Below are 54,313 nucleotides of genomic sequence, written 5' to 3' on the forward strand. Positions count from 1 at the left end.
GACTTGCAGGGTCACGCATCACATCCCCTGGCGGCTGCTGCGCGGCGTCCTCAACGGCGATCGCCTCGACGAGCTGCACAAGCGCCTGGTCTGCCAGAAATGCGGCACCAGGCCGGCGCCCGAGGATGTCTGCATCCCGGAGCCGGTGAAGTTTCCGGGCGGGCCGCTGTACGGGCCGAGCTGAACGTTTCGCGGGCTCCATTGACATACGCAAAAATGCGTATAGACTCCATCCTGTCAGCAAACGCTGGCGCCCGGCGCCTCCCGGCAATGAGGGGCAGGACCACGACGATGGCCACGATCCGCATCCCCGTCTACGCCCAGGACAGCCACAACTACCTGACCTCCTCCGACCACGTGCACTATTCCTGGCGGTCGGCCGAGAGCTTCGTCCACACTTACGCGGAGCCGATGTCCGGCCGCGACACCGGCTGCATCGATTACTCGGCCGAGGATAGCCGCCTGATCGGCCACATCGTCGCTCCGGCCGGCTCGAAGACCTATGTCAGCGTCTGCGAGATGGAGTGCCTGGCGCTGCCGGGAGACCGCTCCGGCTACGACATCTACGAGGCCGTCATGATCGCGAAAGCCGGCGAGTGCGGCCTCTCCTGGGAGCGGGCTCAATGAGCCCCTCCATCAATCGCGGCAGGCTCGTCGTCCAGGAGCTGGGCGCGGGCTGGGTGAGCAAGTTCACCGGGACGCTCCGCCCGCCGAAGGGCTGGGAGGCCGTGGCCGAGGTCAAGCGGCTCGACAAGGAAAGCGGCTGGTCCCTCATGATCCGCAACCAGCGCACCGGAGTGCTTGCGGCTTGGTATGGCGGCAGCATCGAGAGCCTGCCGCAGGACAAGGCGCGGGCCGCGCTCTCGGCCCTGCTCGGCGAGGACGGGGCAGATGCGGACGAGCTCCCCGCCAACGCCGCCGATGGCGGCCGCGAGGTCGCCGCCCTCCTGCAGGAATGGCGGGGCAAGGCGGCGATGACGCAGGGTGATGCTGCCTCGCTGCTAGGCGTGCCGCTGCGCACCTATCAGGGCTGGGAGGCCGGCCGCGTCGGCAATACGCTGCGCCGCCTGATTGTGCTCGCGCTCAAGGCCTTCGACTGAGAGAGTGCCAGCGCTCCCGCCTGCACCATGCCGACCTGGCGATCCAGCGTGACAGTTCGAGATCGGGCGTCATGCCCATTCTTCCGCCCCATGCGATTGAGTTTGCTACATTTTCCGGAACTGTCATGCAGGCGCTCGCCATATCGGCAAATCATGACAGTTCCGGCGGGCGCCGCGACGGGATTTCAATGAGTTAGCGCCGATCCCGATTTCTGGCTTTCTGCCTTTCGGGATTTCTGGCCACGCAGGCCGCGAAAGATCAAATGGCAATAACCGCCGCGCCCTTCGCCGCCTAAGCCCTTGCAGCGCCGCCGCTTTCCGCCTGATCCCGGATAGTCCCGGCTAATCCCGCCTCATTGCCATGTGATTGTTCGTTTCACACTCGTCTTATGTCTGCCCCGGCCGCAGCTTGTAAAAGACGTGCCGGCCGATAGTGTCCATTTTTTTCAGCTTTCGCGCCCAGTACGGACGAACGTAGTCCGCGTGGTAATGCGTGGAGGCGCCGACTTCCGCCAGATAGGTCGTGCCGTCATAGACCTCGCGGGCGATGCGGACCGCGTCGCGCCAGGGGCCGGGCTCGGTGATGCGCAGCGACTTGCCCTCGCAGGCGAAGGTGAACTGGCAGGCGAGATGGCGGCTGGCGTTCTGGTAGACCGCGCCGCAGACCGTGTTCGGGTAGAGCCCGCTCTTGACCCGGTTGAGCACGACCTGCGCCACGGCGGCGCGGCCCTGCTCGCCCTCCGAGCGGGCCTCGAAATAGACCGCCTCGGCCAGGCAGCGCTGCTCCTTGGCCATGTTCTCCGGCGCGATCAGGCTGGTATAGATCTGCTTCTCATTGGGGTCGACGGTGCGCAGGTCCGTGCTCGGTCCGCGCTCCGATTTGGCGATGCGGCTGCGCGATTTCGGCTCGGCGGCGACGGGCGCCATCTGCATCGGCGTCGCCGAGGCAGCGCCGGCGCTGCCGGTGGCTGTCGGCGTGCTGGAGGACTGGCCGAGTGCCGTGGGGACGGTCGGTGTCGCGCCGTCGAGGTTTTCCGGGGCGAGTTCGCCATGGCGCGGCGAGCCGAGGCTCTTCGGCACCGCGGCCGGCGAGGATTCCGACAGGGCCGGGTCGGTGACACCCTCATCGCGCAGGAAGGGCTCGAAGCCGAGCGGCGGCTCCTCCGGGCTTTCCTGCGCTTCCAGCGAGAAACCGCCCGAGATCAGCCCGGGCTGGGTGTCACCGAAGACGACCTGTTCGAGCTCGCCGGGCGGGCCGTTGCGGGTCAGCGTCGGGCGCAGCGATATGATCGGGTCACCCTTGCTGCTGCGGTCGACCTGCGGGAAGGCGCTGGCCGAGCGCTTCATGTCCTCGCGCGGCTGGCGCGGATCGATCGCGAAGGTCCGCTCCGGCGTTTCGAAGGAGAGGCGCGCCGGTTGGATCAGGCGGGCATAGGCACGCTCCGGCAGATGGAAGGCGCTGGCGGCGACGAGCAGCGACGGGCCGTCCGCGAGTTCGGAGAGTGGCCCCGGGGCCGTGCGCGCGATCAGCGAGCCTGGCGGGCCGAGTGGGGCTGGATTCTGGCCGGCCGAGGCGGTGAAGGAGACCAGCATGCCGGCCGAGAGCGCCCAGGGCGCGACCGTCGCCAGCGCCCAGCGCAGACGCTGCCAGCCCACTCGCTTCGATCGCCGACGCAGACGCAACTGACCCAGGCCCTCATATCCAGAAGACGAAAGCGGAATGGCCGCAAATCCGGATGATGCAAATTCGCGACAGTTCGATAATCCCTTGTCAGGGTTGAAGGTGGGTTAACGTGGCACCGCCGATTGCCTCGGCCGGTCGCAGGGACGGGCACCCACAGCCCCTTCATCCTGAGGAGCAAGCACAAGCTTGCGTCTCGAAGGATGCTCCAGTGAGTTGCGGAGCCTCCTGGAGCATCCTTCGAGACGCCATTCCCATGGGAATGGCTCCTCAGGATGAGGGCTGGGGGGATGAACGGGCTTGTGCCAGCCTCCGCCAAAAGACGGCTTTCCCGATCGGGGATTTGTCCCTTATGCTGCGCCGCAACAAAGGGAGAGAGACATGAATGCCACCGCCCTCAAGGCTGATTCCGAGGCCAATGCCGTCGCGCTGATCGCCGCCGCCTTGCCCGGTTTCGAGGCTCTGCTGGAGGAAGCGGTCGCCGCCGTCAGGCAGAAGGTGCTGGTCGACGGCCGGATTTCCGCGGCCAAGCTCGAGCAGGAGCAGCACGCCGCCCATGGCCTCTCCTGGCTCGCCACCTATGTGATGGCCCTGCGCGAGCTGAAAGCCTATGGCGAGCGCCTGCAAAGCGAGGATCGCTACGGCGCGATCGAGGACTACGCGATCCGGATCGGCGCCGGCGAATACGCCGCCCAGATCTTCGGCGGCATCCCGATGAGCCAGGGCGAGATCGTCCGTCTGCCGACGCTCGGGCTTTCGGCCAAGGCCGTCGCCGCCGCCTGCTCGGACGCCGCCGAGCAACTGATCGCCGAAGGCAACACACCGGAAAACCGCGCCCGCTTCGTCGCCCTGTTCAGCCAATCGCAAGGCCTCGCCAGCGTCGGCGACCCCGGCCTCGACGAGACGCTCGAAGCGATCCGCTCGGAGATGCGCCGCTTCTGCGAGCAGCAGGTGACGCCGCATGCGCATGAATGGCACCTGCAGAACGAGTACATCCCGCTGCCGGTGGTCGAGCAGATGGCCGAGCTCGGAGTCTTCGGCCTGACCATCCCCGAGGAATTCGGCGGCATGGGCCTGTCGAAGGTCTCGATGTGCGTCGTCTCCGAAGAGCTCTCGCGCGGCTATATCGGCGTCGGCTCGCTCGGCACCCGCTCCGAGATCGCCGCCGAGCTGATCCTCAACGGCGGTACCGACGAGCAGAAGGCCTATTGGCTGCCGAAGATCGCTTCGGGCGAGATCCTGCCCACGGCGGTCTTCACCGAGCCGAACACTGGCTCCGACCTGGCATCGCTGCGCACCAAGGCGGTTAAGGACGCTGATGTCTGGAAGGTCTACGGCAACAAGACCTGGATCACCCATCCCGTCCGCGCCGACATCATGACGCTGCTGGTCCGCACCGATCCGGACGCGCCGGGCTATCGCGGCCTGTCCATGCTGATCGCCGAGAAGCCGCGCGGCACCGACGCCGATCCGTTCCCGGTCGAGGGGCTGACCGGCGGCGAGATCGAGGTGCTCGGCTATCGCGGCATGAAGGAATACGAGCTCGCCTTCGACGGCTTCGAGGTCAAGGGGGAGAACCTGCTCGGCGGCGTCGAAGGCCAAGGCTTCAAGCAATTGATGCAGACCTTCGAGGCTGCCCGCATCCAGACCGCGGCCCGCGCGCTCGGCGTCGCGCAATCGGCCTTCGATCTCGGCCTGCGCTATGCCCAGGAGCGCATCCAGTTCGGCAAGCCGCTGATCGCCTTCCCGCGCGTCGCCGATAAGCTCGCCATGATGGCGGCCGAGCTCGTCATCGCCCGCCAGCTCACCTATTTCGCCGCCCGCGAGAAGGACGCCGACCGGCGCTGCGACCTCGAGGCCGGCATGGCCAAGCTGCTCGGCGCCCGCGTCGCCTGGGCGGCGGCCGACAACGCGCTGCAGATCCATGGCGGCAACGGCTTTGCGCTGGAGTACCCGGTCAGCCGCGTGCTCTGCGACGCCCGCATCCTCAACATCTTCGAGGGCGCGGCCGAGATCCAGGCGCAGGTGATCGCGCGGCGACTGGTCGAGGGCTGAGGGGGAAGTTCGGGCTTGCAGTAAAGCGCGCGAGCCCTCTCCCGGAACGGGGGAGGGTTGGGAGGGGGCAGCGCTGAGGCTGGTTGATATAGTGACAGCCCCCTCTCCATCTCTCCCCCGTTCCGGGAGAGAGGGCCTGTCGCGGTTCCCGCGCTTCGTTCAGAGACTCGCCGCCGCCCGCGCCGCCTGGTCGTACTGGCCCGACAGCGAGCGCATCGCGGCGGCGATCTCCGACAGGCGGGCCGGGTCGATCCCGGTCGCCAGCACCGATTTGACCAGAAGCTGCTCGCGGATCTGGGCGTAGCGCTTGCAGGCTTCCTCGCCCGCAGGCGTGATCGCGACGGTCTTCTCCTTGCCCTTGCGCCCGCTCTTCAGCAGCTTCAGGCGCTCGAGCTTCTTCAGCGAATAGTTCACCAGATGCGTGTCCTCGATGTTGAGGACGAGGCAAATGTCGGCGAGGCGCTTGGCCTTGCCGCGATGGTTGACGTTGTGCAGGACGAGCACGTCCATCGGCGTCAATTCGGGGATGCCGGCAGCCGTCATGCCGCGCAGCATCCAGCGATGGAAGGCGTTTACCGTCATCGTCAGCGCGAACTCGAACTCCGACAGCGCCGGCATCGCGCCGGAGGCAAGATGGCCGGAGGAGACGATCGGGCCGAGGTTGTCGGGAGATTGCATCGTGACGTTCACCGAAGGGCGCGGGGAACCCTCTCCTGTAAGGAGAGGGCAGGGTGAGGTGTCGGCCGGTGGACCAGTGGCGCGAGCGCTGACCGCGCGGTGGGGTTCGAGCTAACGATTCCGCTCCGAACACCTCACCCCTGCCCCTCTCCTTCCAGGAGAGGGGGTCTGTCGTGGTTCCCGCGCTAATGCGGGAACAGCCTCACATCTTCTTATAGGCATCGACGATCGCCTGGCCGTCGGCGCCGGCCTTCTTCAGCCAGTCGGCGGTCAGCGTCTCGCCGGCTTTCTTGAAGCCGGCGGCGAGCGCCGCCGACGGGGCCTGCACCTTCATGCCCTTGGCCTTGAGCTGGTCGAGATACCAGTTGGTCTTCTCTTCCCACATCTTCCAGCCGCGCGCCTCGGCTGTCGCGGCGGCCTTCAGGATCGCCTCCTGCGTCGGCTTGTCGAGCGCGTCGAAGGCGGCCTTGTTGACGAAGGTGGCATCCTTCGGGATCCAGGCCTGCACGTCGTAGAAATGCGTCAGCGTCTCCCAGGCCTTCGAGTCGTAGCCGGTGCCGCCCGACGACATGAAGGAATTGACCACGCCGGTCGCCAGCGCCTGCGGCAGCTCCGCCGCCTGGATCGTCACCGACTGCATGCCGAGCAATTCGCCGAGGCGGGCGGTGCCGACATTATAGGCCCGCCATTTCAGGCCCTTCATGTCCTCGATCGTGTTGAGCTCCTTCTTGGTGTAGACGCCCTGCGGCGCCCAGGGGACCATGAACAGCAGCTTGACGCCCTGGCTCTCGAGCTTCTTCTCGACCGCCGCCTTCGAGGCCGCATAGAGCTTTTTCGAGTCGGCGAAGGAGGTCGCCAGGAACGGCACCACGTCGATGCCGAAGATCGGATCCTCGTTCTCGTGGATCGACATCAGCACCTCGCCCATCTGGGCCTGGCCGCTGGCGACCGCGCGCTTGATCTCGGGCGCCTTGAACAGGGAGGCGCCGGGGTGGACGGTGATCTGCAGCTTGCCTGACGTCGCGGTCTCGACGTCCTTGGCGAAGAGGACGAGGTTCTCCGAATGCGGGTTGTCGGCCGGGTAGGCGGCCGGCAGGTTCCACTTGGTCTGGGCCGCGGCGGGGGCGGCGAGCGCGAAGGCGCTGCAGCCCAGTGCGAAGGCGGCGATCGCGGTTCTGCGATTGAACATGTCGTTGTCCCTCTCTTGCTTGGTCTTGGTTGCTCGGTCTTGAACTCAATCCGGGAAGGCGAGCTTTGGCAAATAGAGCACGATCTGGGGGAACGCCGTGATGATGAACACGGCGACATTGAGCAGAATGAAGAACGGAAACGCTGCCCTCGCAACCGTCCAGGTGTCCTTGCCGCTCATGTTCTGCAGCACGAACAGGTTGAAGCCGACCGGCGGCGTGATCTGCGCCATCTCGACCAGGACGACGAGGTAGACGCCGAACCAGACCGGGTCGAACCCCGCTTCCCGGATCATCGGCAGCACGATCACAGCGGTCAGCACGATCATCGAGATGCCGTCGATCAGGCAGCCGAGCAGGATGTACATGGCGGTCAGCGCCAGCACGAGCATGTATGGCGAGAGCTCCAGGCCCTTCACCCATTGCGCCAGCGCCCCAGGGATGCCCGTGAAGCCCATCGCCGCCGTGCAGAAGGCCGCGCCCGCCAGGATCAGCATGATCATGCAGGTGAGGCGCGTCGCGCTCATGATGCTTTCGAGCAGCGTCGGCCAGGTCAGCGTGCCGCTCCACCAGGCGAGCAGGAGCGCGCCGGTGACACCGAAGGCGGCGCATTCGGTCGCCGTCGCGAAGCCGAGAATGAGCGACAGGAAGACCGCCACGATCAGCAGCAGGCAGGGTGCCAGCTTCGCCGACTGGCGCAGCTTCTCGCCCAGCGGCATGGCAGGGTCGCGCGGCGGCGTCTTGTCCGGATTCAGCAGGGACCAGACGATGACGTAGCCCATGTAGAGCGACATCACGAGCAGGCCGGGCAGGAAGCCGCCGAGAAAGACCTGCAGCACCGAGACATTGGCGGTGACCGCGTACACCACCATCGGGATCGAGGGCGGGATCAGGAGCCCGAGCGTTCCCGAGCCGGCGAGCGTGCCGAGGCTGAGCCGCTCATCATAGCCGCGCTTCTTCAGCTCCGGCAGGGAGATCTTGCCGATCGTGGCGACGGTCGCGGCCGACGATCCCGAGACCGCCGCGAAGATGCCGCAGCCGACGATGTTGGTGTGGATCAGGCGGCCCGGCAGCCATTGCAACCAGGGTGAGAGGCCCTGGAACATCTGCTCGGACAGCCTCGTCCTGAACAGGATCTCGCCCATCCAGATGAAGAGAGGCAGGGCAGCCAGCGTCCAGGAGGCCGTGGCGCTCCAGACGGTGGTCGCCAGCACCTGGCCGATCGGGACATTGGTGACGAGGTTCATCGCCATCAAGCCGACCAGGCCGAGGCCGACGGCGATCCAGATGCCGCTGCCGAGGACGACGACGAGGAAGAGCAGGAGGGCGAGCGAGAGTTCGGGCAGGGACATCAGACGCCTCCGCCCTGCGCGACGCGCTCGACCAGTTCCTCGACGGATTTCGGCGGCTCGGGCTGATAGGTGGGCCGGCCGCCGCGCGCCACGATGATCCATTCATCGATCAGCGCGATCAGCAGTATGCCGAGGCCGATCACCATGGCGAGCTGGGGAATCCAGAGCGGCACGGAGATGACGCCGGTCGACATGTCGTTGAAGCGCCAGGAATCATGCGCGAGACGCCCGGCCTGCCAGGTGAAATAGCCGATGAAGGCCGATGCGACGGTGAGCGAGACCAGTTCGGCGGCCTGCCGGGGCTTGCCGTGCAGCCGCTCGATCAGCAGCCCGACGCGGATCATCTCGCCGCGCTTGAAAGTGTGGGCGAGTCCGAAGAACGCCATCGCCACCAGCGCCCATGAGGCGAAATCGTCGCCGGAGGGAATGTTGAAATTGATCTCGCGGCCGATCGACAGGAGCATCATCAGCACGAAGATCGCGACGAGGCTGATGCCGGAAAGCCAGCCGGCGACGAGATAGAGCGCGTCGAGGAAGCGGCGGATCATGCGCGCGCCTCCGGACGGCGTGATGCCACGCCAGCCGATTGCGCCATGCGCAAAGCAGCGGTTGCCAGGACCGGTCCCGTCATGAAAGCCTCCCCTTGGATCGGCCCGGCCCCTCAGCCATGTCCCGATCTCTGACGGCGATCCTAATCGTCGAAATGGGCTTGTCAACGTTTCATCGACGATTTATCGATGAAATGTCAAAATGCCTTCCTGGCCAATAAATCGGGGGATCGGATCATGAGCGGCCGTTGGGACTTCTGGATCGACCGTGGCGGCACCTTCACCGATGTGATCGGCCGCGATCCCGCAGGCAAATTATATGCCCGCAAGCTGCTCTCCGAGAATCCCGGCGCTTATCGCGACGCCGCCGTCCAGGGGATCCGCGACCATCTCGGCCTGAAGCGCGGTGAGCCGATCCCGGCCGCGACGGTCGGCGAAGTCCGCATGGGCACGACGGTCGCGACCAATGCGCTGCTCGAGCGCAAGGGCGACCGCACCTTGCTGGTCACCACCAAGGGTTTCCGCGACGCGCTGCGCATCGGCTACCAGGCCCGGCCCGATATCTTCGCCAAGGAGATCATCAAGCCGGAGCAGCTTTACGACGCCGTGGTCGAGATCGAGGAGCGCGTGCTCGCCGACGGCGCGGTCGAGAAGGCTGCCGACGAGGCGGCGATCCGCGCCGCCTTGCAGGCGCAGTACGATGCCGGCTTCCGCGCCGTCGCCATCGCCTTCATGCACGGCTACCGCTACCCGGCGCATGAGCAGCTCGCCGCCAAGGTTGCCCGCGAGATCGGCTTCCCGCAGGTCTCGGTCAGCCATGAGGTCTCGCCGCTGATCAAGCTGGTCGGGCGCGGCGACACCGCCGTGGTCGACGCCTATCTCTCGCCGATCCTCGCCCGCTATGTCGCGCAAGTCTCCGAGGAGCTCGACATCGCCCGCACCGGCGCGCGGCTAATGTTCATGATGTCCTCGGGCGGCCTCACCGCTGCCGAGTTGTTCCAGGGCAAGGACGCGATCCTCTCCGGCCCGGCCGGCGGCGTCGTCGGCCTCGCCGAGACCGGCCGCTCGGCCGGCTTCGACAAGGTCATCGGCTTCGACATGGGCGGCACCTCGACCGACGTCGCCCATTTCGACGGCGAGTATGAGCGCGCCTTCGAGACCGAGGTCGCTGGCGTGCGCATGCGTGCGCCGATGATGCTGATCCACACCGTTGCTGCCGGCGGCGGCTCGATCCTCCACTTCGACGGTTCGCGCTTCCGCGTCGGCCCCGATTCCGCTGGCGCCAATCCCGGCCCGGCCGCCTATCGCCGCGGCGGCCCGCTCGCCGTGACCGACGCCAATGTCATGGTCGGCAAGCTGATCCCGTCCTATTTCCCGGCGATCTTTGGCCCCGGCCAGGACCAGCCGCTCGATGTCGCAACGGTGCGCGAGAAATTCGCGGCGCTCGCATCGGAAGTCGGTGACGGTCGCACGCCCGAGGAGGTCGCGGACGGCTTCGTCCAGATCGCCGTCGCCAACATGGCTGAGGCGATCAAGAAGATCTCGGTCCAGCGCGGCTACGACATCACCCGCTATGCGCTGAACTCCTTCGGTGGCGCCGGCGGCCAGCATGCCTGCCTCGTCGCCGACGCGCTCGGCATCAAGACCGTGCTGCTGCACCCGTTCTCCGGCCTGCTCTCGGCCTATGGCATGGGCCTCGCCGAGATACGCGCGACCCGCACCGCGGCGCTCGACGTGCCCTTGGATGCCGACGCCAAGGCGGCGATCGGTACGCTTGCCGACAGGCTGGGCGCCGAGGCGAAGGGCGAAGTCGCCGGGCAGGGCGTGGCCGAGGCCGACATCGCCATCCATGTCCGCGCCCATATCCGCTATGCCGGCACCGACACCGCGATCGCGACGCCGTTCGGCAGCCGCGCCGAGATGCAGGAGGCCTTCCAGGCGGCGCACAAGGCCCGCTTCGGCTTCATGGACGAGACCAAGGCGCTGGTCGTCGAAGCCGTCGAGGTCGAGGCCGTCGGCGGCGGCGCCCGCTTCGAGGAGGAAGCTGCCGCCGAGAACGCCGGCGAGCCCGAGATCGCCGAGCGCACCCGCTTCTTCTCCAAGGGGCAATGGCACGAGGTGGCGATCGTCCGGCGCGAGGCGATGGCGCCGGGCCAGGGCATCGCCGGCCCGGCCATCGTGATCGAGCCGAACCAGACCGTGGTGGTCGAGGACGGCTGGACCGCCAAGCTGACGGCGAAGGATCATCTCGTCCTGACCCGCAGCAAGGCGCTGGTGCAGCAGGCGGCGATCGGTACCAAGGCCGACCCGGTCATGCTCGAGATCTTCAACAACCTGTTCATGTCGATCGCCGAGCAGATGGGCGTGACGCTGCAGAACACCGCCTATTCCGTGAACATCAAGGAGCGGCTGGACTTCTCCTGCGCGGTCTTTGACCAGACCGGCGCGCTCGTCGCCAACGCCCCGCACATGCCGGTGCATCTCGGCTCGATGGACCGCTCGGTCGAGACGGTGATCTCGAACAATCCGGTGATCCGCCCGGGCGATGTCTATTGCCTCAACGCGCCCTATAATGGCGGCACGCATCTGCCCGACATCACGGTCTGCACCCCGGTCTTCGACAATGAGGACAGGAACATCCTGTTCTGGGTGGCGAGCCGCGGCCACCATGCCGATGTCGGCGGCACCGCGCCGGGCTCGATGTCGCCGCTGGCGACCAATATCGAGGAAGAGGGCGTCTATATCGACAACTTCAAAATCGTCGATCAGGGCCGCTTCTGCGAGGAGGAACTGCTCAAGCTCCTGACCGGCGCGCGCTATCCCGTCCGCAACGTCGTCCAGAACGTCAACGACCTGAAGGCGCAGATCGCCGCCAACGAGAAGGGCGTTGCCGAGCTGCGCAAGATGATCCGCTCCTTCGGCCTCGATGTCGTCCAGGCCTATATGGGCCATGTCCAGGACAACGCCGCCGAGAGCGTCGCGCGCCTGCTGACCCGCCTGCACGACAGCGAGTTCACCTATCCGATGGACCAAGGCTGCGCGATCAAGGTGAAGATCACGATCGATCGCGAGAAGCGCGAGGCCACCGTCGACTTCACCGGCACCTCGCCGCAGCGGCCGGACAATTTCAACGCGCCGGCGCCCGTCACCCGCGCCGCCGTGCTCTATGTCTTCCGCGTCATGGTCGACGATGCGATCCCGATGAATGCCGGCTGCCTCAGGCCGATCAAAGTGATCGTGCCGGAAGGCTCGATGCTGGCGCCGCGCTATCCGGCCGCCGTCGTCGCCGGCAATGTCGAGGTCAGCCAAGCCGTGACCAACACGCTGTTCGGCGCGCTGGAGGCGATGTCGTCCTCGCAGGGCACGATGAACAACCTGACCTTCGGCAACGACCAGTACCAGTATTACGAGACGATCTGCTCGGGATCGCCGGCCGGGCCTGGCTTCAACGGCACCTCGGGCGTCCACGTCCACATGACCAATTCGCGCCTGACCGATCCGGAGATCCTGGAGACGCGCTTCCCGGTCGTGCTGGAGGATTTCCACATCCGCGCCGGCTCGGGCGGCAAGGGCGAATGGAATGCCGGCGACGGCACCAGCCGCACCATCCGCTTCCTCAAGACGATGGACTGCGCCATCCTCGCCTCGCACCGCAAGGTCCGTCCCTTCGGCATGAAGGGCGGCGAGCCGGGAGAGCTCGGCCGGACGCTGGTCCGGCGGCTTTCGGGAGAGGTCGAGGAGCTGAAGCCGAGTGACCAGACGCTGCTCCAGGCCGGCGAAGCGGTCACCGTGATCACGCCGACCGCCGGTGGGTATGGCAAGCGCAAGGGCTGAGGTTCAAGCCAGATCGGTCTGCGCGAAATCGTTGCCCTTGTAGAGCAGGGCTGCGCCATATTCCTTGGCGCAGGCATAGGCGAAGCAGTAGCCGAAGTTGAGCTTGGCCGGGCTGCCGACCGCTCGCCCATAGCGTTTTGCCGCCTCGATCGCGGCCCGGCCGATTGCGGGCGAAATCTCGATTTCGCGCGCTTTGATGTTCGCCGCGAACAAGGCGACGCTGCTCTGAGCCTGGTCGATCAGGGAGGAATCCAGTTCGCTGCCCGTGTCGCGCGCCTTTTTCGCCGCCAGCGACATGACGGCCTCGAACAGGCCCGGTGGCGAGATGAGAAAAGGAGCTTGGGCAGCTTCGAGTCTGTCGAGCAGGACCTCGGCGTCGTCCTCCCGTCCGAGTATTGCGACGATCACGGACGCATCCAGATAGGTCACGCTTCGTCCCACATCTCGTCGAGAAAGGCCTTGACGTCAAAGTCGCTTTTGCCTTGCCCCATCGCGTCGGCGAGCGCGAGGCTGGGTGCTATCCGTTCGCGCAGCGAACGGGCGCTCTCCAACCGCTCAAGCTCCTGTTCGAGTGCTCGACGCACGACTTCCGTCTTTGTCCGCGCGCCGGTTGCCTTCTGCAAGCGGGTCGCGAGTTCGTCGACGGTGCGGTCGCGGATGTAGAGGGACATGGCTTGATTTTCATATGAATATTCATATCAGGCAAGTGAATATTCATCTGAACGACGGCACTCGCATGTCGCCGCGTCTCGTTGGGGCAAACGGCACGCGCTGCCGCTCTGGAAAGGGCGGGGTCCGAGGCTTAGGTCTGGTCTCTGAGACGGAGACCGACCATGCCCCAGACCTGGATGATCACCGGTGCCAATCGCGGCATCGGCCTGGCGTTGACGATGGAATTGCTGCGGCGGGGCGACCATGTCGTCGCTGCGGCGCGCGATCCCTGGGGCGGGGCGATGGCGGAACTCGCCGGCGTCCATGTCGGACAACTGACCCCGCTCGAACTCGACGTCACCTCCGACAGGAGCGTGGCGGCGGCCAAGCAGGCTTTCGACGGCCGGCCGATCGACGTGCTCGTCAACAATGCCGGCGTCTACGGCCCGCGCGACCGGCAGTCGGCGCTCGACATGGATTTCAAGGCTTGGCGCGAGGTCTTCGAGGTCAATGTCTACGCCCCCTTGCGGGTGGCGCAGGCCTTTCTGCCCAATGTCGAGGCGGGCTCGGGCCGCAAGATCGTCACGATCAGCAGCCGCATGGGCTCGATCGGTAGCAATCCGTCCGGCGCGATCGCCTATCGCTCCTCGAAAGCGGCGGTGAACATGGTCATGGTCGGCTTCGGCAATGCGGTGCGCGACAGCGAGGTCGCAGTGCTGCTGTTCCACCCCGGCTGGGTCCGCACCGATATGGGCGGCGGCGGGGCCGATATCCCGCCGTCCGAGAGCGCCGCCGGGCTGATCGCGACGATCGATGCGTCCGGCATGGCCCAGACCAACAGCTTCCGCAACTGGAAGGGCGAGGCGATCCCCTGGTAGGGATCAGCTGCCGCGGGTCGAGGCGAGCCAGAGCCCGCCGCCGATCAGGAAGCCGCCGCTGAACTTCGACATCAGCCGGACGCGCTTCTGCGACAGGAAGCGGCCGGCCCGGCCGGAGAGGATCGCATAGGCGCTGTCGCTGACGGCGGCGAACAGCATCGCGATCGCGCCCATGATCGCGATCTGCGTGGCGTAGTCGCGGGTCGGATCGAGGAACTGCGGGAAGAAGGCACCGAAGAAGACCAGCGTCTTCGGGTTGCTCAGCGCGACCAGCAGCCCCTGCAGGAAGAAGCCGCCACGCGGCGCGCGTGCCTCGGCCGCGCCATCGCTGATCTCACCGGCGCTGCGATACATTTTCCAGCCCAGCCAGATTAGATAGGCGGCGCCCGCGAGTCTGACCCAGTCGAACCAATGCCCCATCGCGGCGATCACCGAGCTCAGGCCGATGCCGACGATCGCGATCATGATCACGAGCCCGGCCTGCGTTCCTGCCATGTTGAGAAGCCCGGCGCGGCTACCATGCCTCAGGCTGTTGGCGATGATCAGGGTCACCGTCGGGCCGGGCACGATCACGATGACGAAGCAGGCGACGAGATAGGCGGCGAGGAGTTCGAGTGACATGGAATAGCCTCCGACGGCGGCCGCCTCGGAGGCGACGCGTCATTCCTCTCCTGTTTGCGCCAGCCTGTCGAGGGAGGGGCAGGGATGATGAAGGTAAACTTTCAGGTCGTCCCGTTGACGCCGGAGCATTGGCCGGCGCTGGAGTATCTCTTCGGCCCGCAAGGCCCCTGCTATGGCTGCTGGTGCAATCATTTCCGTATGCCGCCGAAACTGCGCAAGCCGCTGCTCGGCGAGGGCGCGCGCCAGCTCTTCGAGGACAGGGTGAGGAAGGGCCCGCCGCCCGGCGTGCTCGCCTTCGCCGGTGATGTCCCGGTCGGCTGGCTGCAGATCGGGCCACGGGCGCATGTGCCCGAGTGGAACAATCCGCGCCGCGCCTCGACGCCGCTGCCGGATGCACCCGCTGAGGACGAACGCAACTGGGCGGCCTCCTGCTTCTTCGTCCGCAAGGGCTTTCGCGGCCAGGGCGTCACGGCGGCGCTGCTGGCCGGTGGGCTGGATTTCGCCCGGGTGAGCGGCGCGCGCCTGATCGAAGCCGCGCCGATGGACAATGAGGGGAAGCGCAGTGCCGACGGCCTCTATGTCGGTCCGGAGAGCGTGTTCCAGCGCGCCGGTTTCGCCGAGGTCGCGAGGCAGAAGCCCGGCCGGCCGCTGATGCGCTTCGTCCTCTGACTGCCTGTTCGAACGTCCCCTCATCCCGAGGAGCGGCCGGAGGTTGCGTCTCGAAGGATGCTCCAGTTGTCTCCGGAGCCTCCTGAAGCATCCTTCGAGACGCCGCTGACGCGGCTCCTCAGGATGAGGGCTCAAGGAAGAGACAAGGTCGCAGAAGGAGCGGCAGCTTTTCCGGGAGTCCTGTCAAGTCAAATATTTTATATTTTTTAGATACTTAGCTGGCTCCGTTAAGGATCTGTTTGTCTCGCATTTGCGAAAGCTCTGCCCGCTGGCGAAGCGGTGAAGACGATGCGGCCGTTCGGGCTTACAGCCAAGATCACAGTCCTGTTCGCGATCTTCGGGATCGCGGCTGCACTCGGTTTGGCGAGTGCGGTCAGCGGGCTCGATTCCGTCCATGAGATCGACCGAGAGGCCTTCGCCGGCCAACAGCTCGCCAACAAGGCCGCGCTGCTGTCGAGCCGGGTCGCGCAGGCTTCGCTCCTCAGCCGCTTCGACGATGCGAGCGAGCCGCGTGCAGTCCAGACGGCGCTCGACCAGCTCGACGAAGCGGTCGAACTGGTCGATTCGGCCGGCGCCAATCTGATGTCGTCGCTGCCGGTAGGTCTGTTGCAGGCCAACGCCTCGCTGGACCCGCGCATAAAAACCTTCATCGCCTTCCAGCGCGACATCGTCGATATCGGCCGGCGCGTCTCGCCCAAGGCAGCACTGATCGAAGCGTCGGCAGTCGAGGCGCGCGAGAACGTCCGCCAGATCATCGCGGCGACGGCGCGCTTGCGCGACGATCTCGACCGTCAGGCCGGACTCGCAGCCAGCCGTGCCGGCGACCTGGCGAGGAAGGTCCGGCTGCGCGTGATCCTGATCGCCGCTGGCCTGCCGCTGGCCGGCGGGCTGCTCGCGATCCTGCTGCTGCGGACCTATCTGACCCGGCCTTTGCGCGTGCTGATGGAGACCATCGCCAGCGTCACCTCCTCCGACCGGGTCGTCGAGGTGCCCTATGGCAAGCGCCGCGACGAGATCGGCCAGCTCGCCCGCACGGTACGCACGCTGAGCGAAGTCCGCGCCACACTGGTCACCCGCGATGCCGAGGCCGACCTGGCGCAGCAGCATCGGCAGCAGCGGACGGAGGAACTGCACAGGATCGCCCAGGAGTTCGAGACGCGCATCGGTCGCCTGCTCGCCGATATCGGCCGGCTGAGCGAGGGGTTGCGGGCGGCGCTCGCCGCATCCGCACTCCGAGCCGGACAGATCTCGCATAGCGGAAGCGCTGCGGCGCAGGCCGTCGCCGGAGCTGGCGAGGAGGCGATAAGCATCGCTGATGCCGCTTTGCGGCTGGAGGAGGTGGTCGAGCAGATCAATCGCGAGGTCCGGCGCGTCTCGGAGACCGCGAGCCTCGCGACCCGGGACGCCGCCGGCACGGTCGGCCTTGTCGGCAGATTGACCGAGAACGCCGGCAAGATCCGCGACGTCGTCCAGTTGATCGAAGCGATCGCCCGGCAGACCAACCTGCTCGCTCTCAACGCCACGATCGAGGCGGCTCGTGCCGGCACGCATGGCCGCGGCTTCGCCATCGTCGCCAGCGAGGTCAAGGCGCTGGCGACCCAGACCGCCGACGCGACGGCGCAGATCTCGGCCCGGATCGCGACGGTGAACACGGCGCTGTCGCAGGCCGCTCAGGCGATCACCGGCATCGCCAATCGCGCCGGTGCGGTCGAGCAGGCAAGCACCGAGATCTCGACCATGGTCGCCTCGCATACCGGCCTGCTGCAGGGGCTTGGCGAGACCATCGCCCGCATCTCGGTGGTCACCGGGCAGGCCGCCAGCGCCGTGACGACGATCGCCGGCGCCAGCGTCCAGACCGCCTCCCACGCCGAGCAAGGCGCCACAGGAGCCCGTCAGCTCGACGAGCGCATCTCTGCCTTGCAGGCGGAGGCGGACGAGTTCGCCCGAAGGCTGCGCGCCGCCTGATCCGGCTTGCCTTGGCCGCCCGACTCGCGGCCTTGTGCGCCATGCTCAACAGCATCCGCATCCACCCATGAGCTGGTCGCCGCAGCAGGACGCGGCGCTCGCCGCCGTGGCCGATTGGCTGAAGGCCGGCTCGCCGCAGCTCTTTCGCCTGTTCGGCTATGCCGGCACCGGCAAGACCACGCTCGCCCGCCACATCGCCGAGGGCGTCGACGGCACCGTCGTCTTCGCCGCGTTCACCGGCAAGGCGGCGCTGGTGCTGCGCAACAAGGGTTGCGAGGGCGCGCAGACCATCCACTCGCTGATCTACCGCTCGCGCGGGGTCGACGAGGAGAGCCCGACCTTCGTGCTCAACCGCGAGAGCACCGCCGCCAAGGCCAAGCTGATCATCATCGACGAGTGCTCGATGGTCGACGAGGAGCTCGGACGCGACCTGCTCTCCTTCGGCACGCCGGTGTTGGTGCTGGGCGATCCGGCCCAGCTCCCGCCGGTCAAGGGCGGCGGTTTCTTCACCGAGGCCGAGCCCGACGTGATGCTGACCGAGGTCCATCGCCAGGCGGCCGACAACCCGATCGTGCGCATGTCGATGATCGTGCGCGAGGGCGGGCGGCTGGAGGTCGGCGACTACGGCGCGAGCCGGATCATCCGGCGCGCCGAGATCACGCCCGAGATCGTGCTGTCGGCCGATCAGGTCCTGGTCGGCCTCAACAAGACCCGCCGGCAATACAATGCCCGCATGCGCCAGCTCATGGGCCATGTCGCCAACGTCCCGGCGGTCGGCGAGAAGCTGGTCTGCCTGCGCAACGACAAGAGCAAGGGCCTGCTCAATGGCGGCGCCTGGATCGTGCAGGAGTTGAAGACCTCGAAGAAGGGCCTCGTCACCATGCGGGTGACGCCGGAGGACGACACCGGCGGCAAGCCGGTCAAGGTCTCGGTGCTGCCGAACTTCTTCGACGGCACCGAGGACGAGGTGCCCTGGGAACTGCGCCGCCACACCGACGAGTTCACCTTCGGCTACGCCCTCACGGTGCACAAGGCGCAGGGCTCGCAATGGGACAACATCGTCATGTTCGACGAGGCCTACGCCTTTCGCGAGCACCGGGCGCGCTGGCTCTATACCGGCCTGACCCGCGCCGCCGAGACGATCACGGTGGTGATGTGAGCTCCGCCAGCAGACGGGCGCGTTCGAGGTCCTTGGGGCGCCCGAACGCTTCGAGCATGCGCCTGAGCTCGTCCCGCTCGGGGATGTAAACGATCGTCGCGCCCACGGTGACCGCTTGCCGCGTCACCGGCTGGACCGGATGCCAGGTCTCGCCGACGCGATGCTCGAAGCCGGCCATGAGATCGACAGGTACGGGCGGCCCCGGCCATTTGGCCAGAACCCTGGACCTGAATAGCGGATTTGGCGGCGCCGGATAGGGTTCGATGCCTAGCTGCGGCAGAATGCGGCCGATATCGGCGACGCTGAGCAAGACATCAACATCCGCGACCGTGATGGGCGTCGCGCCATGCAGGGCTGCTGCGGCGCTGGCAATGATCCACTAGGGATCGCGCGCCGTGGTCATGATCGCGGCAACGGAACCGAGGGTCTCGACTAAGGGGGCAGGCAGGCTCATGGCCGCTTATAGCAGCGCCCGAACGGTTGCGACGAGGCCCGCGCCAGACCGTCACGGTAGATTGGAATTGCGCATAGCGCTGCTGGCGGAGAAGAATTTTCTTGGTATGCGATGGGCTCGTGCTAGCCCGGCAATGCATCGGAACCTGAGATGATCGCAGCTTCGACCTTCGACTTGCATATCGACCGCCGCGGCAGCAACTGCGCCAAATGGGACAAGATGGAAGCGATCTACGGCGTGCCTGCCTCCGAGGGCATCGCCATGTGGGTCGCCGACATGGATTTCCGCCCGCCGGCTTGCGTCCAGGCCGCGGTCGAGGCGATGGCCGCCCATGGCGTCTACGGCTATTTTGGCGACGAGAAGACCAATAGCGATGCGATCCGCTGGTGGATGCAGGAGCGCCATGGCTGGGAGGTCGCAGCGGATGCGATCTTCACCACGCACGGTCTGGTCAACGGTACCGCGCTCTGCGTCGACGCCTATACCAGGCCGGGCGACGGTGTCGTGCTGATGACCCCGGTCTATCACGCCTTCGCCCGCGTCATCAAAGCTGCCGGCCGCGAGGTCGTCGAATGCCGGCTCGCCCAGGAGGACGGCCGCTACGTCCTCGACATCGCCGCCTGGGATGCGCAGATGACCGGCAAGGAGACAATGCTGATCCTGTGCTCGCCGCATAATCCGGGCGGGCGGGTCTGGACCCGCGACGAGCTCCGCCAGATCGCCGATTTCTGCGTTCGCCACGACCTGATCCTGGTCTCGGACGAGATCCATCACGATCTGGTCATGCCCGGCTACAAGCACACGGTCATGGCCAATGCCGCGCCGGAGATCATCGATCGCCTGGTGATGATGACGGCGACGACCAAGACCTTCAACATCGCCGGCGCCCATGTCGGCAACGTCATCATCCCCGACGAGGCGCTGCGCGCGCCCTTCCGCGCCCGGATGAACGCGCTCGGCATCTCCCCGAATTCCTTCGGCATGGAGATGTCGACCGCTGCCTACAGCAAGGAGGGCGCCGCCTGGGTCGACGCGCTGACCGCCTATCTCGACGGCAATCGCCGGCTCTTCGACGAGGCGATCAACGCCATCCCCGGCCTGCGCTCGATGCCGCTGGAGGCGACCTATCTCGCCTGGGTCGATTTCTCCGGCACCGGCATGGAGCCGAAGGATTTCGTCGCCCGCGTGGAGAAGCAGGCGAAGATCGCGGTCAACCATGGCAACAGCTTCGGCGCCGGCGGCGACAGCTTCCTGCGCTTCAACCTCGCGACGCAGCGCGCGGTGGTGGTCGAGGCTGTCGAGCGCCTGCGGAAGGCCTTTGCCGACCTTCAGTGAGCAAAGGCTGCGGCGAGCTTTGAGCTCGCCGCTCGCCGGTCTCACAGCCGCTGTGAGGTCGTGCCCTTGGCGATGATCGGGCCCGTCGGGCGGCCGGTCGGCGAGCCGCTGGCAGGCTCCAGCGTGATCTCGAAGAGCTGATCCCGACCGAGCGGCAGATTGTCGAGCCGCAGCGGCGTCGAGCGGGCCCGATCGATCAGGCCGACAGAGCGCGGGCCGACAGCGCGGTCCCACAGGGTCCAGATCTCCAGCGCCTTGCCGGCCGGCACGTCGATGCTCTGCAGCGGCAGCATCTCGACGCGCCCATCGGCGAAGGTGTTGACCACGGCGGCGGCGATATTGCTGTCGGTCAGGAGCACCGCGACCATCAAGGGCTGGCGTTTGGCGCGATCGAGTGCGCCGAAGAGGCCGACCGCGAGCAGCACGGTCGCCAGCGCGCCGGCAAAAGCCGCGCCGCGCCAGACGAACAGGCTGTTCCACCAGTCGGCGAAGCGGCTGGTGCGGGCTGTAGCCGGGCGCGGCGCCGTCACTGATGCGGAGGCGGACGGCTGGATCAAGCCCGCCAACCCGGCCTCGATCCGGGACCAGAGATCGGCGGGAGGCGTGATCGGTGGGGCAGTCGCATCGAGCGCGGCGAAATGCCGGCGCCAGCGCTCGACCGAGGCGGCGAAATCGCGATCCGTGTCGAGACGGCGTTCGACCGCCGCGAGTTCCGCCCCGTCGAGCAGGCCGAGCACATACTCGCCTGCGAGCGCGTCGCGTTCCGGCGGGCTGAGCTGATCGTCGCGGGAGGGGCTCATCCGAGGCACTCCTTCAAAGAGAGCAGCGAACGGCGAATCCAGGACTTCACGGTGCCGAGTGGCAGCTTGAGGCGACCGGCGATCTCGCCATGGGTGAGGCCCTGCACGAAGGCGAGCAGCACGAGGCCGCGCCGCTGCGGCGACAGCGTCTCCAGGCAAGCTCGCAGCGCGCTGGCGTCAGACAGTTTCGCCATCACCGTTTCCGGATCGTCCTCCTCGCTCGCGGTCTCCTCGGCGATCGGCGTGTCGCTGGCTTCGGTGCGCTTCTCGTCGCGCAGGATCGAGAGCGCGCGGTTGCGCAGGATCGCGTAGATCCAGCTCAGGCCGGCGCCGCGCTCGGGATCGAAGCGGCCGGCATGCCTGAAGATCAGCACGAACGCATCCTGCACCGCTTCCTCCGCCAGAGCGCGGCGCTTCAAGAGACGCTGCGCCACACCGAGCATACGCGGCGACTCGGCCTCGTAGATGCGGCGGAGCGCTGATTTATCGCCCGCGGCACAGGCGAGCAGCGCGGCTTCGATCTCGCCGTGCTCTCCTGGTTGCTTCACCTCGGTCGCCATCCATCTCCCCGGTATCCGGCCGTCCTCGCGAGAGCAGCGGCCCATTGTTACGCGATGCCTGCCGCCTTGGATGCAGGCCGCGGCTTTTATTTTTTCCTCCGCATCCGGTCTTGAGACTCGCCGCTATCCGCCATGGGTGCCGCGCCGCAGCAGGCGTCGGCCAGCCCTTCAGAGATCGCGACACGAACCGGAGGACATCACATGACCAAGGCTCGCAACCTACTTCTCGCTTCCACCATTCTCAGCGCGGCTTTCGCGGCGACTGCAGCCCAGGCCGGCACGCTCGCCGTCCTGACCGGCGACGACACGCTCACCATGGTCGACACCGCGACCCAAAAGGCCGGCAAGTCGATGAAGGTCAGCGGCATCAATGGCAAGATCGCCGGCATCGACGTCCGCCCCGCCGACGGCATGCTCTATGCGCTAGCCACCGACGGCACGATCTACACGGTCGACAAGGCCGGCAAGGCGACAATGAAGTCGAAGATGGACACGGTGCTCTCGGCCAGCACGATGGCGACGGTCGATTTCAACCCGGCCGCTGATCGTCTGCGCGTCATCGGCGCCGACGGCACCAATCTTCGCGTCAATGTCGACGACGGCAAGACCACGGTCGACGGTAAGCTGAAATTCGCCGAGACCGACATGCACAAGGGCGAGACGCCGATGGTCGTCGCCGGTGCTTACAGCAATTCGGTCAAGGGTACCAAGGAGACGGCGCTCTACGACATCGACGGCAAGATCGGCGGGCTGTTGAAGCAGGCGCCGCCGAATGACGGCGTGCTCGGCGCGATCGGCAAGCTCGGCATCACCCCGAAGGCGATCGCCTTCGATATCGAGACGGCGGCCGACGGCAGCAATACCGGCTGGCTGGTGGCCGATGGCGGCCTCTACAAGCTCGACATCACCACCGGCAAGGCCGCGATGGTCGGCAAGATCGGCGGGCTGAGCGCGCCGGTGCGCGATGTCGCGGCGCTGCCGGCGATGTGAGCTGAGGGCGTCTTTCGACCTGCAGGAGGCCGCCGTTCGTCAGGGAGCGGCGGCCTTTTGCATTGCGCAAGGAGTGAGCTGGCGGTCGGGCTTTCGCCATAGTTGCAGTGGACTTTGCGAGCGGCGACGCAGGATGGCGGAGGCGAGGGCATGGCGGATTGGTCAGACCCGCGCTTGAAGATGCTGGCCTTGCAGCGCTTCGGCTTGGGCCCGAAGCCGGGGCAGGGCGGAGCGTCGGGAGATGTCCGCGAGCGCCTGCTGGCGGAGATTCGCAGCGAAGGCGCTGCTCAGCCGCGTGTCAGCTTCTCCGGCGCGGCGCCGATCGGGCGAGCGCTTTATGCGTTCGAGGATGAGGAGCGCGCCGCGCGCGAATCGCGCCGGGTTGCTGGCCAGCAAGGCATGGAGCAGGGCGTGCAGGTCGCCGCCGCGCCGCCCATGTCCGGGCAGCCGCAAGCCCAGATGCAGGCGCCGGCGCAGCCGGTTCCCCAGTTTCCGCAAGCGATCTATCGCGAGGAGGCCGTCGCCCGCGTTCAATGCGCGCTCGAAGCCGACACCGGTTTCGCCGAGCGGCTGGTGCAGTTCTGGTCGAACCATTTCTGCGTCTCGGTCGCCAAGGGCAATTTCGTCCGCGCCATGGCCGGCGCCTTCGAGCGCGAGGCGATCCGCCCCAACATCTTCGGCCGCTTCGAGGACCTGCTGATCGCGGTCGAGAGCCATCCTGCGATGCTCAACTTCCTCGACAACCAGCTCTCGATCGGCCCGGACTCGCGCGCCGGCAAACGTCGCGGCCGCGGCCTCAATGAGAACCTCGCCCGCGAGATCATGGAGCTGCACACGCTCGGCGTCTCCGGCGGCTATACGCAGGCCGATGTCACCTCGCTGGCGCGGATCATCACCGGCTGGACCGTGGTCGGCCGCGATGCCCGCCTCGGCTTCCCCGGCTCCTTCGCCTTCAATCCCGGCCTGCACGATCCCGGCGGCCAGAAACTGCTCGGCAAGGTCTACCGGCAGGAGGGCAAGGAGAAAGGCATGGCGGCGCTCGCCGATCTCGCCCGCCATCCGAGCACGGCGAGCTTCATCGCCCGCAAGCTCGCCCGCCATTTCGTCGCCGACGAGCCGCCGCAGGCGCTGGCCGCCGAGCTCGCTCGTACGTTCCGGGAGACGGGCGGCGACCTTGCCGCGTTGTCGCGAACGCTGGTGACGTCGGAGCTTGCTGCAGCTGCACCCGCGACCAAGCTGCGCACGCCGCAGGATTTCCTGATCGCAGCCTTCCGGGCGCTCGGCCGTAAGCCCGATTTCGGCCAGATCGCCGGGCCGCTCGGCGTGATGGGCCAGACGCTCTGGCAGCCTTCCGGCCCGGACGGCTATCCCGATACGAGCGCTGCCTGGGCGACGCCCGAGGGCATCAAGACCCGCATCGACGTCGCCGCCCAGCTCGGTCGGCAGGCAGCGGGCTCAGTCGCCGACCCGCGTGCGCTCGTCGAGGAGGTGCTCGGCCCGCTCGCGTCGCCGCAGACGAAACAGGCGGTGGCGCGGGCCGAGAGCAAGCCGCAGGCGCTGGCGCTGCTGCTGATGTCGCCCGAATTCCAGCGGAGGTGAGCATGGCCGCCGACGACGATGATTGCGAACGGATGACGCCCTCGCGCCGGGCCGTGCTCGGCGCGGCCAGCGCGCTCTTTGCCTGGTCCTATATGCCGAAATTTGCCCATGCGGCGGCTGGATCGCGCGATTCCCGCTTTCTGCTGGTGGTGCTGCGCGGCGCGCTCGACGGGCTCTCCGCCGTGCCGCCGCTCGGCGACCCCGCTTACGCTGATCTGCGCGAGGGCATCGCGCTCGCCAAGGACGGGCCGGAGGCGGCGCTGCCGCTCGACGGCTTCTTCTACCTGCATCCGGCGATGCCGAACCTGGCGCGACTCTACGCTGGCGGGCAGGCGGCAATCGTCCATGCCAGCGCTACCGGCTATCGCGAGCGTTCGCATTTCGACGGGCAGGACGTGCTGGAGAGCGGGCAAAGTGGGCCGGGCAAGACCGAGAGCGGCTGGCTCAACCGGCTGATCGCCAGCCTGCCGCCGGGCGAGGCGGTCTCGCGCCATGGTGCGCTCGGCGTCGGGGTCGTTCCGCCGCTGGTGGTGCGGGGCCAGGCGCCGGTGCTCGGCTGGGCGCCGCCGCGCATGGCGCGGGCCGGCGCCGATCTCGTCCAGCGTCTCGGCGATCTCTATGGCGAGCGCGATCCCGCTTTGGCGCTGGTGCTGAAGCGGGCGATCGAGACCGAACTGATCGCGTCCAGGCAGGGCGCCGAGCAGCCGCGTGGCGGCGGCGGACCCGACAGCGCCGAGGGCATGAAGCGTATCGCCGAGGGCGCGGCTCGGCTGGTCGGCGCCGAGGATGGCCCGCGCATCGCCGCGCTGGCGTTCGAGGGCTGGGACACGCATGCCAATGAGGGCGGCGCCAAGGGGCGCCTTGCCAATCTGCTCGGCGGGCTCGACGGTGCGCTCGCGACCTTCGAAAGCGGGCTGAAACCCGTCTGGAAGGATACGGTGGTGATGGTGGTCACCGAGTTCGGCCGCACCGCCCGCGTCAACGGCACGGTCGGCACCGATCACGGCACCGGCACGGTCGCCTTCCTGGTCGGCGGCGCGGTCAGGGGCAGGCGGATGATCGTCGACTGGCCCGGCCTCAACCCGGAGCAGCTGCACGAGCAGCGCGACCTCAGGCCGACCACCGACATCCGCGCGGTTGCGAAGGGCGTCATTGCCGACCTCTTCGGGCTCTCGGGGCCTGTGCTGGCCGAGAAGGTGTTCCCCGGCACCGGCGGGCTCGCGCCGATGCAGGGTTTGGTGGTTTAGCTTCCTTCTCCCCTCGAGGGGAAGGAAGAGCAGGCTCAAGCCCAGGCGCGGCTCTTGAGCTTCTCCTCATAGGCGGCGATCTTGCTCGACTTCTCCATGGTGAGGCCGATGTCGTCGAGGCCGTTGAGCAGGCAATGCTTGCGGAACGGGTCGATCTCGAAGCGGATCTCGCCGCCATCCGGACCCTTGATGCTCTGGTTGACCAGATCGACGGTCAGCGTCGCGTTCGAGCCGCGGTCGGCGTCGTCGAACAGCTTCTCGAGGTCTTCCTGGCTGACCACGATCGGCAGGATGCCGTTCTTGAAGCAGTTATTGTAGAAGATGTCGGCGAAGCTGGTGGAGATCACGCAGCGAATGCCGAAATCGAGCAGGGCCCAGGGCGCGTGCTCGCGCGAGGAGCCGCAGCCGAAATTGTCGCCGGCGACCAGGATCTCCGACTTGCGATAGGCCGGCTGGTTCAGAACGAAATCAGGGTTCTCCGAGCCATCCTCCTTGTAGCGCATCTCCGAGAACAGCGCGGTGCCCAGCCCGGTGCGCTTGATCGTCTTCAGATATTGCTTGGGGATGATCATGTCGGTGTCGACATTGATCACCTTCAGCGGGGCGGGGGTCGAGGTCAGGGTGGTGAAGGGCTGCATGGCGGATACTCCGGCAGGTCTTGTCTAGTCAGGTTGGGGCACGGCTCAATCAGAGCTGCGCCGTCAGGAGCTTGAAGCTGGCGAAGGTGAAGAAGGCTGCGAGGCAGGCTTCTGCGCGGCGGCGGATCCTGCGGTAGCCCGCCACCATCGAGGCAGTCGAGAACAGGTAGGCATAGGTCTGGTTGATCGCGAGCGAGATCGTCAGGCATCCCAAGATGATGGCGTAGAGCACCACCGCCGGCGTTTCTGGCCTGAGGCCGAGCGCGATGATCGCCGTCCAGCTCAGGATCGCCTTCGGGTTGGTGAGGTGCATCAGGTAGCCGCGCAGATAGAGCCGGCGGCCCGAGAGGCCGGCTTTCGGCGGCGGCATCTCCGCCTGCATGGCCGAGCGGGCCGAGCGCCAGGCCAGGAACAGGAGATAGAGCCCTCCGACGATCTTGATGGCGTAGAGTGCCCCGGGATGGGCGACGATCAGTGCGGTGACGCCGACCGCGGCGAGGACGCCCCAGGTCAGCGATCCCGTGGTGACGCCGAGCGCCAGCGTCATCCCGGCCTTCCGGCCATGCTCCATCGAGGTCGCCATCACCTGGAGATTGCTCGGCCCGGGGCTGGCGACGGCGATGAAGAAGGCCGAGAAGACCAGGGCAAGGTCAGGCAGGTGGCGGATCAGTTCGTCGAGCATGTCTCTTATCCTGCCGCCTTCTCGATCGCGTCCATGTCGTCGTCGTCGAAGCCGAAATGGTGGCCGATCTCGTGGACGAGCACATGGGTGACGATGGCGCCGAGCGTCTCGTCATGCTCGGCCCAGTAGTCGAGAATCGGCCGGCGGTAGAGGTGGATGGTATTGGGCATCTGCCCGGTCTGCGGGGCATAGCCCTGCTGCGGCAAGCCGATACCCGAGAACAGGCCGAGCAGGTCGAAGGGGCTCTCGGCCTCGAGCTCCTTCAGCACGTCGTCCTCGGGGAATTCGGTGATGGTGATGACGAGGTCGGCGCAGAGCTTACGGAAATCCTCGGGCAGGCGGTCATAGGCCGCCTGCGCCAGGATCTCGAACTCGGCGCCCGAGGGGGCGCGCACGCCGTCCCAGTCGAGGCCCTGCGAGGCCTCGGCCGAAGCGGTTGTCTTGATAGACGGAACGGAGCCCATCACCAGATCTTCAGTTGATGCCCGAGCCACCAGGACAGGCCGATGAAGGCGATCAGCGAGAGGCCGCGGCCGATCCTGCGGCCCCAGAGCTCGATATTGTCGCCTTCCGGCGCGTCCTTGCCGGCGAAGTGGTCGGCCGCGCGCCCCATCGAGGAGCCGATGAAGCTCTCATCGTCGCGCTTGACGCGAGCGAGGGCTTCCTTGGCCTCCTTGGCGCGGGCGGCGTCGCGGGGATCGGTGCTCATGACGTCCTCCCGCGAACCCGACCGCTTCAGCCCAGCGTGCGCACGTCGACGAAGCGGCCGGTCAGGGCCGCCGCCGCTGCCATCGCCGGCGAGACGAGGTGCGTGCGGCCGCGATAGCCCTGGCGACCCTCGAAATTGCGGTTCGAGGTCGAGGCGGCGCGCTGGCCCGGCTTGAGCTGGTCGGGGTTCATGCCCAGGCACATCGAGCAGCCCGGCTCGCGCCATTCGAAGCCGGCGGCGATGAAGATCTTGTCCAGACCCTCGGCCTCGGCCTGCTGCTTCACCAGGCCCGAGCCCGGCACGATCATGCCGTAATCCAGGCTCTCATGGATCTTCTTGCCCTCGACGATCTTGGCGACGGTGCGCAGGTCCTCGATGCGGCCATTGGTGCAGGAGCCGATCCAGATCACGTCGAGCGGGATATCCGTCATCTTGGTGCCTGCCGTCAGGCCCATGTACTCGAGCGCCCGCTTCTTCGAGGCGCGCTTGACCTCGTCCTCGATCTCATCGGGATCGGGCACGGCGCCCGTCACCGAGATGACGTCCTCGGGGCTGGTGCCCCAGGAGACGATCGGCGGCAGGTTGGCGGCGTCGAGCCGGACAATGCGGTCGAAATGCGCACCCTCATCGGTCCGCAGCGTCTCCCAATAGCGCAGCGCCTCGTCCCAGGCGGCACCCTTCGGCGCCTTCGGGCGGTCCTTGAGATAGGCATAGGCCTTCTCGTCCGGCGCGACCATGCCGGCGCGGGCGCCGCCCTCGATCGACATGTTGCAGACGGTCATGCGGCCTTCCATGGTGAGGCCGCGGATGGCCTCGCCCGCGTACTCGATCACCGAGCCGGTGCCGCCGGCGGTGCCGATCTCGCCGATGATGGCGAGGGTGATGTCCTTGGCGCCGACGCCCGGAGCGGGCTTGCCGTCGACCTGGACCAGCATGTTCTTGGCCTTCTTCTGGATCAGCGTCTGGGTGGCGAGCACATGCTCGACCTCCGAGGTGCCGATGCCATGGGCAAGAGCTCCAAAAGCCCCGTGCGTCGAGGTGTGGCTGTCACCGCAGACGATCGTCGTGCCGGGCAAGGTGAAGCCCTGCTCGGGGCCGACGATGTGCACGATGCCCTGGCGGATATCGAGCTCGTTGAAGTACTCGACGCCGAAATCCCTGGCGTTCTGCGCGAGTGCCTCGACCTGGATCCGGCTTTCCTCTTCCTGGATGCCCTTGGAGCGGTCGGTGGTCTGGATGTTGTGGTCGACCACGGCCAGCGTCTTGTGCGGGGCATGGACCTTGCGGCCGGTCATGCGCAGGCCCTCGAAGGCCTGCGGGCTGGTGACCTCATGGACGAGATGGCGGTCGATATAGAGCAGGCAGGTGCCGTCGTCCTGGCGGTCGACGACGTGGTCCTCGAAGATCTTGTCGTAGAGGGTGGAGGGGGCCTTGGTCGCAGTCATGGCTTCATCGCCTTCGGTATGGAAATCGGTAGCGGCCCATCAGGGCCAACGCGCATCGCAACGGCCTGTCGCCGGCCGGACGGCCGGTCTCAGGCGCAGCTAAGGCCTGCTGCGAGCGAGGCCGTGAAGCGGCCGAAGAAGCGCCAGGGCAGGCGGGCATGGTCATGCAGCGCGGCGAAGCCCTGGGTGGTCGGAAAACGGCGCAGGTTCAGCGTGCGGCGCATCACGCGCCGGACTTCGCCCCTGTTCTGCCGCTTCACCGTCATGGCTCGCTTCTACCAGTTCCAAACTGCACGGGCAACGCGACGGCGCTGTCGCAGCGGCAGCCGCGTAGCGCGTTCCGTGCAGGGCTGATATCTAGCGGCTCCGGGTGCGCTGCGAAAGGGCAGGCTGCGCCGGCAAACGGATCGGTGATGCGATGGCGCGCTTCTTCCCCTTCATGCTGCTGGCGGTCATCGCCTATGGCGTCACCGTCGCGGCCATGGGCGTGCCGCTCTCGCGCGAGCTTTTGAACATCGGCCTGCCCTCCGGCACGGCGTTCGTCATGACGGTCAGCGAGCTTCTGCTAGCGGTCTCGACCATCGTGCTCTTCTTCGAGATCATGAACGCGACCAGCGCGAAGTCGAGCTCGATCCTGAACCATGGCCTGTCCATGGTGGTGTTTATCGCCTGCGGGCTGATCTTCCTGTTCGTGCCCGGCTTCGGCACCGGCACCTTCGTGATCATCACGCTGATGGCGCTGGTCGACGTGATCGCCGGTTATTCGATCAGCATCCTGACGGCGCGGCGCGACATGACCTTTGGCAACAACGAGTAGGTGCGCCTCACAGTTCGCTGCGCAGCTGCCAGAGCTCCGGGAAGAACGAGCGCTCCAGCGCCGTCCGCAGGAACTTCACGCCGCTGGAGCCGCCGGTGCCCTGCTTGAAGCCGATGATGCGCTCGACCGTCTTCATGTGGCGGAAGCGCCATTGCTGGAACTGGTCCTCGACGTCGACCAGCTCCTCGGCGAGCTCATAGAGATCGAAGTATTGATGCGTGTCGCGGTAGATCGAAAGCCACGCCGCCTTCACCGCCTCGTTCGCGACATGCGGCTGGCTCCAGTCGCGTTCGACGCACTCGGCCGGAACCGGCAGGCCGCGGCGGGCGAGCAGCCGTAGCGCCTCGTCATAGAGGCTCGGTGCATTCAGCAGGTCCTGGAGATGGGCATGGTGCTCCGGGTGATGCTTGTGCATCGCCGCCATGCGCGGATCCTTGGCGCCGAGGCGGAATTCGAGGGCTCGGTACTGATAGGACTGGAAGCCCGAGGACTGGCCGAGCGCATCGCGGAAAGCGAGATAGTCTGATGGAGTCATGGTCGAGAGCACGTCCCAGGCGGTGACGAGCTGCGCCTGGATGCGCGAGACCCGCGCCAGCGACTTGAAGGCCGGCTGCAGTTCGTCGGCGCGGATCGCGGCGATGGCGCCGTCGAGCTCATGCGCGGCGAGCTTCAGCCAGAGCTCCTGCACTTGATGGATGGTGATGAACAGCAATTCGTCGGGCGCGTCGCTCAGCGGCTCCTGCGCCGCGAGCAGCAGGTCGAGGCCGAGATAGGAGCCGTAATCCATCCGCTCCTTGAAATCGGTCTGCATGCCCGGCTCGATCCGGCTCTGATGGTCGCCCGTCCCGCTGGTCATGATGCCGCCCTCGCTCGCCTCGCGCCTTGACTGGAGAGAGGCGCAAGATATTTTAAGCTTAAAGTATTTTGCCGGTTGGGCAAGGCTGCGGAGCGCGATGATGGACCAGATGACGAAGGTTCCTGCAAGGCTCGGCCGCCCGCCCTTCGACCTCTCGGTCGAGTTCTCACGCTTCCGCCAGAACTGGCCTTCGAGCCTGCATTTCGCCGCCCACAGCCATCATTTCTGGCCGGACGCCACCCGCGAGGCGCATTTGCGCGCCTGGGACGATGCCGCCCGCCTCATCGACGGCAAATGGCAGGAGGTGCTGGGTCCGGTCTGGCGGAAGGTCGCGCAGGGCGTGGCGCGGCATCTCAACCTGCCCGGGATCGATGGGCTGGTTCCGGCCAACAACACACACGAATTCGTCAATCGTCTGCTCTCCTGCCTGCCGCGTGAGCGCAAGCCGCGCATCCTGACCAGCGATGCCGAGTTCCACTCCTTCCGGCGCCAGATCGAACGGCTCGCCGAGGACGGGTTGATCGAGCTCACCGTCGTACCGGCCGAGCCCTTCGCCGGCCTGACCGAGCGGTTGGTCGCCGCGGCGCAGCAAGGCCCCGGTCCCGACATGGTCTTCGTCAGCCAGGTCCATTTCAACTCAGGCTATGCGCTGACCGATCTGGAAACCCTGGTCGAGGGCGTCGCTGCACCCGGGCGGCTCGTCGTCATCGATGGCTATCACGGCTTCCTGGCGCGGCCGACCGATCTCTCCGCCATCGCCGACAAGGCCTTCTACATCGCCGGCGGCTACAAATACGCCATGTCCGGCGAGGGCGCCTGCTTCATGCACTGCCCGCCCGGTTTCGCCATGCGGCCGCGCGACACCGGCTGGTACGCCTCCTTCGGCGCGCTCTCGGGCGCGCAGGGCGAGGTCGGCTATGCCGAAAATGGCTGGCGCTTCATGGGCGCGACCTTCGATCCTTCCGGCCTCTACCGCATGGGCGCGATGTTCGACTGGCTGGATGCCAAGGGCCTCGACGTTGCTGCGATCCACGCCCACGCCCACGCCTTGCAGGCGATCTTCGCCGAGGGCTTGGCGCGGCAGCCCTGCGGCGTGCTCGCCCTAGAGAACCTGGTCGTGCCCTTGAGCGAGCCGGCGCGCGGCAACTTCCTGACCTTCCGCCATGCCGATGCGGCTGAGTGGCATGAGAAGCTGAAGCAGGCCGGCATCACCGTCGATCTGCGCGGCGATCGTTTGCGGGTCGGCTTCGGGCTCTATCAGACGGAAGCCGATGTGAAGCTGCTGCTGGAGCGGCTACTGACGTTGGGTTAGGCTCCGCTTCCGATCAGCCATTGTGTGCTGGTCGATCGAACGGACGGAGCTGACACATGAAGACGCTGCCGGGCCTGGTGATCGCTGCCGCTCTCGCTTCCCTCGCTCCCGCCATCGCCCAGGCGCCCCGGAAAGCCGTTGCCTCTCCGGCCGTGCAGCAGGAGTTCAGCGACTTCATCGGAAAGTTCCGCGCGGCGCTGAAGGCCAATGATCCGGCCGCCGTCGCCGCCATGACGAAGCTGCCCTATATGGGCGATGCTTCCATCGCCGACGCCGCGCAGTTCCGCGCCAAGGCCTGGCCGAGCGATTTCAACGCGAAGAACCGCGCCTGCCTGCAGCGCACCAAGCCGGTCTATGACCGCGATGGCGCCAGGAACGAGGTCTACGCCATCGCCTGCGGCGGCAGCATCTTCACCTTCACTAGGACATCGGCCGGCTTCCAGCTCACGGATGTCGATGTCGCCGACTGAGCGGCGACATCGAATAATCGTCAGCGCTGCGCGGTGTCGACGCTGACCACCACCGACATCCCCGGCGAAAGCCGCTCCGCCAGCTCCTGACCGGGATCGATCGCGATGCGCACCGGCACGCGCTGGGCGATCTTCACGAAATTGCCGGTGGCGTTCTCCGGCCGGATCACGCTGAACTCCGAGCCGGCGGCCGGGGAGAAGCGCTCGATCGTGCCCGTCAGCCTGGCATGGCGCAGGGCATCGACGGTGAAGGAGACCTTCTGGCCAACGCGCATGCCGGGCAATTGCGTCTCCTTGAAATTGGCGATCACCCAGACCTGGCTCGGCACCAGCGCCATCAATTGCGTGCCGGCCGAGACGTATTGGCCGAGCCGGGCCGAGACCTCGCCGAGGCGCCCGTCCTGCGGCGCGGGGATACGGGTGTTCTGCAGGTCGATCTCGGCGAGATGCACCGCCGCTTCCGCGCCCTGCACCGCCGCTTCGAGCGATGCCTTGTTGACGATCGCGCTCTGCACGTCCTGGCGGGAGACGTCGACGGCGGCATGGCTCGCCGCCAGCCCGGCCTTGGCCTGGTCGAGCGCCTGCAGGCTCTGGTCGGCATTGGTCTGGTTGACGACGCCGCGCTCGCGCAGCGGCTCGATCCGACCCCAATTGGCCTCCGCCGTGCGCAAGGCGGCTTCCGCGCTGGCGACATTGGCCTCGCTGGCGCGCTGGCGTGCCTCGGCGGCGTGGCGGGCCTGTTCGGAATTGGCGAGCGCTGCTCGCTGGGCGGCGAGGCTGGCGCGGGCCTGGTCCAGCCGCTGCTGGAAGATGCGCTCGTCGATCCGGACGAGGAGCTGACCCTGCCTCACCGTGGCGAAATCCTGCACGGCCACCTCGGCGATATAGCCGGCGAGCTGCGGCGCGATCACCGTGACCTGGCCGCGGATATAGGCGTTCTCGGTGGTCTCGATCGCGCTGGCGAAGGGCGGCAGCCGCCATGCGTAGAGGATGATGCCGATGCCGGCGAGGCCGACGGCGAGGGCGACATAGGTCGAGACGGAGCGAAAGATGCGGGTCATGGCTGGGGCGCAGGGGCAGGGGTGGCGGCATGAGCGGCGACGCGTTCGCGCCAGCGCAGGATGGCGAGATGGGCGAAGAGGCCGATGAGCGCGCTGCCGGCGATCACGGCTATCAGCAGGAAGGCGTCGTTATAGGCGAGCACGGTCGCTTCCCGGATCGCCTGCTGGGCGAGCAGGGTGACGCCCTCGGCTCGCGTCAGTCCGGCGTCGGTCAGCATATGGCCATAGGTGCCGGCGAGCTCCTGGATGCGCTGGGCAACGAGCGGGTCAGCCAGCGAGAAATGCTCGGCTAGCTGGCTGTAATGGAAGCTGGTCCGGAGCGTGATGAAGCTGCCGAACAGGGCCGAGCCGAGCAGGCCGCCAATGCTCTGGGTGAACAGGAAGATCACGAAGAAGCTGAGGATGTAGACCGGGCCGCGTGCGAGCGCCGGGGCAAGGCCCTGCCTCATGGCGGTCGGCAGGAACAGGGTGGAGCCATAGGCCACCAGCGCCTGGCTCAGATGGATGTCGTGCGGGCGGGTCAGGCTCGTGGCGTTGCTGTCGAGGATGGCGCCGGTCATGACGCAGATCAGCGCGGCCGCGTAGAAGGCATTCTCCCGGCCGGGACGCAAGAGCGCCGCGCAGGTGAAGCCGCCGGCCAGGATCGCTGCCAGGATCACGCCGTAGAGCGGCAGGGTCTGCTCGTTCTGGAGGCCGAGCGCCTGGAAGAAGTTGGAGGCTCCGACCGTCTGCTCGGCCAGCACGACGCGGAAGAGCAGCAGCACGGTAGCATAATGCAGCGTCGCCGGGCTGGTCAGCCAGCGTATGTCGATCAGCGGGCTCGGCCGGTGCAATTCGATGATCGCCGCCAGCGTCAGGCAGAGGATCGCACCGGCGAAGAGCCCGCCGAGCCAGGGCGCCTCCAGCCACCAGTAGATCCGCCCGAGCGAGAGCGCGACGGCGATGGCGCCGAAGCCGAGCGCGATCAGGAGGTAGCTCACGCCGTCGAGCGGGCCGATCACCTTGACCCGAGGCGGTGTCGTCAGGGGCAGGGCGTAGACCAGGCCGAAGGCGACCAGCGCCAGCCCCATCTCGAACAGGGTCAGGCCATGGAAGCCGCCGATCTCGAGCAGGCTCGGCGACAGCAGCCGCGTGATCGGAATACCGAGTGTGGTGTTGGTCAGCGCCAGCGACAGGCCGACAGTGAGCTTGTGCTGCGGCTGCAGCGGCTCGATCATGTAGAGGAAGGCGAGCGAGGACAGCGGCGCTGCTGCGATGCCGCTCATGAAGCGCACCACCAGCGCCGATTGCAGGTCGTGCACGAAGAAATTGAGCAGGGCTGCGACCACGAAGCCGGCGATGCTGATCTCGGCGAAATTCCGCAGGCCGTACTGCATCCTGATCTTGATCAGGGCGATCGAGAGCGAGACGTTCGGCGCCAGATAGGCGGCGATCAGCCAGTTGGTCTCGGCGACTGTGGCGCTGAGATCGCCCTGGATCTGATAGACATTGGTCGTGACGAGATTGGCGCCGACCTGCTGGGTCATCGCCAGCATGGTCGAGGCCAGCATGTAAGCCAGCGCTCGTCCCCGGCTCATGCCCGTGGCTGCAGACGGCGGCGGTGGCGGCGCGGCTTCAGGAGCGGGGGAGGACGCGTTCATCCGGCCGCCCCACGATTGGCGGCGATGTTCCGCGACATCCGGGCGAGCACGCGCAGGGCGATCTCGAGCTCCTCCCTATCGATCCCGTCGAGCACATCGGCACGCAATTCGGTCAGGAACGCAAGGATGTCCTCGGCCTGGGCGCGCGCGGCCGGCGTCAGGAACACCCGCCGGGCCCGCCGGTCGCCAGGGGCGGCGCGGCGCTCGATCATGCCGGTGCGTTCGAGCCCGTCGAGCAGGCGCACCAGTGTCGGCTGTTCGATGTCGAGCAGCCCGGCGAGATCGGACTGGATCGGCCCGTCGGCCTTGGCGAGCTGCATCAGCAGGCGGGCCCGCGAGAGCGTCAGCCCCATGTCGCGGGCGCGCTCGTCGACCAGCGCCCTGAGCTTGCGATTGGCGGAGGCCAGCTCGGCGGTGAAGGCGGCTTGAAGCTCCGAGGAGTCCATAGCGTTCATATAGGTAGCTTGCTAATGATATGCTGACATAGCAATGCTAGAGGCGCATTACAAGTTCCAATTCTGTCCTCTGATATGCGTTTTAGGAATGTGATGCGTGGCGGCTTGCGTTGGCGCAGGCAACAAAAAAACGCGGCCCGAAGGCCGCGTTCCTGAAACCTTGGAAAAGGAAGAGCGGCTTACTTGCCCTTGCTCTCGCCCTTGGCCGGCTTGGCATCGACGCGCTCGGCGATACGGGCCGACTTGCCGCGGCGATCGCGCAGGTAATACAGCTTGGCGCGGCGCACCTTGCCCTTGCGGACGACCTTGATCGAGTCGAGGTTCGGCGAATACAGCGGGAAGACGCGCTCGACGCCCTCGCCATAGGAAATCTTGCGGACGGTGAAGCTCTCGTTGAGGCCGCCGCCATTGCGGGCGATCACGACGCCTTCATAGGCCTGGACGCGGCTGCGCTCGCCTTCCTTGACCTTGACGTTGACCTGCACGGTGTCGCCGGGCTGGAAATGCGGGATTTCCTTGCTCTCGGCGAGCTTGGCGATCTGCTCTTTGTCGAGCTGCTCGATGATGTTCATGGTCTTCTCCATGGCCGTGTTCGCGCGGGTAGCGCGGGCTTTCGGCTCGCTGTTTTCAGTTGAGGGCGTGGCCATACAGCAGGGCGGCGGGTTTGTCGAGACGCTGCGGCGGTCGCGCCGGGCCAGTTCCCTGTCATCTTGCGCATTGTCGCCGGCAGGGCCACGAGATTCAGCATGCCGGCTGAGATCCTGTCCTATGCCTCGCTGTTCACCCTGGCGGTCGGGCTGATCGCCGGCACCGTCGGCGGCGTGGTCGGGACAGGCTCCTCGATCATGCTGCTGCCGGTGCTGGTCTGGTCGTTCGGGCCGAAGCAGGCGGTGCCGATCATGGCGGTCGCAGCTGTGATGGCGAATCTTGCGCGGCTTGCGGCCTGGTGGCGCGAGGTCGACTGGCGCGCCTTCCTCGCCTATGCGCTGCCCGGCATTCCCGCCGCGATGCTCGGCGCGCGCACGCTGCTGCAATTGCCGGCCGCGGCGATCGATATCGGTCTCGGCCTGTTCTTCCTTGTGATGATTCCCGGGCGGCGCTGGCTCGCGGCGCGCAAGATCAGGCTCGGTCTCTGGCAGCTGGCCCTGGCGGGAGCTGTGATCGGCTTCCTGACCGGCCTCGTGCTCTCGACCGGGCCGCTCAGCATCCCCGCCTTCGCCGCCTATGGCCTGAGCAAGGGCGCGCTGCTCTCGACGGAGGCCGCGACCTCGCTGTTCATCTACCTGACCAAGGTCGGGACCTTCCGCAGCTTCGGCGCGATGCCGCTGGCGATCTTCGCCAAGGGCGTGATCGTCGGCTCCTCGCTGATGCTCGGCGCCTTCGTCGGCAGGGCGCTGGTGCGGCGCATGGATGAGCGCACCTTCCAGCACCTGCTCGACGGGATGATGCTGCTCTCCGGCCTGTTTTTGCTGCTGGCGGCGTTTCGCTAGGCGCGCTTCCGGCCGGCCGCGCCGGGTTGTATGCAAGCTTCAGGCTTATGCATAGCGGAGCAGCGTCATGTCCGAGAATTCGATCAAGACCGCCCTCGTCACCGGGGCCGCGCGCGGGATCGGGCTCGCGACGGCCAAGCGCTTCCTCGCCGACAACTGGCGTGTCGCGCTGCTCGATATCGACGAGCCGGAGCTCGCCAGGGCGATGGCCGAGCTTGATGCGCCCACCGTGACGATGTCGATCGGCTGCGATGTCGCCATGCCCGGGCAGGTGGCGGAGGCGGTCGATGCGGTGGTCGAGCGCTTCGGCCGGCTCGACGCCCTCGTCAACAATGCCGGCACCGCCGTGTTCAAGCCGCTGCTCGAGACGAGCTACGCCGAATGGCAGCGTGTGCTCGCCGTCAATCTCGACGGTCCCTTCCTGACGACCCAGGCGGCCGCGCCGGTGATGGCCGATAACGGTGGCGGCGCCATCGTCAACATCACCTCGATCTCAGGCTTGCGTGCCTCGACGCTGCGCGTCGCCTACGGCACCAGCAAGGCGGCGCTCGCCCATCTCACCAAGCAGCAGGCGGCAGAGCTCGCCGGGCTCGGCATCCGGGTCAACGCCGTAGCCCCCGGCCCGGTCGAGACGGCGATGGCCAAGGCCGTGCACTCGCCGGAGATCCGCGCCGATTACCACGACGCCATCCCGCTCGCGCGATACGGCGCAGAGGAGGAACTCGCCGAGGCGATCTTCTTCCTCTGCAGCGACCGGGCGAGCTACATCACCGGCCAGGTGCTCGCCGTCGATGGCGGCTTCGACGCGGTCGGCATCGGTTTGCCTACGCTGCGCGGGCAGCGGCGCAATCGCTGAGCGATCGTTGCGAGCGCAGCGAAGCAATCCAGAAGGGCGTAGGGCTCTGCCGCCCCTGGATGCTTCGTCGCTATGCTCCTCGCAATGACGATGATCGTTGCGCTTAGCCCAGCAGCCCGGCGAGCGCTTCCTTCAGCGTGACACTGCCGCGGCGCGTCTCGCCGATCTCTTCGAAGCCGGCGCGGCCGGCGTTCATGGCGTCGTAGAGCGCGGCCAGTTCGCGGGCATGGCTCGCGCTCAAGCCAGCAGCGATAAGCCCCGGTTCCCACTCTTCGCGCGGCGTCGCGACTGCCATGACCGGCTTACCGAGCAACTCGGTCAGCGCCTGTGCGGCTTCCTCCGGTGAATACTCGGCGGGCCCTTTCAGGTTGACGATCCGCTCGCCGGCATGCGGGCGGGCGAGTTCGGCCGCGGCCTGACGGCCGACATCGACCGTGGAGACGGTCTCGCCGGCGGCATCGAGCGGCTGGCGCATGCTCGGCAGGATGCCGTGCTCGGCTGCGACGCCAAGCACGCCGCCCCAGTTCTCCATGAATTCGGTGGCGCGGATGAAGGTCAGCGAGGCCGCCGCTCCGCGCAGGGCCTCTTCGAAATCATGCAGCGCCCTGACGATGCCGGTGCCCTCCGTGCGATGGGCGCCGCTCGACGACAGTGCCACGACATGCGGCACGCGGGCGCGGCGGATCGCCTCGGCGATCGCGGCGCCATTCTTTGCCGCTGCGGCGATGACGTCCTCTGCTGCATGCGGCACCGGATTGAGGACATAGGCTGCCTCGGCGCCGGCAAAGGCGGCCGTCAGTGCTTCGACATCGTCGAGGTCGGCCTTGGCCACGATCGCGCCTTTGTCGGTCAGCGCAGTTGCGCGGCTCGGCTCGCGCACGATCGCCCTGACCGCATGACCCGCGGCGAGAGAGGCCGCCAAGGCCGCGCCGCCCGTCTGTCCCGTCGCGCCCAAGATTGCAAACATCATGTCCTCCTTCGGTTGCTGGGGAGGGCATAACAGGGCAGTATCCGAAGCATAAGTACGCACAATTTTTATACCGATAGGAGCCGCCGATGCGCCCCTCGCTGAAGGACATCCCCTATGTCTGGTGCCCGGTGGAGGCGACGATCGACGTGATCGGCGGCAAGTGGAAGGCCCTGATCCTGTTCCAGCTGACGCGCGGCCCATGCCGCTTCAATGCGCTGCGCCGGCTCCTGCCGCATGTGACCCAGCGGATGATGACCCTGCAGCTGCGGGCGCTGGAGGAGGACGGCATCATCTCCCGCAGCGTGCAGGAGACGGTGCCGCCCAGGGTCGAATACGCCCTGACCGAGCGCGGCTGGGCGCTAGCGCCGATCTTCGAGGCGATGGCGCTCTGGGGGCAGGCGCATGGTCCGCGCCGGTCCGAGGCGGCCTGAACGGCCAGTCCTTCGCGAGCCCTCATCCTTCGAGACGCCGCTGCGCGGCTCCTCAGGATGAGGGCTATTGGATCGTCGGAAGAGTTTCAGGACGCGGCAACATTCCGCTTGCGCCGGCTCCTGAACGGCGCGAACCTGCCCTCCGACATCCCTCTTCGACGGCCGCCCGACCCTGTCGGGCCCGAGCGACCGCCGCCTTTCCGGCGTGGGCGCTCCGTTCCCGTTCCCGCCGGTCAACCGCCGTCCCGGACGCAAAGCCTTCAGGGCCATCGTCCGCGCGCGGCCAGAACCGAAGGAGGACGACATGGCTGCGACTTCCAGCAAGGGAGGAAACCCGTCCGGCGTCAGAGGCCGGGGGCCGCGATGCATCGCCATCGTCGGTCCCTTCCAGAGCGGCAAGACCAGCCTGTTCGAGAGCATATTGGAGCGTTGCGGCGCCGTGTCGCGCGCCGGCTCCGTCAAGACCAGGAACAGTGTCGGCGACGCCTCGCCGGAAGCACGCTCCCACCAGATGAGCACCGAGCCCAATGTCGCCAGCGTCGACTTCATGGGCGAGCGCTACACCTTCATCGACTGCCCCGGCTCCGTCGAGTTTCTCCAGGAGATGCGCCACGTCCTGCCAGCGGTCGACGCCGCGGTCGTGGTCTGCGAGGCCGATGACCGCAAGGCGCCGGCGCTGGAACTCGTGCTGCGCGAGCTCGAGGAGGCCGACATCCCGCGCTTCCTCTTTCTCAACAAGATCGACACCGCCTCGCGGCGTGTACGCGAGACGCTCGGACTGCTGCAGCGCGCCTCGCGCACGCCGCTGCTGCTCCGGCAGATCCCGATCTGGCAGGGCAGCATCGCCGTCGGCTTCATCGACCTCGCGCTGGAGCGGGCCTTCATCTATCGCGAGCATGCACCCAGCGAAGTGGTGCCGCTGGCACCCGAGGAGGTCGAGCGCGAGCGCGATGCCCGCTTCTCGATGCTGGAGAAGCTGGCCGATTATGACGACGAGCTGATGGAAGGCCTGCTCGGCGAGATCGAGCCGCCGCGCGACCTCGTCTTCGACGACCTCGCCCGTGAACTGAAGGAGCGTCACGTCGTGCCGGTGCTGATCGGCGCGGCCGAGCGCGGCAACGGCGTCACCCGGCTGCTCAAGGCGCTGAGGCATGAGGCACCGCCCCTGGAAGTGACGCGCGGGCGGATCGGCGTGGTCGACAGCGGTGCGCCGCTCGCGCTGGTCATGAAGACCTGGCAGTCCGGCCAGGGCGGCAAGCTCTCGTTGGCACGCGTGCTGCGCGGGCGCATGGCGGAAGGCGACGTCATCACCTCCTCCGGGGGCGTCGAAGCCCGCATCGCCGGCGTGCTCGAGCTCAAGGGCGCCGAGCAGCAGCGCCGTCCGGCGGCGGAGGAGGGCGAGACGGTCGCCTTAGCCCGGCTCGAAGGCGTCCGCACCGGCGACGCGGTCGCGGTCGGCAAGGTCCGGCCCGATGTCGTCAGCGCCGTCGCGCCGCCCGAGCCGGTTCATGCGCTCTCGGTCGGCGTCAAGGATCGCAAGGACGATGTCAGGCTGACCTCCGGACTCGCCAAGCTGATCGAGGAGGATCCGGCGCTCGCGCTCGAACACCGTGCGGAGTTCGGCGAGATGCGCCTCTCCGGCCAGGGTGAGATGCATTTGCGCGTCGCGCTCGAACGGCTCGCCGGGCGCTACGGTGTCAATGTCGACAGCGGCGCGACGCAGATCGGCTATCGCGAGACCCTGCGCGGCAAGGCCAGCGCGCGCGGCCGGCACCGCAAGCAGAGCGGAGGCCATGGCCAGTTCGGCGATGTCGTTCTGGAGATCGGCCCGCTCCCGCGCGGCGAGGGTATCCGCTTCGTCGACCGCATCACCGGCGGCGTCGTGCCGAGGCAGTACATCTCCTCGGTCGAGGCCGGGGTGCGCGACTACTGCCAGCGCGGCCCGCTCGGCTTTCCGCTGGTCGACATCGAGGTGACGCTGACCGACGGCTCCTACCATACGGTCGATTCCTCCGACATGGCCTTCCGCCAGGCGGCGCGGATCGCGATGGGCGAGGCCTGCCCGCAGGCCAGGCCCGTGCTGCTGGAGCCCATCCTGGCGGTCGAGATCGTCATTCCCTCGGATGCGATGTCGCGGGCCTCGGCGATCGTCTCGGCAAGGCGTGGCCAGATCCTTGGCTATGATGCGCGGCCAGGCTGGCGCGGCTGGGACCAGATCAACGCGCTGATGCCGGAGGCGGAGATGAGCGGGTTGATCGTCGAACTGCGCTCGGCGACGGCGGGTGTCGGCACCTTCAGCGCCCGCTTCGACCATCTCGCCGAACTCGCCGGCAAGCCGGCCGACGCGGTGGTCGCGGCGCAGGCGATGGCGCAGGCGCGATAGAGCTTGCACCACAAACTGCCGGGCAAGGGATCTATAGACTAAAGTCTATAGCCCTTGAGCTGGGGCAGACTCGCTGGTCAGGTCATTTCCTCCTGACCGGATTCGGCTCTAGCTTCGGTGCGGTGTCTTGCTTGTCAGCCGATGGGACGCGGCCTTCGCCCAGTTGCGGTACGAAGGTTTATATGTAAACTTTCTGGCGGCGGGTGCTTGCGCCAGCCGCTAGGCTTGCGCAGTGTAGCGCAGGACAATCAGAAGGTGCGGAGCGCGACCGGCGGGCTGCCGAGCGCACCCGCCGCGCGGTATCCATGCCCGGCAACAGGGCAGGCCGCAGAGGGAGGATGAGGATGACGGCTCTTTCCGAGGTTCAGGCGACATCGGATGCGCGCCCCTGGCTGGCGCATTATCCGCCGGCCGTGCCGCCGACCATCGACGAGGCCAAGGTCGGCACGCTGGCCGATCTGATCCGTGGCGCCTACGAGACCTATCCTGATCGCCAGGCCTTCGAGAGCTTCGGCAAGTCGATCACCTTCGCCGAGGTCGGGCGCGCGGCGCGAGCTTTCGCCGCCTGGCTGCAGGCACAGGGCTTCAAGAAGGGCGACCGCATCGCGCTGATGATGCCGAACATCCTCGCCAATCCGGTGACGATCTTCGGCACGCTGCTCGGCGGTTACACAGTGGTCAACGTCAACCCGCTCTACACCGCCCGCGAGTTGACGCATCAGCTCAACGATTCCGGCGCCCGTGCCCTGGTCGTGATCGAGAACTTCGCTCATGTCGTCGAGGAGGCCCGGCCCAATCTCAAGCTGGAGTCGATCGTCATCGCCAAGGCCGGCGACCTGATGGGTTTCAAGGGCGCGATCGTCAACTTCGTCGCCCGCAAGATCAAGAAGGTGGTCAAGCCCTACGACCTGCCGGGTGCGGTGCCGTTGAAGACCATCCTGGCGCAGCCGGGGACGATGAGCCCGGTCACGATCGCGCCCGAGGATGTCGCCTTCCTGCAATACACCGGCGGCACAACCGGCGTCGCCAAGGGCGCGACGCTGACCCATCACAACGTCGCCTCCAATGTCGCGCAATGCGCGTTCTGGCTCGGCTGGGAGCTCGAGGCGCCGCATGGGCGCGGCGACTACCAGCACGTCATGGTGACGGCGCTGCCGCTCTACCACATCTTCGCTTTGACCTGCTGCTGCATGTTCATGTTGCGTATCGGCGCCAAGAGCCTGCTGATCGCCAATCCGCGTGACATCGCCGGGTTCGTGAAGATTCTGAAGGGGAGTCGGTTCACGCTTTTCTCCGGCGTCAACACGCTCTACAATGCGCTTGCGAGCCATCCCGAGATCAAAGATGTGGATTTCTCGGAACTGCGCTTCGCCATCGCCGGCGGCATGGCGACACAGGCCGCCGTCGCCAAGCGTTGGAAGGACGCCACCGGCCGGCCGATCATCGAAGGTTATGGCCTGTCGGAGACCTCGCCGGTCGCATCGGTCAACCGCACCGACATCACCGAATTCACCGGCACGATCGGCTACCCTCTGTCCTCGACCGACTTCGCCATCCGCGACGCCGAGGGCAACGACATACCGGCAGGCCAGCCGGGCGAGATCTGCATCCGCGGGCCGCAGGTGATGGTCGGCTACTGGAACCGGCCGGACGAGACCGCCAAGGTGATGACGGCGGACGGCTTCTTCCGAACCGGCGATGTCGGCGTCCTTCTGCCGGACGGGCAGTTCAAGGTCGTCGACCGGATGAAGGACATGGTCATCGTCTCCGGCTTCAACGTCTATCCGAACGAGGTCGAGGACGTCCTCGCCAAGCATCCCGGCGTGCTGGAATCGGCCGTGATCGGCCTGCCGGACGAGCATTCCGGCGAGGCGGTGACGGCCTTCGTGGTCAAGCGCGATCCGGCTGTGACGGCCGACGAGCTGCGCGCCTTCTGCAAGGAGAACCTGACCGGCTACAAGGTGCCCAAGCAGATCATCTTCCGCGAGACGCTGCCGAAGACCAATGTCGGCAAGGTGTTGCGCCGGGCGCTGCGCGAGGAGGTCGCGGGGCAGAAGGTCTGAACCTTTTCGGTTCCACAGCCCTCATCCTGAGGAAGGCCGCGCTAGCGGCCGACTCACAGGATGATGGCTCCGGGCCTCGGGCCACCTACTCCGGCGCGTGGATCGTCGAACGCAGCGCCTTGAACTGCGGCAGCGCAGCGGCGAGGCTCGCCTGATCGGTGGCGCAGATCAGCGCGGTGCGGCCCTTGGCCGTCTCCAGGGTCGAGGTGAACATGCGCACATTCTGCGCGTTCGGCCCGGCCTTGGGGGTCACGATCAGCTCGACGCCGGTGAAGCCCTGGTGCTCGAACAGCTTGAGATCGGACACGGTGCCGATCGTCTCGAACATGTTGCGATAGAGCTGCTGCCACTCAGGCTTGGCCATCTGCTCGTTGACGATCTCGCGCGTCAGCTGGGCGTTCTGCGCCGCGCGCTTGAAGCCGAGCGTGCAGAGCTGGCCGGTGCTGTTGACCGCCTTGGGCGTGCCCGTCTTCGAACTGATGTCGATCGTCACATCGAATTGCGGATGCCGCCCGCCGGCCTCGGCCTTGAAGCCGGCGGGGGACGCGATCGACAGGCCGCTCGCGGGATCGCCATAGGATTGCGCATTGGCGCCCCAGGCGAACAGGATGGCGGCGCAGGCGGCGGAGAGGTGAAGCGATCTGGTCATGGCGAGGGGCTAGTTCCGGATTGCGACAACAAGGAGACGGATGAATCGCAGTCGGCTATGGGCGGCATGGGCCGGCTGGTCAAGCAGCCAGCAGCGATTTACCGGCCTGGGCATGGGCGGTCACCGGCAGGATCTGGCCGGGTGCGACATGGCTGCCGAAGCGCACCAGCGTGAAATCCTCGGCGCGACCGGTATCGCCGCGCTCGGTCAAGACGGAGAGCGGCCGGCCGATCCGGGCCCCGAGATGCCGGGCATGGGCTGCTTCCGCCGCCTCCCGCAGGCGAGCTGCCCGTTCCTTGATCTCGCTGCCAGCGACCTGCGGCATGCGCGCTGCCGGCGTGCCTGGACGCGGCGAATATGGGAAGCCGTGGACATAGGACAGCCCGCACTCCTCGATCAGGGCGAGCGTGCGCGAGAACATCGCCTCGTCCTCGGTCGGGAAGCCGGCGATCAGGTCGGCGCCGAAGACGATGTCGGGTCTGAGGTCGCGCATCTCCTCGCAGAATGCGACGGCCTCGGCACGGCTATGGCGACGCTTCATCCGCTTGAGCACGAGATCGTCGCCCGATTGCAGCGAGAGATGCAGATGCGGCATCAGCCGCGGCTCCCCGGCGATCAGAGCGCGCAGCTCATCATCGACCTCGACCGCGTCGAGCGAGGACAGGCGCAGCCGCTTCAGCTCCGGCAATGCGGCGAGGATCGCGCCGACGAGCGTGCCGAGTGTCGGGCCATTCAGCTGCTCGCGGCCATAGCTGGTCAGGTCGACGCCGGTCAGCACGATCTCGCTGGCGCCATCTTGGACGAGACTGCGCGCCTGCGCAACGACCTCATCGACCGGTGCGGAGCGGGCATTGCCACGGCCGAGCGGGATGACGCAGAAGGTGCAGCGATGGTCGCAGCCGTTCTGCACCTGCAGGAAGCCGCGCGTGTGCTGGCCGAGCGCCTGCGTGCGGTGAGGGGAGGCATCGCGAGCCTGCATGATGTCGCCGACGACAATCTTGCTCGCCGGCTCATCGGTCTGGCCCGCGCCCCGCAGGCTGTTCGAGTTCGCGAGGGCCCGCCAGCTCGCCACATCGAGCTTCTCGGCATTGCCGAGCACCCGCGCCACCTCCGGCATGGCGGCGAAGTGCTGCGGCTCGATCTGCGCGGCGCAGCCCGTGACGATGATCGGGCGATCGGGGTTGTCACGGGCGAGCCGGCGGATCGCCTGGCCGGCCTGGCGCACGGCTTCAGAGGTCACGGCGCAGGTATTGATCACCGCGACATCGGCGAGGCCGGTGGCCAGCGCCTGCCGCTCGATCGCCTCGCTCTCGACGAGGTTGAGCCGGCAGCCGAAGGTGACGAGCTCGACGCCCATCAGGCGACGGCCGCGAAGAGCCCGGGCTCCAGCACGCCGTCCCAGTCGAGCGCGGCCGGCCCGGTCATCAGCACATGGCCGTCGCTCTCGCGCCATTCGATCGTAAGATCGCCGCCGGGCAGGCTGACGGTCGCCTTGCGCGCGGAGAGCTCGCGGCGCACGGCCGCGACCAGCGCCGCGCAGGCGCCCGAGCCGCAGGCACGGGTGATGCCGGCGCCGCGCTCCCAGACGCGCAGCACGATGTGGTCCGGCGCCTTGACCGCGGCGAGGCCGATATTGGCGCGGTCCGGAAAGATCGGGTGGTTCTCCAGCAGGGGGCCGATCTGCTCGAGATTGAAGCGGTAGGGATCGTCGACGAAGAAGACAGCGTGCGGATTGCCCATGCTGACGGCGCAGGGCGTGTGCAGGATCGGATCGTCGATAGGCCCGATCTGCAGCTCGAAGCGGCTGGTGTCCTCGAAGGGCTCGGCCAGCGGGATCTCGTCCCAGGCGAGGCGCGGCGCGCCCATGTCGACGGTGAAGACGGTCTCCGAGAGCCGCGCCACCGGCAACAGCCCGGCCTTGGTCTGCAGCAGGAGACCGTCGCGGCCGGCCTGTCCCATTGCGGGATCTGCGGTCATCGCCCAGGCAACGCAGCGCGTGCCGTTGCCGCAGGCGCCCGCCTCGGAGCCGTCAGTGTTGTAGATGCGGACATAGGCGTCGGTGCCGGACGCCTTGGCGTCGTGCAGGACCATGAGCTGGTCGAAGCGGGTGCGCTCCTGGCTCGCGATCGCGCGCGCCTCGGCTTCGCTGACGACGTGCTTCGTCCCGCGCAGGTCGAGCACGGTGATCTCGTTGCCGAGTCCGTTCATCTTGAGGAACCGGCGATTGGCGAGGGCGTTCATATGGTCACACGTCGTTGATGATGCGGGTATATGAGCCTGACGCCGAAAAAATGCCACCCTTCGCGATCTTCCTGCCGTAACGGGATCGTCGTAGCTTGCGGCACGGCGCGAATCGGTCGTGTCAGCTCGGGATATTCGGGTATGCGGCAGTCGAGATTCAGCGCGCTTCTTCTTGCGCTCGCCTTTGCCTATCCGGCCGCCGCGCAGACGCGCGTGGCGCCGCCGACCGCCGTGGAAAGCGCTCCGCTCGCCGCGCCGCCCGGTGCGGCCGCGCCGGCGCAGAACGTGCAGCCTGCCCAGCCGACCCAGAACCAGACCAATCCGCCGGCCCCGGCCGAGCCGCAGCCCGTGCAGCCGCCGCCGGCGCCTCAGGCTCCGATCGTGCCGCAGCCGGTCCAGCCCGCCCCCGCCCCGCAGACGCCGGTCGAGCCCCAGCCTGTGCAGCCGCCGCCGACCTTGCCCGCTCCGCAGCCGGCGCCGCCTGTCCAGCAACAGCAGACCGGCACGCCCAATCCCAACGCGACGCTGGCCGGCAAGCCGGGCGACCCCTCGGATGTCGACGAGATTCAGCTGGTGTCGAAGCCGGTGCTGGTGACTGCAGGACAGTCGAGCTGGGACCAAGGTTTCCAGAAGCTGTCGGAGGCGATCGCGCAGCTGCGGACCGAGGCCGATAAGTCCGGCCTTAAGGTGGCCGGGCGCCCCTTGAGCCTGTTCGTCGAGACCGACGACAACGGCTTCAAGTTCGAAGCGATGCTGCCGGTCGACAAGGCGGCGGCCGGGTCGCTCGCGAATGGCGTGCGCAACGGGCAGTCACCGGTCGGCCGCGCTTTGCGCTTCGTCCACACCGCGCCCTATGACGACATCGATTCGACCTATGAGACGATCACGGCCTATCTCGAGGCCAAGAGCATCGTCGTGAAGGACGCCTTCCTCGAGGAATATGTCAGCGACCTCAAGGATCCCGGCGATCCGAACCTCGAGATCAACGTCTACGTCCAGCCGAAGTAGGCCGCGCCTTCCTCGTCATGGTCGGACTTGTTCCGACCACCCACGTCTTCGAATAGCGCAGCGTTCAAGACGTGGATGCTCGCCACAAGGACGAGCATGACGGCGTGGCTTCTCACACCTCCCAGACCACCCCCGGCCGCATCGGCCGGAATCGCTCCGCCGGCAGCCCGGCCTTCTCCAACGCGACCGTGAGCGCCTCGGGCGGGCGGGTGACGCCTTCGTCGGTGAGCTGGAACGTGCCCCAATGGTGGCCGAGCGCCTGCTCGGCCCGCAGCGAGCGCATCACCTTGACCGCTTCTTCCGGGTTCATGTGGTTGTCGCTCATGAACCAGCGCGGCTCATAGGCGCCGATCGGCAGCGCCGCCAGCCGGAACGGGCCATGCTCCCGGCCGAGCCGCTCATAGAGCGAGCCGTCATGATAGCCGGTGTCGCCGATATGGAAGAGCTTGCCGGCCGGCGTCTCGATCACGAAGGAGCACCAGAGCGCCATGCGCCGGTCGAAGGCGCCGCGGGCCGACCAGTGATAGCTCGGCACCAATGTGGTCGCGACTTTGTCCGAGAGCTCCAGCCGCGCGCCCCAGTCATGCGCCTCGGCCCGGATGCTCGCCTCGCGCCCCTTGACGATCACATCGTTGCCGAGCGGCATGATCATGCGCGGGTTGTCGCGCGCATGCACCTGCGCCAGCGTCTCGACGTCGAGATGGTCGTAATGGTTGTGGGTGACCAGCACGACGTCGATCGTCGGCAGGTCGGCGAAGGCGACGCCCGGGGCGTTAACCCGCTTTGGCCCGAAGAAGGAGAACGGGCTGGCACGTTCGGAAAAGACCGGGTCGATCAGGATGTTGAGGCCGGCGATCTGGTAGAGGAAGGAGGCGTGGCCGAGATGGACGACGCGCAGGCCCTCGACGCGAGCGGGCGGCTTGTCCTGCGGCGGCGCCTCATACCGTGCCGGGAAGGCCTCGCGCTGGCGCTGCGAGAACTGCCAGCGCAGCACATCGGTGAGCCCCTTCGTGACCGGCCGGCCGTCCGTGAAGACGAGCCCGTCGAAATGGTCGCTGACCGGGCCCTGGTAATAGGGGTTGCGCGAGCGCGCATAGGACGCCCAGGCAAGCCCGGTCGAGCCGAGCAGAGCGGGGATGCCGAGAAGGCGCAGGAGTTTGCGACGGGTCATGGCATCGAGAAGTCGTGCGCGGATCGCACAGCGTCAAGCCCGGGCCACTGGTTTCAAGACAACTTGATCGCGGCTGACACCCGTCATCAGCCTCGAGCCTTGATCGGTTCGGGAAGACCGGCATAGTCCCGCCACGTCTCGCGAGGCTGCCATGGCTAGGCTCTTCCTCTTCTCGACCCTTTTCCTCGGCCTCGCCGGCAGCGCCGCGCAGGCTTGCGGCTTGCAGGGCGAACCTTGCAAGGTTCCGCTCGGCGACTATCACGCCGCCGCTCCCACTGTTGCACCACCACCTGCCGAGAAGCGCCCGGCCGTATTGTTCTTCCACGGCGCAGGCGGAGGCGGCGATGCGATCCTGGCGGCCGACTCCGTCCTGCGGCCCTTCGTCGAGGCCGGCTATGTCGTGCTCGGTCCGAACGGGCTCGTGATGCCGAACAGCCGCTATGGTCGCGGCTGGTCCTTCCTGCCGGATGCGCCGCAGCAACGCGACGAGCTGGCCTTCGCGCAACAGGTGCTGGGCGATGCCGTCGCCCGCTTCGACATCGATCGCAAGCGCGTCCTCGTCGGTGGTTTCTCGATCGGCGCGTCGCTGACCTGGTATCTCGCCTGCCGGCAGCCCGACCTCGGCGCCGCCTATGCGCCGCTCGCCGGCAATTTCTGGCGGCCGCAACCGGAAAAATGCGCCGGGCCGGTCGACATTCTCCAGACTCACGGCTGGCGCGACGAGGTCTTCCCGCTCGAAGGCCGCCAGCTCGGACCGAAGCATGCGCAGGGCGACGTGTTCGAGGGGCTGCAGCTCTGGCGCGCTACCGACGGCTGCAAGACCACGCGCCCCGACGCGATCGAGGTAAGTGGACCGGTCTGGCAGCGCTCATGGACGAATTGCGAGAGCGGCCGTCAGGTTTCGCTCATGCTCCATGCCGGTGGGCATGAGGACCCGCCGAAGGAATGGGCCGAACTGGCGCGCCGCTGGTTCGAGGCGCGCCTGAAAGCCCGGCCGGCAGCGAACTGAAGGCGGCTTCAGTTGCTACCCGAGCGCACCGCGACGGTGGCGATGCCGGCGCCGATCAGCAGCGTGCCGCCGGCCTTGTTGAACAGGCCGATGGCGCGCGGGTTGCCGACGAGGTTGCGGGCGCGCGAGGCGATCAGCGCATAGCCGAAGGCATTGGCGAAGGCGAGGGTGATGAAGGTCGCCTCGAAGATCAGCATCTGCGTCCAGAAGTCGGCCTTGGGATCGAGGAACTGCGGCAGGAAGGCGACGAAGAAGGTGATGCTCTTCGGGTTCAGCGCCGTCACCAGCCAGGCATGGCCGAGCATCTTCAGCGCCGAACTCGCATCCCGGCGCGGCTCGGCATCGAGGCTGCCGCCGGCGCGAAAGAGCTTGACGCCGAGATAGATCAGATAGGCGGCGCCTGCCCATTTCAACGCCGTGAAGATCGTCGCCGAGGTCGCCAGCAGCGCGCCCACGCCGAGCATGGACAGGGTCATCGCGGTGAAGTCGCCGAGTGCGACGCCGACCGCCATCGGCAGGGCGGTGCGCCAGCCCTGGCCGAGCGCATAGGAGATCACCAGCAGGATGGTCGGGCCGGGGATGACGAGGAGGACGGCGGTGGCGGCGGCGAACGCGGCCCAGCTTTCGAAGGTCATGACGTAGAGGCTCCGCTAAAAACCAGAGCCATCACCAGACCGGGGCGCTTGTAAAGAGGCTTTTTTGATTGCGATCACGGCGCCATTGTAGGCCTAGAGTGGCGGGCCCCAGCGGAAGGTCGTCGTCCCCCCGCGTACCGGCACCAGCGGCCCGGCCGACATCTCGCGCCGCTTCTCCGGCTCGCCGGCCAATACCAGCGTCCACCAGGCGCCGTAGCGGGTCTGCGGGTTCTTCGCCAAGGCGATGCCGATGCGCGTCGCTTGCGGCATGGAGAGATTGGCCTCGTGGCCGGAGGATTTCTTCCAGCCGTCGAACGCTTCTTGCGTCGAATAATAGCCGGCGCCGAGATTCTCCGCAGCGCGCACCGTATCGAGGCCGGCGGCATTGACGCGGGAATTGAAGCTGCCGCCGGCGCTGTGGGAGAGATCGTCGCTGGCCGCCATCGCGTCGGACTGGCGCTGAGCCATCGCCGTCAGCGTCGAATCGAGTTTGACCGGGCCGAGGCCCTTGCCGGTGCGATAAGCGTTGAGGATGCGCACCGCCTCGGCCGGGTCGACCTTCACCGCCGCGAGACGCTCGAGCTTGCGCGGGCTCGGCACCGTGGTCTCGCGCTGCGCTCCGGCGCAACCGGCCAGAAGCAGGGCGATCAGGAGGGCTGCGCCCGAATGCTTCGTCATCTATGAGGGATCCTGTCAGGCACCATCGGCTGGCGTGTCCGCCTAATGGCGGATTCTGGCAGGATTGTCGCGGCGCCTGCCTGAGACGAGGCGCCGCGCCCTCGCTTGACTAGCCCTGCGCGCCGGAGATCACGCGGCAGAGCGCGTCGCGGACGTAAGCCTCCGGTGCGACCTGGCCCTGCTGGACGACGAAGACCGCATCGACCCGCGTGCCGCTGCCGCTCTTGCGTGCGGTGATGCGCAGGTGCTGCGGTCGGCCCGAGCCGGAGGTTTCCTGGATGGCGAGGACCGAGCTGGTCGCATTGTCGATGCGCATGTCGGCGAAGCCTTCGGCCGAGACGGCGGCGCCGAGATCCTTCAGCACCCGCGCCGGGGCCCGCTTTGGCACCATGTCCCAGGTCTTGTAGGTCAGGCCGGTCAACATCGGCGTGCCGACCACGGAGAAATTGCCTTCGCAGGACTGGGCCTGCGCCTGGGTGAGGCCGAGCGCGAACAAGGCGGTGGCAAGGACCGGAAGCTTCATGTCATCTCCGTGATGAGGATCGCGCGCGGCTGGCGCAGCCGCCACTTGCGCGCTTCAGCTTGACTTTCGCCGCATTTGTCCGCTTTAACGCGCGCATTCGTTTCGCCGACATCGCCGAAACCACATCCGCCGACCGGGCCGCCTCGCGGCTGTCTGCATCATCCCGAAAAGTGCCTTGCGGTTTTCGGATCAGATGATGCCAGAAAAACGAGCCCGGAGGTCAACGCCCGACAGCGCGTCTGCGCCCTCGGGCGCGAAACCGTTTGGCGGATAGCCCAGGTGATGTCGGCTCTAGAGCCGGATCCGATCAGGCTTCAGCCTGATCGGTGAATCCGTCTCTCACTTTGTTGAGGCCAGGCAAAGCAGGACCGCATGTTCGGCACGCTGAGCGACAGACTTTCCGGCATCCTCTCGGGCCTGACCCGCAGGGGCGCGCTGACCGAGGACGACGTCAACGCTGCGCTGCGCGAGGTGCGCCGCGCGCTGCTCGAGGCCGACGTTGCGCTCGAGGTCGTGCGCAGCTTCACCGACAAGGTCCGTGAGCGCGCCGTCGGCGCCGAGGTGCTGAAGTCGGTCACGCCCGGCCAGCAGGTCATCAAGATTGTCAACGACGTCCTGATCGACACGCTCGGCGGCGAGGGCGAGGGCATCACCTTCGACGCCGTGCCGCCGGTGCCGATCCTGATGGTGGGTCTGCAAGGCTCGGGCAAAACCACCTCCACGGCCAAGATCGCCAGGCGCCTGACCGACCGGGACAAGAAGAAGGTCCTGATGGCCTCGCTCGATACGCGCCGCCCGGCCGCGATGGAGCAGCTCGCCATCCTCGGCAAGCAGGTCGGCGTCGAGACGCTGCCGATCGTCGCCGGCCAGTCGGCGGTGCAGATCGCGCGGCGCGCCGTCGAGGCCGGCAAGCTCGGCGGCTACGATGTCGTCATGCTCGACACCGCCGGCCGCGTCACGCTCGACGAGGCGCTGATGGCCGAGGTCGCCGAGGTCAAGGCGGCGACCAATCCGCATGAGGTCCTGCTCGTCGCCGACGCGCTGACCGGCCAGGACGCGGTCAACACCGCTCGTGCCTTCGACGGCCGCGTCGGCCTCACCGGCATCGTGCTGACCCGCATGGACGGCGACGGCCGCGGCGGCGCAGCGCTCTCGATGCGCGCCGTCACCGGCAAGCCGATCAAGCTCGTCGGCACCGGCGAGAAGACCGACGCGCTCGAGGACTTCCATCCCTCGCGCGTCGCCAACCGCATCCTCGGCATGGGCGACATCGTCGGCCTGGTCGAGAAGGCGGCCGCGACCGTCGACGCCGACAAGGCGCAGGCTCTGGCCCAGCGCCTCGCCAAGGGCAATTTCGATCTCGGCGACCTGCGCACCCAGCTCCAGCAGATGGAGAAGATGGGCGGCCTCGGCGGGTTGATGGGCATGCTGCCTGGCATGGCGCAGATGAAGAACCAGATCGCCAACGCCAAGATGGACGACAAGGTCATCGCCCGGCAGATCGCGATCATCAACTCGATGACCGCGGCCGAGCGCCGCAATCCCGACCTGCTCAAGAACAGCCGCAAGAAGCGCATCGCCGCCGGCTCCGGCACCTCGCCGGAAGCGATCAACAAGCTGCTGAAGATGCACCGCCAGATGGCGGACATGATGAAGCAGATGTCCCGCCAGAAGGGCGGCATGCTCGGCAAGCTCGGCAGCATGTTCGGCCTCGGCGGCGGCATGCCGGCCGGCATGCCCGACCCCTCGAAGATGGACCCCGCCCAGCTCGCCGAACTGCAGAAGCAGTTAGGGGCCGGTGGCGGGCTGCCTTCGCTGCCCCCGGGCGGCTTCCCCGGTCTGCCCAAGGGCGTCACCCCGCCCGCCGGCATGATGCCGAAATTGCCTCGCCTCGGCGGCATGCCTGGCCTCGGCAACAACCCGTTCAAGAAGAAGTAGTTTTTACCACTCACCCAAAGGAAGAAGACCCATGTCCCTCAAGATCCGCCTGACCCGTGGCGGCGCCAAGAAGCGCCCGTACTACCGCATTGTCGTCGCCGACGCCCGCTCGCCGCGCGATGGCCGCTTCATCGAGAAGATCGGCGCCTATGACCCGATGAAGGCCAAGGATTCTCCCGAGCGCGTTGTCCTGGATCTGGAAAAAGCCAAGGCCTGGATCGCCAAGGGCGCCCAGCCGACCGACCGCGTCCTGCGCTTCCTCGACGCCGCCGGCGTCGCCAAGCGCCCGGCCCGCAACAACCCGAACAAGGCTGTTCCCGGCGACAAGGCCAAGGAGCGCGCCGAGAAGAAGGCCGAGAAGAACGCCGCTCCGGCCGAAGCCGCGGCTGAGTGAGCTGCGTGAGCCTCTCCCGTCATGGTCGGGCTTGTCCCGACCATCCACGTCTTCCGTTCCCCAAGGTCGTGTTCAAGACGTGGATGCTCGCCACAAGGGCGAGTATGACGAACTGGAGAGGCATTGCGGCCTTGCGGTCTGACGGTCTGTCCCTGAAGGGCCATCGATGAGCGACGACCTCGTCCTGCTCGGCATCGTCGGCGCGCCGCATGGCGTGCGCGGCGAGGTCCGGATCAAGACCTTCACCGCCGATCCGCTGGCGCTCGCCGAATACGGCCCGCTCGTCGACGAGAAGGGCCGGCGCTTCGAGATCGCCGACATCCGCCCTGCCAAGGAAGTGGTCGTCGCCCGGCTCAAGGGCGTGACCAGCCGCGAGGGGGCCGAGCTCCTGAACGGGGTCAGGCTCCATATCGAGCGCTCGCGCCT

56 protein-coding genes (1 of these 56 cut by a window edge) are annotated in these 54,313 nt (G+C 67.2%); 26 read left to right on the forward strand and 30 right to left on the reverse strand.

Annotated elements, in window-relative coordinates:
* From BMZ69_RS31650 to BMZ69_RS18205, 3 genes are all read left to right on the forward strand, one after another.
* On the forward strand, positions 1-184 hold a 184-nt coding region (locus BMZ69_RS31650; protein WP_175506861.1), incomplete at its 5' end, for a hypothetical protein.
* Between the two features lie 107 nt (positions 185-291).
* Positions 292-627 carry a hypothetical protein gene (locus BMZ69_RS18200; protein WP_092159148.1) on the forward strand — a complete coding sequence of 112 codons (336 nt, stop codon included), beginning with the start codon at positions 292-294 and terminating at the stop codon, positions 625-627.
* A complete protein-coding gene (locus tag BMZ69_RS18205; protein ID WP_092159150.1) occupies positions 624-1,100 on the forward strand; it encodes a helix-turn-helix domain-containing protein in 477 nt (158 codons plus the stop codon). The genes BMZ69_RS18200 and BMZ69_RS18205 overlap by 4 nt, the downstream gene beginning before the upstream one ends.
* 387 nt (positions 1,101-1,487) lie before the next feature.
* On the opposite strand, the gene BMZ69_RS18210 is transcribed toward BMZ69_RS18205, so the two are convergent.
* Positions 1,488-2,756, reverse strand: a complete 1,269-nt coding sequence (locus BMZ69_RS18210) for a cell wall hydrolase (protein ID WP_244543429.1) — start codon at positions 2,754-2,756, stop codon at positions 1,488-1,490.
* Between the two features lie 406 nt (positions 2,757-3,162).
* On the opposite strand from BMZ69_RS18210, the gene BMZ69_RS18215 reads away from it, so the two are divergent.
* On the forward strand, positions 3,163-4,836 hold the full coding sequence (locus tag BMZ69_RS18215; protein ID WP_092159152.1) for an acyl-CoA dehydrogenase family protein: 1,674 nt from the start codon (positions 3,163-3,165) through the stop codon (positions 4,834-4,836).
* 159 nt (positions 4,837-4,995) lie between these two features.
* On the opposite strand, the gene BMZ69_RS18220 is transcribed toward BMZ69_RS18215, so the two are convergent.
* The 4 genes from BMZ69_RS18220 to BMZ69_RS18235 all read right to left on the reverse strand — a co-directional run bounded on the left by BMZ69_RS18220 (position 4,996) and on the right by BMZ69_RS18235 (position 8,601).
* Positions 4,996-5,514, reverse strand: coding sequence for a winged helix DNA-binding protein (locus tag BMZ69_RS18220; RefSeq protein WP_092159427.1), 519 nt, complete (start codon positions 5,512-5,514; stop codon positions 4,996-4,998).
* 202 nt (positions 5,515-5,716) lie between these two features.
* Positions 5,717-6,703, reverse strand: coding sequence for a TRAP transporter substrate-binding protein (locus tag BMZ69_RS18225; protein WP_092159154.1), 987 nt, complete (start codon positions 6,701-6,703; stop codon positions 5,717-5,719).
* A gap of 45 nt (positions 6,704-6,748) precedes the next feature.
* Positions 6,749-8,053: a TRAP transporter large permease gene (locus tag BMZ69_RS18230; RefSeq protein ID WP_092159156.1), complete on the reverse strand. Its 1,305-nt coding sequence runs from the start codon at positions 8,051-8,053 to the stop codon at positions 6,749-6,751.
* A complete protein-coding gene (locus tag BMZ69_RS18235; RefSeq protein WP_092159158.1) occupies positions 8,053-8,601 on the reverse strand; it encodes a TRAP transporter small permease in 549 nt (182 codons plus the stop codon). Before BMZ69_RS18235 ends, BMZ69_RS18230 begins: the two co-directional genes overlap by 1 nt.
* Before the next feature lie 237 nt (positions 8,602-8,838).
* On the opposite strand from BMZ69_RS18235, the gene BMZ69_RS18240 reads away from it, so the two are divergent.
* Positions 8,839-12,435, forward strand: coding sequence for a hydantoinase B/oxoprolinase family protein (locus BMZ69_RS18240; RefSeq protein ID WP_092159160.1), 3,597 nt, complete (start codon positions 8,839-8,841; stop codon positions 12,433-12,435).
* A gap of 3 nt (positions 12,436-12,438) precedes the next feature.
* Here BMZ69_RS18240 and BMZ69_RS18245 read toward each other — a convergent pair whose 3' ends face one another.
* Together BMZ69_RS18245 and BMZ69_RS18250 are read right to left on the reverse strand one after the other, a co-directional pair.
* Positions 12,439-12,864: a type II toxin-antitoxin system VapC family toxin gene (locus tag BMZ69_RS18245; protein ID WP_244543430.1), complete on the reverse strand. Its 426-nt coding sequence runs from the start codon at positions 12,862-12,864 to the stop codon at positions 12,439-12,441.
* Positions 12,861-13,106 (reverse strand): type II toxin-antitoxin system VapB family antitoxin, encoded by a 246-nt coding sequence (locus BMZ69_RS18250; RefSeq protein ID WP_092159164.1) that lies wholly within the window; start codon positions 13,104-13,106, stop codon positions 12,861-12,863. The genes BMZ69_RS18245 and BMZ69_RS18250 overlap by 4 nt, the downstream gene beginning before the upstream one ends.
* 162 nt (positions 13,107-13,268) lie before the next feature.
* Here BMZ69_RS18250 and BMZ69_RS18255 point away from each other — a divergent pair, with 162 nt between their 5' ends.
* Positions 13,269-13,964: an SDR family oxidoreductase gene (locus BMZ69_RS18255; RefSeq protein ID WP_092159166.1), complete on the forward strand. Its 696-nt coding sequence runs from the start codon at positions 13,269-13,271 to the stop codon at positions 13,962-13,964.
* A gap of 3 nt (positions 13,965-13,967) precedes the next feature.
* On the opposite strand, the gene BMZ69_RS18260 is transcribed toward BMZ69_RS18255, so the two are convergent.
* The gene (locus BMZ69_RS18260) at positions 13,968-14,585 is read right to left on the reverse strand and encodes a LysE family translocator (protein ID WP_092159168.1); all 618 of its coding nucleotides are present in this window, start codon (positions 14,583-14,585) and stop codon (positions 13,968-13,970) included.
* 84 nt (positions 14,586-14,669) lie between these two features.
* On the opposite strand from BMZ69_RS18260, the gene BMZ69_RS18265 reads away from it, so the two are divergent.
* The 3 genes from BMZ69_RS18265 (at position 14,670) to BMZ69_RS18275 (ending at position 18,378) form a co-directional block, all read left to right on the forward strand.
* On the forward strand, positions 14,670-15,254 hold the full coding sequence (locus tag BMZ69_RS18265) for a GNAT family N-acetyltransferase (protein WP_348272484.1): 585 nt from the start codon (positions 14,670-14,672) through the stop codon (positions 15,252-15,254).
* 288 nt (positions 15,255-15,542) lie between these two features.
* Positions 15,543-17,219, forward strand: coding sequence for a methyl-accepting chemotaxis protein (locus BMZ69_RS18270; protein ID WP_244543435.1), 1,677 nt, complete (start codon positions 15,543-15,545; stop codon positions 17,217-17,219).
* A 67-nt stretch (positions 17,220-17,286) separates the two neighbouring features.
* Positions 17,287-18,378, forward strand: coding sequence for an ATP-dependent DNA helicase (locus BMZ69_RS18275; protein WP_092159172.1), 1,092 nt, complete (start codon positions 17,287-17,289; stop codon positions 18,376-18,378).
* On the opposite strand, the gene BMZ69_RS18280 is transcribed toward BMZ69_RS18275, so the two are convergent.
* Positions 18,362-18,688 carry a hypothetical protein gene (locus tag BMZ69_RS18280; protein ID WP_092159175.1) on the reverse strand — a complete coding sequence of 109 codons (327 nt, stop codon included), beginning with the start codon at positions 18,686-18,688 and terminating at the stop codon, positions 18,362-18,364. The two genes, BMZ69_RS18275 and BMZ69_RS18280, sit on opposite strands and share 17 nt — an antisense overlap.
* A 294-nt stretch (positions 18,689-18,982) precedes the next feature.
* On the opposite strand from BMZ69_RS18280, the gene BMZ69_RS18285 reads away from it, so the two are divergent.
* Positions 18,983-20,167: a MalY/PatB family protein gene (locus BMZ69_RS18285; protein ID WP_092159177.1), complete on the forward strand. Its 1,185-nt coding sequence runs from the start codon at positions 18,983-18,985 to the stop codon at positions 20,165-20,167.
* A gap of 41 nt (positions 20,168-20,208) precedes the next feature.
* On the opposite strand, the gene BMZ69_RS18290 is transcribed toward BMZ69_RS18285, so the two are convergent.
* Complete coding sequence (locus BMZ69_RS18290) at positions 20,209-20,967, reverse strand: anti-sigma factor (RefSeq protein ID WP_092159179.1); 759 nt, start codon at positions 20,965-20,967, stop codon at positions 20,209-20,211.
* The gene (locus tag BMZ69_RS18295; protein ID WP_244543431.1) at positions 20,964-21,515 is read right to left on the reverse strand and encodes a sigma-70 family RNA polymerase sigma factor; all 552 of its coding nucleotides are present in this window, start codon (positions 21,513-21,515) and stop codon (positions 20,964-20,966) included. The genes BMZ69_RS18290 and BMZ69_RS18295 overlap by 4 nt, the downstream gene beginning before the upstream one ends.
* Positions 21,516-21,728: 213 nt before the next feature.
* On the opposite strand from BMZ69_RS18295, the gene BMZ69_RS18300 reads away from it, so the two are divergent.
* The 3 genes from BMZ69_RS18300 to BMZ69_RS18310 all read left to right on the forward strand — a co-directional run bounded on the left by BMZ69_RS18300 (position 21,729) and on the right by BMZ69_RS18310 (position 25,363).
* On the forward strand, positions 21,729-22,517 hold the full coding sequence (locus BMZ69_RS18300; protein ID WP_092159183.1) for a DUF4394 domain-containing protein: 789 nt from the start codon (positions 21,729-21,731) through the stop codon (positions 22,515-22,517).
* Between the two features lie 150 nt (positions 22,518-22,667).
* Positions 22,668-24,116: a DUF1800 domain-containing protein gene (locus tag BMZ69_RS18305; protein WP_092159185.1), complete on the forward strand. Its 1,449-nt coding sequence runs from the start codon at positions 22,668-22,670 to the stop codon at positions 24,114-24,116.
* A 2-nt stretch (positions 24,117-24,118) separates the two neighbouring features.
* Positions 24,119-25,363 carry a DUF1501 domain-containing protein gene (locus BMZ69_RS18310; protein ID WP_244543432.1) on the forward strand — a complete coding sequence of 415 codons (1,245 nt, stop codon included), beginning with the start codon at positions 24,119-24,121 and terminating at the stop codon, positions 25,361-25,363.
* A 35-nt stretch (positions 25,364-25,398) separates the two neighbouring features.
* Here BMZ69_RS18310 and leuD read toward each other — a convergent pair whose 3' ends face one another.
* The 6 genes from leuD to BMZ69_RS31655 form a co-directional block, all read right to left on the reverse strand.
* Positions 25,399-26,001, reverse strand: a complete 603-nt coding sequence (gene leuD, locus BMZ69_RS18315; RefSeq protein WP_092159187.1) for a 3-isopropylmalate dehydratase small subunit — start codon at positions 25,999-26,001, stop codon at positions 25,399-25,401.
* 49 nt (positions 26,002-26,050) lie between these two features.
* The gene (locus BMZ69_RS18320) at positions 26,051-26,683 is read right to left on the reverse strand and encodes a LysE family translocator (protein WP_092159189.1); all 633 of its coding nucleotides are present in this window, start codon (positions 26,681-26,683) and stop codon (positions 26,051-26,053) included.
* 5 nt (positions 26,684-26,688) lie between these two features.
* Positions 26,689-27,147, reverse strand: coding sequence for a metallopeptidase family protein (locus BMZ69_RS18325; RefSeq protein WP_092159191.1), 459 nt, complete (start codon positions 27,145-27,147; stop codon positions 26,689-26,691).
* Positions 27,147-27,392 (reverse strand): hypothetical protein, encoded by a 246-nt coding sequence (locus tag BMZ69_RS18330; RefSeq protein WP_092159193.1) that lies wholly within the window; start codon positions 27,390-27,392, stop codon positions 27,147-27,149. Before BMZ69_RS18330 ends, BMZ69_RS18325 begins: the two co-directional genes overlap by 1 nt.
* Positions 27,393-27,418: 26 nt before the next feature.
* Positions 27,419-28,837 (reverse strand): 3-isopropylmalate dehydratase large subunit, encoded by a 1,419-nt coding sequence (leuC, locus tag BMZ69_RS18335; RefSeq protein WP_092159195.1) that lies wholly within the window; start codon positions 28,835-28,837, stop codon positions 27,419-27,421.
* Between the two features lie 89 nt (positions 28,838-28,926).
* Positions 28,927-29,103: a hypothetical protein gene (locus BMZ69_RS31655; RefSeq protein ID WP_175506860.1), complete on the reverse strand. Its 177-nt coding sequence runs from the start codon at positions 29,101-29,103 to the stop codon at positions 28,927-28,929.
* Positions 29,104-29,255: 152 nt separating this feature from the next.
* On the opposite strand from BMZ69_RS31655, the gene BMZ69_RS18340 reads away from it, so the two are divergent.
* Entirely contained in the window at positions 29,256-29,654 is a 399-nt protein-coding gene (locus BMZ69_RS18340) for a hypothetical protein (RefSeq protein WP_092159197.1), read from the forward strand.
* Between the two features lie 7 nt (positions 29,655-29,661).
* On the opposite strand, the gene kynA is transcribed toward BMZ69_RS18340, so the two are convergent.
* A complete protein-coding gene (kynA, locus tag BMZ69_RS18345) occupies positions 29,662-30,510 on the reverse strand; it encodes a tryptophan 2,3-dioxygenase (protein ID WP_092159199.1) in 849 nt (282 codons plus the stop codon).
* A 100-nt stretch (positions 30,511-30,610) separates the two neighbouring features.
* Here kynA and BMZ69_RS18350 point away from each other — a divergent pair, with 100 nt between their 5' ends.
* Both BMZ69_RS18350 and BMZ69_RS18355 read left to right on the forward strand, forming a co-directional pair.
* Complete coding sequence (locus BMZ69_RS18350; RefSeq protein WP_244543433.1) at positions 30,611-31,822, forward strand: aminotransferase class V-fold PLP-dependent enzyme; 1,212 nt, start codon at positions 30,611-30,613, stop codon at positions 31,820-31,822.
* 56 nt (positions 31,823-31,878) lie between these two features.
* Positions 31,879-32,292 carry a hypothetical protein gene (locus BMZ69_RS18355; RefSeq protein WP_092159201.1) on the forward strand — a complete coding sequence of 138 codons (414 nt, stop codon included), beginning with the start codon at positions 31,879-31,881 and terminating at the stop codon, positions 32,290-32,292.
* Positions 32,293-32,312: 20 nt separating this feature from the next.
* Here BMZ69_RS18355 and BMZ69_RS18360 read toward each other — a convergent pair whose 3' ends face one another.
* The 4 genes from BMZ69_RS18360 to rplS all read right to left on the reverse strand — a co-directional run bounded on the left by BMZ69_RS18360 (position 32,313) and on the right by rplS (position 36,020).
* Positions 32,313-33,353, reverse strand: a complete 1,041-nt coding sequence (locus tag BMZ69_RS18360) for an HlyD family secretion protein (protein WP_092159203.1) — start codon at positions 33,351-33,353, stop codon at positions 32,313-32,315.
* A complete protein-coding gene (locus BMZ69_RS18365; protein WP_210188045.1) occupies positions 33,350-34,930 on the reverse strand; it encodes an efflux MFS transporter permease in 1,581 nt (526 codons plus the stop codon). Before BMZ69_RS18365 ends, BMZ69_RS18360 begins: the two co-directional genes overlap by 4 nt.
* Before the next feature lie 59 nt (positions 34,931-34,989).
* Positions 34,990-35,448, reverse strand: a complete 459-nt coding sequence (locus tag BMZ69_RS18370) for a MarR family winged helix-turn-helix transcriptional regulator (RefSeq protein ID WP_092159207.1) — start codon at positions 35,446-35,448, stop codon at positions 34,990-34,992.
* Between the two features lie 179 nt (positions 35,449-35,627).
* Positions 35,628-36,020 (reverse strand): 50S ribosomal protein L19, encoded by a 393-nt coding sequence (rplS, locus tag BMZ69_RS18375; RefSeq protein WP_092159431.1) that lies wholly within the window; start codon positions 36,018-36,020, stop codon positions 35,628-35,630.
* A gap of 174 nt (positions 36,021-36,194) precedes the next feature.
* Here rplS and BMZ69_RS18380 point away from each other — a divergent pair, with 174 nt between their 5' ends.
* Both BMZ69_RS18380 and BMZ69_RS18385 read left to right on the forward strand, forming a co-directional pair.
* Positions 36,195-36,938, forward strand: coding sequence for a sulfite exporter TauE/SafE family protein (locus tag BMZ69_RS18380; RefSeq protein ID WP_092159209.1), 744 nt, complete (start codon positions 36,195-36,197; stop codon positions 36,936-36,938).
* A 67-nt stretch (positions 36,939-37,005) separates the two neighbouring features.
* Positions 37,006-37,794, forward strand: a complete 789-nt coding sequence (locus BMZ69_RS18385; RefSeq protein WP_092159211.1) for an SDR family NAD(P)-dependent oxidoreductase — start codon at positions 37,006-37,008, stop codon at positions 37,792-37,794.
* A gap of 103 nt (positions 37,795-37,897) precedes the next feature.
* On the opposite strand, the gene BMZ69_RS18390 is transcribed toward BMZ69_RS18385, so the two are convergent.
* Positions 37,898-38,761 (reverse strand): NmrA family NAD(P)-binding protein, encoded by an 864-nt coding sequence (locus BMZ69_RS18390; protein ID WP_175506862.1) that lies wholly within the window; start codon positions 38,759-38,761, stop codon positions 37,898-37,900.
* 89 nt (positions 38,762-38,850) lie between these two features.
* Here BMZ69_RS18390 and BMZ69_RS18395 point away from each other — a divergent pair, with 89 nt between their 5' ends.
* From BMZ69_RS18395 to BMZ69_RS18405, 3 genes are all read left to right on the forward strand, one after another.
* Positions 38,851-39,195, forward strand: coding sequence for a winged helix-turn-helix transcriptional regulator (locus BMZ69_RS18395; RefSeq protein WP_092159215.1), 345 nt, complete (start codon positions 38,851-38,853; stop codon positions 39,193-39,195).
* Between the two features lie 304 nt (positions 39,196-39,499).
* Positions 39,500-41,578: an elongation factor G gene (locus tag BMZ69_RS18400; protein WP_092159217.1), complete on the forward strand. Its 2,079-nt coding sequence runs from the start codon at positions 39,500-39,502 to the stop codon at positions 41,576-41,578.
* 344 nt (positions 41,579-41,922) lie between these two features.
* Positions 41,923-43,641, forward strand: coding sequence for an AMP-binding protein (locus tag BMZ69_RS18405; RefSeq protein WP_092159219.1), 1,719 nt, complete (start codon positions 41,923-41,925; stop codon positions 43,639-43,641).
* Positions 43,642-43,726: 85 nt separating this feature from the next.
* Here the strand turns inward: BMZ69_RS18405 and BMZ69_RS18410 are convergent, their stop codons facing one another.
* The 3 genes from BMZ69_RS18410 to dapF all read right to left on the reverse strand — a co-directional run bounded on the left by BMZ69_RS18410 (position 43,727) and on the right by dapF (position 46,531).
* Positions 43,727-44,290, reverse strand: coding sequence for a hypothetical protein (locus BMZ69_RS18410; RefSeq protein ID WP_092159220.1), 564 nt, complete (start codon positions 44,288-44,290; stop codon positions 43,727-43,729).
* Positions 44,291-44,369: 79 nt separating this feature from the next.
* Positions 44,370-45,647, reverse strand: a complete 1,278-nt coding sequence (mtaB, locus tag BMZ69_RS18415; protein WP_092159221.1) for a tRNA (N(6)-L-threonylcarbamoyladenosine(37)-C(2))-methylthiotransferase MtaB — start codon at positions 45,645-45,647, stop codon at positions 44,370-44,372.
* A complete protein-coding gene (gene dapF, locus BMZ69_RS18420; protein ID WP_092159223.1) occupies positions 45,647-46,531 on the reverse strand; it encodes a diaminopimelate epimerase in 885 nt (294 codons plus the stop codon). Before dapF ends, mtaB begins: the two co-directional genes overlap by 1 nt.
* A gap of 141 nt (positions 46,532-46,672) precedes the next feature.
* Here dapF and BMZ69_RS18425 point away from each other — a divergent pair, with 141 nt between their 5' ends.
* The gene (locus BMZ69_RS18425) at positions 46,673-47,539 is read left to right on the forward strand and encodes a GyrI-like domain-containing protein (RefSeq protein ID WP_092159224.1); all 867 of its coding nucleotides are present in this window, start codon (positions 46,673-46,675) and stop codon (positions 47,537-47,539) included.
* Positions 47,540-47,651: 112 nt separating this feature from the next.
* Here BMZ69_RS18425 and BMZ69_RS18430 read toward each other — a convergent pair whose 3' ends face one another.
* Entirely contained in the window at positions 47,652-48,710 is a 1,059-nt protein-coding gene (locus BMZ69_RS18430) for an MBL fold metallo-hydrolase (RefSeq protein ID WP_092159225.1), read from the reverse strand.
* A 151-nt stretch (positions 48,711-48,861) separates the two neighbouring features.
* Here BMZ69_RS18430 and BMZ69_RS18435 point away from each other — a divergent pair, with 151 nt between their 5' ends.
* Positions 48,862-49,719, forward strand: coding sequence for a CE1 family esterase (locus BMZ69_RS18435; RefSeq protein ID WP_092159226.1), 858 nt, complete (start codon positions 48,862-48,864; stop codon positions 49,717-49,719).
* Between the two features lie 8 nt (positions 49,720-49,727).
* Here the strand turns inward: BMZ69_RS18435 and BMZ69_RS18440 are convergent, their stop codons facing one another.
* The 3 genes from BMZ69_RS18440 to BMZ69_RS18450 all read right to left on the reverse strand — a co-directional run bounded on the left by BMZ69_RS18440 (position 49,728) and on the right by BMZ69_RS18450 (position 51,555).
* Positions 49,728-50,354 (reverse strand): LysE family translocator, encoded by a 627-nt coding sequence (locus BMZ69_RS18440; protein WP_092159238.1) that lies wholly within the window; start codon positions 50,352-50,354, stop codon positions 49,728-49,730.
* 93 nt (positions 50,355-50,447) lie between these two features.
* The gene (locus BMZ69_RS18445; RefSeq protein WP_092159247.1) at positions 50,448-51,032 is read right to left on the reverse strand and encodes a CAP domain-containing protein; all 585 of its coding nucleotides are present in this window, start codon (positions 51,030-51,032) and stop codon (positions 50,448-50,450) included.
* 109 nt (positions 51,033-51,141) lie between these two features.
* Positions 51,142-51,555 carry a hypothetical protein gene (locus BMZ69_RS18450; RefSeq protein WP_092159249.1) on the reverse strand — a complete coding sequence of 138 codons (414 nt, stop codon included), beginning with the start codon at positions 51,553-51,555 and terminating at the stop codon, positions 51,142-51,144.
* Between the two features lie 372 nt (positions 51,556-51,927).
* On the opposite strand from BMZ69_RS18450, the gene ffh reads away from it, so the two are divergent.
* From ffh to rimM, 3 genes are all read left to right on the forward strand, one after another.
* Positions 51,928-53,493, forward strand: a complete 1,566-nt coding sequence (ffh, locus tag BMZ69_RS18455; protein WP_092159256.1) for a signal recognition particle protein — start codon at positions 51,928-51,930, stop codon at positions 53,491-53,493.
* 31 nt (positions 53,494-53,524) lie between these two features.
* Positions 53,525-53,887 (forward strand): 30S ribosomal protein S16, encoded by a 363-nt coding sequence (rpsP, locus tag BMZ69_RS18460; RefSeq protein WP_092159258.1) that lies wholly within the window; start codon positions 53,525-53,527, stop codon positions 53,885-53,887.
* A 166-nt stretch (positions 53,888-54,053) separates the two neighbouring features.
* Positions 54,054-54,313 carry the 5' end (the start) of a ribosome maturation factor RimM gene (gene rimM / locus BMZ69_RS18465; protein ID WP_092159260.1) on the forward strand. 262 nt of this gene lie beyond the right edge of the window, so the window shows 260 of its 522 coding nt (coding positions 1-260); its start codon is at positions 54,054-54,056; its stop codon lies beyond the right edge, outside the window.

Origin of the sequence: Allobosea sp. CRIB-10, from assembly GCF_900112185.1 — a bacterium.
In the GTDB taxonomy this organism is placed as follows: Bacteria; Pseudomonadota; Alphaproteobacteria; order Rhizobiales; family Beijerinckiaceae; genus Allobosea.

Coding starts and splice junctions, on each gene's coding strand:
- BMZ69_RS18200 (WP_092159148.1), top strand. CDS start 292: ATGGCCACGATCCGCATCCCCGTCTACGCCCAGGACAGCCACAACTAC.
- BMZ69_RS18205 (WP_092159150.1), top strand. CDS start 624: ATGAGCCCCTCCATCAATCGCGGCAGGCTCGTCGTCCAGGAGCTGGGC.
- BMZ69_RS18215 (WP_092159152.1), top strand. CDS start 3,163: ATGAATGCCACCGCCCTCAAGGCTGATTCCGAGGCCAATGCCGTCGCG.
- BMZ69_RS18220 (WP_092159427.1), bottom strand. CDS start 5,514: ATGCAATCTCCCGACAACCTCGGCCCGATCGTCTCCTCCGGCCATCTT.
- BMZ69_RS18225 (WP_092159154.1), bottom strand. CDS start 6,703: ATGTTCAATCGCAGAACCGCGATCGCCGCCTTCGCACTGGGCTGCAGC.
- BMZ69_RS18230 (WP_092159156.1), bottom strand. CDS start 8,053: ATGTCCCTGCCCGAACTCTCGCTCGCCCTCCTGCTCTTCCTCGTCGTC.
- BMZ69_RS18235 (WP_092159158.1), bottom strand. CDS start 8,601: ATGATCCGCCGCTTCCTCGACGCGCTCTATCTCGTCGCCGGCTGGCTT.
- BMZ69_RS18240 (WP_092159160.1), top strand. CDS start 8,839: ATGAGCGGCCGTTGGGACTTCTGGATCGACCGTGGCGGCACCTTCACC.
- BMZ69_RS18250 (WP_092159164.1), bottom strand. CDS start 13,106: ATGTCCCTCTACATCCGCGACCGCACCGTCGACGAACTCGCGACCCGC.
- BMZ69_RS18255 (WP_092159166.1), top strand. CDS start 13,269: ATGCCCCAGACCTGGATGATCACCGGTGCCAATCGCGGCATCGGCCTG.
- BMZ69_RS18260 (WP_092159168.1), bottom strand. CDS start 14,585: ATGTCACTCGAACTCCTCGCCGCCTATCTCGTCGCCTGCTTCGTCATC.
- BMZ69_RS18265 (WP_348272484.1), top strand. CDS start 14,670: ATGATGAAGGTAAACTTTCAGGTCGTCCCGTTGACGCCGGAGCATTGG.
- BMZ69_RS18270 (WP_244543435.1), top strand. CDS start 15,543: ATGCGGCCGTTCGGGCTTACAGCCAAGATCACAGTCCTGTTCGCGATC.
- BMZ69_RS18275 (WP_092159172.1), top strand. CDS start 17,287: ATGAGCTGGTCGCCGCAGCAGGACGCGGCGCTCGCCGCCGTGGCCGAT.
- BMZ69_RS18285 (WP_092159177.1), top strand. CDS start 18,983: ATGATCGCAGCTTCGACCTTCGACTTGCATATCGACCGCCGCGGCAGC.
- BMZ69_RS18290 (WP_092159179.1), bottom strand. CDS start 20,967: ATGAGCCCCTCCCGCGACGATCAGCTCAGCCCGCCGGAACGCGACGCG.
- BMZ69_RS18300 (WP_092159183.1), top strand. CDS start 21,729: ATGACCAAGGCTCGCAACCTACTTCTCGCTTCCACCATTCTCAGCGCG.
- BMZ69_RS18305 (WP_092159185.1), top strand. CDS start 22,668: ATGGCGGATTGGTCAGACCCGCGCTTGAAGATGCTGGCCTTGCAGCGC.
- BMZ69_RS18310 (WP_244543432.1), top strand. CDS start 24,119: ATGGCCGCCGACGACGATGATTGCGAACGGATGACGCCCTCGCGCCGG.
- leuD (WP_092159187.1), bottom strand. CDS start 26,001: ATGCAGCCCTTCACCACCCTGACCTCGACCCCCGCCCCGCTGAAGGTG.
- BMZ69_RS18320 (WP_092159189.1), bottom strand. CDS start 26,683: ATGCTCGACGAACTGATCCGCCACCTGCCTGACCTTGCCCTGGTCTTC.
- BMZ69_RS18325 (WP_092159191.1), bottom strand. CDS start 27,147: ATGGGCTCCGTTCCGTCTATCAAGACAACCGCTTCGGCCGAGGCCTCG.
- BMZ69_RS18330 (WP_092159193.1), bottom strand. CDS start 27,392: ATGAGCACCGATCCCCGCGACGCCGCCCGCGCCAAGGAGGCCAAGGAA.
- leuC (WP_092159195.1), bottom strand. CDS start 28,837: ATGACTGCGACCAAGGCCCCCTCCACCCTCTACGACAAGATCTTCGAG.
- BMZ69_RS31655 (WP_175506860.1), bottom strand. CDS start 29,103: ATGACGGTGAAGCGGCAGAACAGGGGCGAAGTCCGGCGCGTGATGCGC.
- BMZ69_RS18340 (WP_092159197.1), top strand. CDS start 29,256: ATGGCGCGCTTCTTCCCCTTCATGCTGCTGGCGGTCATCGCCTATGGC.
- kynA (WP_092159199.1), bottom strand. CDS start 30,510: ATGACCAGCGGGACGGGCGACCATCAGAGCCGGATCGAGCCGGGCATG.
- BMZ69_RS18350 (WP_244543433.1), top strand. CDS start 30,611: ATGGACCAGATGACGAAGGTTCCTGCAAGGCTCGGCCGCCCGCCCTTC.
- BMZ69_RS18355 (WP_092159201.1), top strand. CDS start 31,879: ATGAAGACGCTGCCGGGCCTGGTGATCGCTGCCGCTCTCGCTTCCCTC.
- BMZ69_RS18360 (WP_092159203.1), bottom strand. CDS start 33,353: ATGACCCGCATCTTTCGCTCCGTCTCGACCTATGTCGCCCTCGCCGTC.
- BMZ69_RS18365 (WP_210188045.1), bottom strand. CDS start 34,930: ATGAGCCGGGGACGAGCGCTGGCTTACATGCTGGCCTCGACCATGCTG.
- BMZ69_RS18370 (WP_092159207.1), bottom strand. CDS start 35,448: ATGAACGCTATGGACTCCTCGGAGCTTCAAGCCGCCTTCACCGCCGAG.
- rplS (WP_092159431.1), bottom strand. CDS start 36,020: ATGAACATCATCGAGCAGCTCGACAAAGAGCAGATCGCCAAGCTCGCC.
- BMZ69_RS18380 (WP_092159209.1), top strand. CDS start 36,195: ATGCCGGCTGAGATCCTGTCCTATGCCTCGCTGTTCACCCTGGCGGTC.
- BMZ69_RS18385 (WP_092159211.1), top strand. CDS start 37,006: ATGTCCGAGAATTCGATCAAGACCGCCCTCGTCACCGGGGCCGCGCGC.
- BMZ69_RS18390 (WP_175506862.1), bottom strand. CDS start 38,761: ATGTTTGCAATCTTGGGCGCGACGGGACAGACGGGCGGCGCGGCCTTG.
- BMZ69_RS18395 (WP_092159215.1), top strand. CDS start 38,851: ATGCGCCCCTCGCTGAAGGACATCCCCTATGTCTGGTGCCCGGTGGAG.
- BMZ69_RS18400 (WP_092159217.1), top strand. CDS start 39,500: ATGGCTGCGACTTCCAGCAAGGGAGGAAACCCGTCCGGCGTCAGAGGC.
- BMZ69_RS18405 (WP_092159219.1), top strand. CDS start 41,923: ATGACGGCTCTTTCCGAGGTTCAGGCGACATCGGATGCGCGCCCCTGG.
- BMZ69_RS18410 (WP_092159220.1), bottom strand. CDS start 44,290: ATGACCAGATCGCTTCACCTCTCCGCCGCCTGCGCCGCCATCCTGTTC.
- mtaB (WP_092159221.1), bottom strand. CDS start 45,647: ATGGGCGTCGAGCTCGTCACCTTCGGCTGCCGGCTCAACCTCGTCGAG.
- dapF (WP_092159223.1), bottom strand. CDS start 46,531: ATGAACGCCCTCGCCAATCGCCGGTTCCTCAAGATGAACGGACTCGGC.
- BMZ69_RS18425 (WP_092159224.1), top strand. CDS start 46,673: ATGCGGCAGTCGAGATTCAGCGCGCTTCTTCTTGCGCTCGCCTTTGCC.
- BMZ69_RS18430 (WP_092159225.1), bottom strand. CDS start 48,710: ATGACCCGTCGCAAACTCCTGCGCCTTCTCGGCATCCCCGCTCTGCTC.
- BMZ69_RS18435 (WP_092159226.1), top strand. CDS start 48,862: ATGGCTAGGCTCTTCCTCTTCTCGACCCTTTTCCTCGGCCTCGCCGGC.
- BMZ69_RS18440 (WP_092159238.1), bottom strand. CDS start 50,354: ATGACCTTCGAAAGCTGGGCCGCGTTCGCCGCCGCCACCGCCGTCCTC.
- BMZ69_RS18445 (WP_092159247.1), bottom strand. CDS start 51,032: ATGACGAAGCATTCGGGCGCAGCCCTCCTGATCGCCCTGCTTCTGGCC.
- BMZ69_RS18450 (WP_092159249.1), bottom strand. CDS start 51,555: ATGAAGCTTCCGGTCCTTGCCACCGCCTTGTTCGCGCTCGGCCTCACC.
- ffh (WP_092159256.1), top strand. CDS start 51,928: ATGTTCGGCACGCTGAGCGACAGACTTTCCGGCATCCTCTCGGGCCTG.
- rpsP (WP_092159258.1), top strand. CDS start 53,525: ATGTCCCTCAAGATCCGCCTGACCCGTGGCGGCGCCAAGAAGCGCCCG.